This is a genomic window from Psychrobacter sp. T6-1, assembly GCF_052258445.1.
Genome location: NZ_JBQQFC010000002.1, coordinates 1 through 41,677, shown reverse-complemented (window position 1 = coordinate 41,677; position 41,677 = coordinate 1). Strand labels below are relative to the sequence as shown.

40 protein-coding genes are annotated in these 41,677 nt (G+C 41.4%); 21 read left to right on the top strand and 19 right to left on the bottom strand.

From position 1 onward, the window contains the following. Nucleotides 1-297 precede the first annotated feature (297 nt). Both ACTXGO_RS00445 and ACTXGO_RS00440 read right to left on the bottom strand, forming a co-directional pair. Nucleotides 298-1,881, bottom strand: a complete 1,584-nt coding sequence (locus tag ACTXGO_RS00445; protein ID WP_082787299.1) for a Fic family protein — start codon at nt 1,879-1,881, stop codon at nt 298-300. 306 nt (nt 1,882-2,187) lie between these two features. Continuing rightward, entirely contained in the window at nt 2,188-2,781 is a 594-nt protein-coding gene (locus ACTXGO_RS00440) for a recombinase family protein (protein WP_011959997.1), read from the bottom strand. Between the two features lie 656 nt (nt 2,782-3,437). Between ACTXGO_RS00440 and ACTXGO_RS00435 the strand changes: the two genes are divergently transcribed. The 5 genes from ACTXGO_RS00435 to ACTXGO_RS00415 all read left to right on the top strand — a co-directional run bounded on the left by ACTXGO_RS00435 (nt 3,438) and on the right by ACTXGO_RS00415 (nt 8,917). Continuing rightward, nucleotides 3,438-5,108: a phosphoethanolamine transferase gene (locus tag ACTXGO_RS00435; RefSeq protein ID WP_037058915.1), complete on the top strand. Its 1,671-nt coding sequence runs from the start codon at nt 3,438-3,440 to the stop codon at nt 5,106-5,108. A gap of 45 nt (nt 5,109-5,153) precedes the next feature. After that, nucleotides 5,154-5,840, top strand: coding sequence for a response regulator transcription factor (locus ACTXGO_RS00430; protein WP_025645038.1), 687 nt, complete (start codon nt 5,154-5,156; stop codon nt 5,838-5,840). Nucleotides 5,841-5,940: 100 nt separating this feature from the next. Beyond that, on the top strand, nt 5,941-7,275 hold the full coding sequence (locus tag ACTXGO_RS00425; RefSeq protein ID WP_299330569.1) for a sensor histidine kinase: 1,335 nt from the start codon (nt 5,941-5,943) through the stop codon (nt 7,273-7,275). Between the two features lie 364 nt (nt 7,276-7,639). Then, nucleotides 7,640-8,110, top strand: coding sequence for a diacylglycerol kinase (locus tag ACTXGO_RS00420; protein WP_025645042.1), 471 nt, complete (start codon nt 7,640-7,642; stop codon nt 8,108-8,110). Between the two features lie 48 nt (nt 8,111-8,158). Next, the gene (locus tag ACTXGO_RS00415; RefSeq protein ID WP_037058916.1) at nt 8,159-8,917 is read left to right on the top strand and encodes a PAP2 family lipid A phosphatase; all 759 of its coding nucleotides are present in this window, start codon (nt 8,159-8,161) and stop codon (nt 8,915-8,917) included. 118 nt (nt 8,918-9,035) lie between these two features. Here the strand turns inward: ACTXGO_RS00415 and ACTXGO_RS00410 are convergent, their stop codons facing one another. The 9 genes from ACTXGO_RS00410 to ACTXGO_RS00370 all read right to left on the bottom strand — a co-directional run bounded on the left by ACTXGO_RS00410 (nt 9,036) and on the right by ACTXGO_RS00370 (nt 16,003). Continuing rightward, nucleotides 9,036-9,737: a VIT1/CCC1 transporter family protein gene (locus ACTXGO_RS00410; protein WP_011959977.1), complete on the bottom strand. Its 702-nt coding sequence runs from the start codon at nt 9,735-9,737 to the stop codon at nt 9,036-9,038. Between the two features lie 81 nt (nt 9,738-9,818). Continuing rightward, a complete protein-coding gene (locus ACTXGO_RS00405; RefSeq protein ID WP_011959976.1) occupies nt 9,819-10,502 on the bottom strand; it encodes a hypothetical protein in 684 nt (227 codons plus the stop codon). 63 nt (nt 10,503-10,565) lie between these two features. After that, entirely contained in the window at nt 10,566-11,648 is a 1,083-nt protein-coding gene (locus ACTXGO_RS00400; protein ID WP_011959975.1) for an FAD:protein FMN transferase, read from the bottom strand. Nucleotides 11,649-11,703: 55 nt separating this feature from the next. Beyond that, a complete protein-coding gene (locus tag ACTXGO_RS00395; protein WP_020444569.1) occupies nt 11,704-12,018 on the bottom strand; it encodes a hypothetical protein in 315 nt (104 codons plus the stop codon). Next, the gene (locus ACTXGO_RS00390; RefSeq protein ID WP_011959973.1) at nt 12,011-12,601 is read right to left on the bottom strand and encodes a PepSY domain-containing protein; all 591 of its coding nucleotides are present in this window, start codon (nt 12,599-12,601) and stop codon (nt 12,011-12,013) included. Before ACTXGO_RS00390 ends, ACTXGO_RS00395 begins: the two co-directional genes overlap by 8 nt. A gap of 99 nt (nt 12,602-12,700) precedes the next feature. Beyond that, the gene (locus tag ACTXGO_RS00385; protein WP_011959972.1) at nt 12,701-14,164 is read right to left on the bottom strand and encodes an ATP-binding protein; all 1,464 of its coding nucleotides are present in this window, start codon (nt 14,162-14,164) and stop codon (nt 12,701-12,703) included. A 64-nt stretch (nt 14,165-14,228) separates the two neighbouring features. Beyond that, on the bottom strand, nt 14,229-14,903 hold the full coding sequence (locus ACTXGO_RS00380) for a response regulator (RefSeq protein ID WP_020444568.1): 675 nt from the start codon (nt 14,901-14,903) through the stop codon (nt 14,229-14,231). Between the two features lie 19 nt (nt 14,904-14,922). Then, nucleotides 14,923-15,528: a cytochrome b/b6 domain-containing protein gene (locus ACTXGO_RS00375; RefSeq protein WP_020444589.1), complete on the bottom strand. Its 606-nt coding sequence runs from the start codon at nt 15,526-15,528 to the stop codon at nt 14,923-14,925. A 226-nt stretch (nt 15,529-15,754) separates the two neighbouring features. Further along, the gene (locus tag ACTXGO_RS00370; RefSeq protein WP_227501914.1) at nt 15,755-16,003 is read right to left on the bottom strand and encodes a hypothetical protein; all 249 of its coding nucleotides are present in this window, start codon (nt 16,001-16,003) and stop codon (nt 15,755-15,757) included. Between ACTXGO_RS00370 and ACTXGO_RS00365 the strand changes: the two genes are divergently transcribed. After that, nucleotides 15,987-17,108, top strand: coding sequence for a ferredoxin reductase family protein (locus ACTXGO_RS00365; protein WP_264673177.1), 1,122 nt, complete (start codon nt 15,987-15,989; stop codon nt 17,106-17,108). The genes ACTXGO_RS00370 and ACTXGO_RS00365 overlap by 17 nt on opposite strands. Before the next feature lie 327 nt (nt 17,109-17,435). On the opposite strand, the gene ACTXGO_RS00360 is transcribed toward ACTXGO_RS00365, so the two are convergent. Beyond that, the gene (locus tag ACTXGO_RS00360) at nt 17,436-17,846 is read right to left on the bottom strand and encodes a hypothetical protein (protein ID WP_443573116.1); all 411 of its coding nucleotides are present in this window, start codon (nt 17,844-17,846) and stop codon (nt 17,436-17,438) included. Continuing rightward, nucleotides 17,819-18,094 carry an excalibur calcium-binding domain-containing protein gene (locus ACTXGO_RS00355; RefSeq protein WP_068408089.1) on the bottom strand — a complete coding sequence of 92 codons (276 nt, stop codon included), beginning with the start codon at nt 18,092-18,094 and terminating at the stop codon, nt 17,819-17,821. The genes ACTXGO_RS00360 and ACTXGO_RS00355 overlap by 28 nt, the downstream gene beginning before the upstream one ends. Before the next feature lie 220 nt (nt 18,095-18,314). Here ACTXGO_RS00355 and ACTXGO_RS00350 point away from each other — a divergent pair, with 220 nt between their 5' ends. Beyond that, complete coding sequence (locus ACTXGO_RS00350) at nt 18,315-18,554, top strand: helix-turn-helix domain-containing protein (RefSeq protein WP_298973861.1); 240 nt, start codon at nt 18,315-18,317, stop codon at nt 18,552-18,554. 138 nt (nt 18,555-18,692) lie between these two features. Then, complete coding sequence (locus tag ACTXGO_RS00345) at nt 18,693-19,289, top strand: sce7726 family protein (RefSeq protein WP_298973863.1); 597 nt, start codon at nt 18,693-18,695, stop codon at nt 19,287-19,289. Here the strand turns inward: ACTXGO_RS00345 and ACTXGO_RS00340 are convergent. Then, nucleotides 19,286-20,395 carry a beta family protein gene (locus ACTXGO_RS00340; RefSeq protein WP_298973865.1) on the bottom strand — a complete coding sequence of 370 codons (1,110 nt, stop codon included), beginning with the start codon at nt 20,393-20,395 and terminating at the stop codon, nt 19,286-19,288. The genes ACTXGO_RS00345 and ACTXGO_RS00340 overlap by 4 nt on opposite strands. A 228-nt stretch (nt 20,396-20,623) precedes the next feature. Here ACTXGO_RS00340 and ACTXGO_RS00335 point away from each other — a divergent pair, with 228 nt between their 5' ends. Next, nucleotides 20,624-21,004, top strand: coding sequence for an LlaMI family restriction endonuclease (locus tag ACTXGO_RS00335; protein WP_298973867.1), 381 nt, complete (start codon nt 20,624-20,626; stop codon nt 21,002-21,004). Between the two features lie 180 nt (nt 21,005-21,184). Here the strand turns inward: ACTXGO_RS00335 and ACTXGO_RS00330 are convergent, their stop codons facing one another. Next, nucleotides 21,185-21,955, bottom strand: a complete 771-nt coding sequence (locus tag ACTXGO_RS00330; protein WP_075102633.1) for an IclR family transcriptional regulator — start codon at nt 21,953-21,955, stop codon at nt 21,185-21,187. Nucleotides 21,956-22,136: 181 nt separating this feature from the next. On the opposite strand from ACTXGO_RS00330, the gene ACTXGO_RS00325 reads away from it, so the two are divergent. From ACTXGO_RS00325 to ACTXGO_RS00315, 3 genes are read left to right on the top strand one after another with little or no spacing between them, the layout of a single operon-like run. Continuing rightward, complete coding sequence (locus ACTXGO_RS00325) at nt 22,137-23,528, top strand: GntP family permease (RefSeq protein WP_075102632.1); 1,392 nt, start codon at nt 22,137-22,139, stop codon at nt 23,526-23,528. A 43-nt stretch (nt 23,529-23,571) separates the two neighbouring features. Continuing rightward, nucleotides 23,572-24,762: an iron-containing alcohol dehydrogenase gene (locus ACTXGO_RS00320; RefSeq protein WP_298973885.1), complete on the top strand. Its 1,191-nt coding sequence runs from the start codon at nt 23,572-23,574 to the stop codon at nt 24,760-24,762. Nucleotides 24,763-24,820: 58 nt separating this feature from the next. Then, entirely contained in the window at nt 24,821-26,311 is a 1,491-nt protein-coding gene (locus ACTXGO_RS00315) for a CoA-acylating methylmalonate-semialdehyde dehydrogenase (protein ID WP_075102630.1), read from the top strand. 404 nt (nt 26,312-26,715) lie between these two features. Here the strand turns inward: ACTXGO_RS00315 and ACTXGO_RS00310 are convergent, their stop codons facing one another. Then, on the bottom strand, nt 26,716-26,991 hold the full coding sequence (locus ACTXGO_RS00310; RefSeq protein ID WP_443573115.1) for a hypothetical protein: 276 nt from the start codon (nt 26,989-26,991) through the stop codon (nt 26,716-26,718). A 129-nt stretch (nt 26,992-27,120) separates the two neighbouring features. After that, a complete protein-coding gene (locus ACTXGO_RS00305; protein WP_201530165.1) occupies nt 27,121-27,333 on the bottom strand; it encodes a helix-turn-helix domain-containing protein in 213 nt (70 codons plus the stop codon). Nucleotides 27,334-27,569: 236 nt separating this feature from the next. On the opposite strand from ACTXGO_RS00305, the gene parA reads away from it, so the two are divergent. The 5 genes from parA (at nt 27,570) to ACTXGO_RS00280 (ending at nt 34,276) form a co-directional block, all read left to right on the top strand. Continuing rightward, nucleotides 27,570-28,217 (top strand): ParA family partition ATPase, encoded by a 648-nt coding sequence (gene parA / locus ACTXGO_RS00300; protein WP_298973890.1) that lies wholly within the window; start codon nt 27,570-27,572, stop codon nt 28,215-28,217. Then, nucleotides 28,214-28,417: a hypothetical protein gene (locus ACTXGO_RS00295; protein ID WP_298973891.1), complete on the top strand. Its 204-nt coding sequence runs from the start codon at nt 28,214-28,216 to the stop codon at nt 28,415-28,417. The genes parA and ACTXGO_RS00295 overlap by 4 nt, the downstream gene beginning before the upstream one ends. Before the next feature lie 149 nt (nt 28,418-28,566). Then, the gene (locus ACTXGO_RS00290) at nt 28,567-30,150 is read left to right on the top strand and encodes a type I restriction-modification system subunit M (RefSeq protein WP_298973892.1); all 1,584 of its coding nucleotides are present in this window, start codon (nt 28,567-28,569) and stop codon (nt 30,148-30,150) included. Nucleotides 30,151-30,173: 23 nt separating this feature from the next. Then, the gene (locus ACTXGO_RS00285) at nt 30,174-31,391 is read left to right on the top strand and encodes a restriction endonuclease subunit S (protein WP_443573114.1); all 1,218 of its coding nucleotides are present in this window, start codon (nt 30,174-30,176) and stop codon (nt 31,389-31,391) included. Nucleotides 31,392-31,399: 8 nt separating this feature from the next. Continuing rightward, nucleotides 31,400-34,276 (top strand): type I restriction endonuclease subunit R, encoded by a 2,877-nt coding sequence (locus ACTXGO_RS00280; protein WP_443573113.1) that lies wholly within the window; start codon nt 31,400-31,402, stop codon nt 34,274-34,276. Between the two features lie 45 nt (nt 34,277-34,321). On the opposite strand, the gene ACTXGO_RS00275 is transcribed toward ACTXGO_RS00280, so the two are convergent. Further along, on the bottom strand, nt 34,322-34,882 hold the full coding sequence (locus ACTXGO_RS00275) for a hypothetical protein (RefSeq protein ID WP_298973895.1): 561 nt from the start codon (nt 34,880-34,882) through the stop codon (nt 34,322-34,324). A 6-nt stretch (nt 34,883-34,888) separates the two neighbouring features. After that, nucleotides 34,889-35,404, bottom strand: a complete 516-nt coding sequence (locus tag ACTXGO_RS00270; protein ID WP_025643898.1) for a hypothetical protein — start codon at nt 35,402-35,404, stop codon at nt 34,889-34,891. A 287-nt stretch (nt 35,405-35,691) separates the two neighbouring features. Between ACTXGO_RS00270 and ACTXGO_RS00265 the strand changes: the two genes are divergently transcribed. The 4 genes from ACTXGO_RS00265 (at nt 35,692) to ACTXGO_RS00250 (ending at nt 40,650) form a co-directional block, all read left to right on the top strand. Next, nucleotides 35,692-37,815, top strand: coding sequence for a MobA/MobL family protein (locus ACTXGO_RS00265; protein WP_443573112.1), 2,124 nt, complete (start codon nt 35,692-35,694; stop codon nt 37,813-37,815). A gap of 360 nt (nt 37,816-38,175) precedes the next feature. Next, entirely contained in the window at nt 38,176-39,117 is a 942-nt protein-coding gene (locus ACTXGO_RS00260; protein WP_058025554.1) for a replication initiation protein, read from the top strand. A 140-nt stretch (nt 39,118-39,257) separates the two neighbouring features. Continuing rightward, nucleotides 39,258-39,554 (top strand): hypothetical protein, encoded by a 297-nt coding sequence (locus ACTXGO_RS00255; RefSeq protein ID WP_443573111.1) that lies wholly within the window; start codon nt 39,258-39,260, stop codon nt 39,552-39,554. A gap of 127 nt (nt 39,555-39,681) precedes the next feature. Further along, nucleotides 39,682-40,650 carry a DNA-binding protein gene (locus ACTXGO_RS00250; protein WP_299330607.1) on the top strand — a complete coding sequence of 323 codons (969 nt, stop codon included), beginning with the start codon at nt 39,682-39,684 and terminating at the stop codon, nt 40,648-40,650. The last annotated feature ends 1,027 nt before the right edge of the window (nt 40,651-41,677 follow it).

Below are 41,677 nucleotides of genomic sequence, written 5' to 3'. Positions count from 1 at the left end.
TCAAATACTCAAATACTCAAATACTCAAATACTCAAATACTCAAATACTCAAATACTCAAATACTCAAATACTCAAAATTATTTTGAGGATCTGTAATAACCTTGTCAAATAAAAATTGTCTGTTATCAAAGTTCCTCTAATATATTCTGTTTAAGTAAGAAAAATATTGATTACGTTTCAGGTGACAGTATTTTAGCCGAATCTTTTATAAACGAATCATTATCGTAACGATGACACAAATACTAGCTTGAGCTTGATTATTAAGGCAGACTTTCCTGCGTATAGCAGAGTTTGTTCTAACTATTCAAACCATTTGCTTCATCTTTAAATGTCTCTACAACCACAGAGAAAATATCGTCCCAAACCTCATCATTTGCCAAAAACGGATAATCTTTCAATAGCTTATTACTTTTAGCACCCTTATTCTGCAGCATGCTACGAATGATTCTATCGGCATAGCTGTTGGGCATCTCAATAATCTCTTTTATCGCCAGTCGTGCATGGTCATGTTGTCTTAGGTACTGTGACTCGTTATGCATCTCTTTTTCAATAACATGCGCAATCAGTCCTGATAAGTACTGAACATGAGGCGTCAGGTCCATAAAGCGCCATGCCGGTTGAATAAGGTGACTGTCTTCAAAATTTAAGTTTGAGCGAATACCATCAGGGTAAGTAATCGCTTGTTTATCAAAGCTGTAATGATCACGGATTTGCTCCATAAGTGGCACGGATACACGGTCTAAAATTTTATCATAGGCATGACGGTCTGAGGGATGCTCAGCGATGGCTTGCGATATAGGTAAGATAATCGGCTCATGAATGATCTGGTCGCGTCTGAGTACATCGTTAATTAGGAAGCGATGTACTCGGCCATTGCCATCCGCTAGCGGATGAATATACACAAAAGCAAAGGAAGCAACCGCACTACGTATCAGTGCCGATTGTCCCTCGGTCTTTTCCATAAATGCCTGTAACCCTTTGAGCTTTTCAGCAATGTCATCAGCAGGTGGCGCAATATAGTGCACAATCTCTTTAAAGCCATTGACCTGAGTATGCGACACAAAAACTGGAGATTGACGGACGCCATACTGCTGGATGACCGTTTTGCTACCAAGTATCTCTTGTTGCAACTCTGCTAGCGACTCAGGATCAAGCGGAATATCGCCCTTGCCGGTACGCCGTGCCATCACATCGGCGAAACGTTCAATACGTTTTAACTCTTTCCCTTCACCTTCTATAGTAAAACTGGCTTTACTCTCTCGTAATGTCATCCATACGGAGGCACGCATCAGTAAGTCTTGCCCAAATTCATCGTTCAGCTTGTCAACCATTGTGGCAATATCGAGTGCAGCGGCTTGCGTAAACAACTCTGTTTTCACCAATTGAGGACAGAAATGACGGGTTCCTGCAAGATTGTCATTGATACGCCAACGAGCATTCTTTATGACATGCGCAGGGCTTGAAGTAACCTGCTTCTTAGCATCTAGAGCATCCACATAGTTACCGCCTAAATTACTCGGTACTGCTAACTGCTGACCCATGAGCCACTCATACAAGAAAGCCATTCTACGGGCATAGCTGCCTGTCGGCTCAGCGTTTACCCATGCTTGTACGTCATCAGCACCTACCTGCTCAAATAGACGAACCAGTAACTCTAAATTCAGTACTTCATGACGCATGTGAAACTGTAAGTGCGCAATGATAGTGTCCAGTGGACGCGCGGTTTCCTGATAAGCGTTATGAATGACGTCACCGTCTTTATAGGTTTGTCTGCGCCCACCGATACTACTGCTGACATATAAAGGGGACACCAGCTCGATGCTGGCATAACGGATAAGCCATGCTGCGCCAATAGGGTCTGAAGTAGGGGTATTCATCATGAGGGGCTCAAGCGATTATAGATAAGCCATTTTGCAGAAAAGCGATTATGAATGCAATATAATGATTATAATGAAGCCTCATTGCATTAAATCGATTTTTATATGACGCTGTGATGTCTTTAGATAAAGATCGAAGGGCGTTTTAAGTGGGCATAATTGAACGAAATTGAATGATGAAAATACACCGTTCTTAACACAGCTACGTAGTAATAGAGTACCTATTTCTGCAAATAAAGCCTTCTTGCCTCGCGTGTAAAGCCTTATATATCAGCTGTTTATGAACAAAAATAAAATAAAATACCTCAGCTATGAGCCTGGCTTTAACACCCGGTAAACAGTAGCTACGCCAACACCAACTGCCTTAGCGATTTCCTCTTTTGTCATATTGCCTTGACTGTCTAATTCTCTAATACGATTGTGTTTCGTTGTATTAGGCTTCTTACCGGAGGGCTTATAGCCACTGTTAGCCAATCCCTGCTTGATACGCTCTCTACGCTTGTCGTTATCAAGCTTTGCCATCGTTGCTAATAAGTCGATCAGCATATGGTTAATCACTGTTAGGATCTCACCTGTCATGCCATTATTAACTGTATGCGTCGTTGGTAGATCAGCCACCACCAATCGCAAGCCTTTGTCTTTGATACGCTGCTTTAGAATTGCAAAATCATCTTGAGATAATCGGCTTAATCTATCCACGCTTTCAACCAGTAGAATATCGCCTTGCTCAGCGTCCTTTAGCAGCTTGGCTAATAATGGTCTATCGAGCTTTGTACCACTGAAATGCTCGACGTACTCAACATGGTTATCATCATAACTTGTACTGAAAGCCACCAAATCAGCCAATGCTCTGGTAGCGTCTTGATCCTTAGTGCTGGCTCTCACATAAATACGAACAGTCATAACCCACCTCTATTATTTAGACTTAATAATTAGTGCTCATTGATAATAACAAGATATTACTATCATTTAATAATATAAAAAAGTCTAATGATAGATAGATTATCATTTAAAGGTTTTATGTTTTGGGTATAGGCTAATGATAGGGCAAAAGCGCGGCGACCAGTCCCATAATTCAAAAGCCTGTTATAGATGGTTCCATATTAACAGTCTATTTTGAGTAGTCTGTTAATATGTTTGAAGGGTAAAATAACTGGTTTCCTTGGGGTATACCCTAGCGAACCAGTCAAATGCTTCTACTGGTTCGGTACCCTAGTGAGGACTTGAATCTTAGGGTGTAGGCTAGTGATAACAATAGCCTACATTATTTATAGCAGGTCAGTGTACATGGCAGTAAAACGCCCCGACTATATCGAAGGTTGATTTACTTGAGTCAGGCATCGCTGCCTGACAGGGTTAAAAGATCATAATAACGTTTTTCAAACTCACTCTTCTTAGGTGATGTGGTTAATAATGGGGTTTTGATCCTACATACCTGAAAAATTTCAATAGTAGCACTAAAACACAAACTCCTATTCAATCCCCTTAACGTCTTCTTAACAGGCTACTTGCTATCGTAAGGAATCATATTCCTTACGATCCTGTTGAGAATCCCGTTTATGTTACCCTCTCAAGCACTTAGCACTATTAGTAATCAAGCTAATACGAAAAAAAGCTTTGCAAGCAAAATTTTTGATCGCAAGATTAATCTTAGCTTTCTGATTATCATTGTCGTGCTTTATTTAATAGCTACTGCCAATATTGGCTTTTTTACGCAAGTGTTAAGTGTTTATCCACTTAGCACAAACATTGGCTTTATAGTGTCTCTCTCAGGCTTATTATTTAGCTTGATGTGGCTAATCGTTCAGTTGCTATGCTATCGACCCATTGCCAAACCAGTGCTGATTGCTTTAGTGCTGATAGCAGCTGTGTGCGGGTATTTTACCGATGCTTACGGCACCATATTTGATACTAATATGCTAATTAATAGCTTACAGACTGATCAAGCAGAAGCGATGGAACTGATGTCGCTAAGCTTTTTTATTCGGCTGCTAATATTAGGTGTTGTACCTGCTGTTATTATTAGCAAATTAAAAATAAAACCTACTTCCTTACGACGCTCGATACTACAAAAGACAGCTACTTTGATAGCGGCTATTGCCTTAGTAGGCGTTTGCTTATTGCCCTTTGGTGATCAATACGCCACCTTTTTTCGTCAGCATAAAATGGTGCGTAGTTATACCAATCCTATTACTCCTATTTATTCAGTCATCAAACTCGGTACTGATTATATTGATGAGCTACGCCGTCCTGATACGATGATACTGCACGCAACTGATGCCAAACGTAACGCTGCTAATGGTAGTACAGCAAAACCAAAACTCATGGTATTTGTCGTTGGTGAAACAGTGCGCGCTGACCATATTAGCTTAAATGGTTATAAGCGCGATACGATGCCACTACTTGCCAAGCAATCTAATATTTATAGCTTCAAAAATGCCACCTCTTGCGGTACTTCTACAGCTTACTCAGTGCCTTGTATGTTCAGTTATGCTAATCGTTCAGACTATAATCCGGATGAAGCAGACTATAATGAAAACGTGCTAGATACGCTCAATAAACAAGGCGTAAACGTTATTTGGCGCGATAATAATTCAAGCTCTAAAGGCGTGGCGGATCGAGTGACTTTTGAAGACTACAAAACGAGCGATATCAATCCAAATTGCGATGATGAATGTCGCGATATCGGTATGCTTGATGGTTTTGATAAGCTTGTAAAAACAGGCGCTTCTGCTAAAGATACACTGATTTTATTACATCAAATGGGCAATCATGGTCCCGCTTACTACAAGCGTTATCCTAAGGCTTTTGAAGAATATAAACCCGTCTGTATGACCAATGAGCTATCCAAGTGCGATGACCAATCAGTTATTAACGGCTATGACAATGCGATTCGTTATACCGATTACTTCTTGAATAACGTGATTGATACGCTAAAAACTTACGAGCCCGATTATGATGTGGTAATGGTATATATTAGCGATCATGGTGAGAGTTTAGGTGAGAATAATATCTACTTGCACGGCCTGCCTTACTCTATAGCACCCGCTGCGCAAAAGCAGGTGCCTGTCATTATTTGGTCGCCTACTAATAATAGTATTGATAAAAACAGCCTTATGCTTGATAAGCCAGTATCACACGATTTTATTACCCCAACTTTACTTCAATTTTTCGGTATTACCACCGACGAGATGCTATCAAAACCTACTTTTTTCCAGTATACCCATTAAATTATTTTTTATCCGCCTCACGCTTTTTATAGAGTAGTAGCCATTATGTATAAAATACTTATTATTGAAGACAATCCCGATATCGTCGCCAACATTTACGCTTTTTTTGAGACTAAAGGCTTTGAGTTAGACAATGCTCATAATGGCATTAGTGGCTTAACGCTAGCTTCAAATAATCGTTATGACGTTATCTTACTAGATGTGATGTTGCCTGGCATGGATGGCACCAAATTGTGCAAGGCGCTTCGAGAGGAATTGCATAATAAAACACCTGTGCTCATGCTGACGGCACGTGATACGATTCTGGATAAAGTCACAGGTTTTGATAGTGGCGCTGATGATTATTTGGTCAAGCCTTTTTCGCTCGTCGAATTAGAATCCCGTATTAAAGCTTTGATTCGTCGGCATCAAGACGATCATTTTCAACATAATATTACCGTTGGCAAACTGTCTTTAAATACCGATGAGCACACGGTTACTCGTGAGGGTAAATCACTCAAGCTCACGCCAACAGGGTTTAAAATACTGAATACCCTGATGAGCGCCGCACCTCGAGTCGTCAATAAGAATGAGCTTGAGGAAAAATTATGGGGTGAAGATATACCTCACAGCGATGCTTTACGTACGCATATGCATAGTGTGCGCGCTCAAGTTGATAAACCGTTTATTGAGCCGATGATCATGACCATAGCGGGCGTTGGCTATCAGATTATCAACCCTGATAAAGTCTAAAATTTCACAATACGATTTACAGATTAGAGTCTATTATAAGCAGTCATATCTATATTTTTTCTTACGCTATCTATTGCCTTACACTAAATAAGCGTCTGCCATGTTCACTATAGACTCAATCGCCAATAAGTTTCGAATCTCCTATTTTGTATTCGCTTTATTGCTTTGCACGGCTTTCGTCAGCATTTTTATGTATGCTGAGATGCGAATTGAACAGGACTTAGTGAAAGGGCGACTTTTACAGCAGCTACAAATCAGTCAAGAAAAATATGGTGAACAGGCTGTTTATACAGCAAATCCGGGTATTAAAATTTATCGTTATGATAGTGCGCCTGAGAATTTAAAAACAATAGCCAACGGAACCGTTCAAGAAATGCGAGTAACCGTAAATAATAAAGCGGGTAAAACTGAAACTAATCTGCATTTTTTTGCTTATCCACAAAATGAGCAAAACTATATTTTGACCTACTTAGAAGGGTCTGAAATGGCGATGGAGAATTATCCTGTTTTAGCAATCTTTGAGAATCTAGAAGATATATTTGCTGATGCACTAAAAATTGCGGTCCTTTTGAGCTTACTAATCGCTGCGCTATTCTCTTATTTATCCTCTAAGCAAATCATCAAGCCTTTATTAGATCTAAAAAAAGCGGTAGAGACCGATAATCAAAATTTAACCGAATTAACCCACCTACCCTCAGAAGTTGGGGTGTTAGCACAAGCGATTGATGAGAAAAATAATAACCTTGAGCAGTATCTAAAGCGTGAGCAATTATTCACAGGCGATGTCAGCCATGAATTGCGTACCCCTTTAACCATAATAATGGGCGCATCCGAGGTATTAGCCTCCCAATTAGCGCACGACAGCTATTTAAGCGAATTTACTAACCGTATCAACACGACTGCAAAGGAGACCACTGAGATTATCAGCGCCTTATTACTACTCTCTCGTGCCCCTGAAAAACTGGATGCCCCGCAAACCTCTATTAATAGTATTGCTATAAATGAGGCGCAGCGCTTAAACTATCTACTCAAATATAAGTCAGTCACTTGTACAATAATCGCTGAACAAGTGTATTTTACAAACGTGCGTCCTGAACTGCTAAAAATGGCGCTAGGTAACCTCATTAAAAATGCCTTTCAATACACAGATGATGGCGAAGTCATCATAACTATCGATAGTGACAAAATAGTCGTTACTGATACGGGTCTTGGTATTCCTGAGAGTATGATGCCGCTGCTGTATGAGCGCTTTGAGCGTTTAGAGCATAGCAATACGGATGGCAATTCGAGCACAGATAAGGCATTTAGTAATAAGGTTGAAGGGTCGGGCTTAGGACTTAGTATCGTGCAGCGTATTATGACGCATATGGATTGGGAATTAACCCATCAAGCCAATAAAACTGGGGGCAGCAGCTTTAGTATTTATTATCGTTAAGGCTATCGAACGATAAGCCCAATTATATAGCTTTAGTCAAAGCAGTAGCCGACACCTCAATAGCACAGGTGTTAGTTACTGCTTTTTGGTTTGTCCAGTATTTAGGTATTAAGCTTAGTAAAGACGCTATATCAAAAGTCTAAAACCCGCAATTGCCCTACTTAAGCAACGGTATAAATTTAATTTCAGGGTTTTATCTTAACGCTTTCTTAACGATACCAATCTTATAATGATACCTAAGTGCTAACCAGTGCCCTCCTACACTGGGATCATTACAACAAGAATTATATCGGTGATTGCACTTTTTATTTTATTCCCAAAGCTTGCCATACCCTCTAACTTTAATGACTATTAAGCAATCAACATGAGTACTCGCAAACCTACTATTCTCGATAATGAAGCCGCAGATTTTGATTATAAACTTAAAGAAACAACTGGCTCTCTACTGGTAGCTGATAGCTTTGCGAGTGAAGTTAAAGGTAAAAAGGGGCTGTCTCGTATTTTAAAAGCGACGGGCTACTCGATAGATGGTTTTAAAGCGGCTTATAAATATGAAGCGGCCTTTAGGCAAGTTATTTGGCTTAACTTTTTACTACTTATCGTTTTAATATTTATGCCTTTTGCTATCTATATAAAAATGCTGCTGTTAATAGTTTCGTTTCTATCGCTTATCGTCGAGCTATTCAATACAGGTATCGAAGCCTGCGTTGACCATACTTCTACAGAACAACATCCGCTCGCTAAAATAGCTAAAGATGTCGGTTCTGCTGCCCAGTTTTTGGCGTTATTGCTATTGTTTGTTTTATGGCTGATGGCATTATTTAACGTCTTATAGCGAATAGCACTTGAGGTTTTGCAAATTAATATATTGAAAGGTATTTCAATGGCATTGGAAAATAACTCATCTGATTGGATGTGGCTTAAGCTGCTTTGCTTAACGATCATTACAGCGTTAATCTTTGAACATAGCCAGTTTGATATTCACATCAGCGAGCTTTTTTATACTAATGGGCAATGGCTTATACAAAAGGGCGCACAGCCTTATGCTTTCATCTTTTATGATGCTCCTAAAGCATTATTGATTTTGCTAGCCCTCTACTTAATCACTGTGTTAATTATTAAATACAGACAGCCTTCGAATAATGTTTCTATCATCAAGAATAGAAGTATCAATCAATTTATGGTTCCCTTTTCAGTACGTGAAATAAGCTACCTACTGATTATTCTTATCGTCGTACCTTCTACTGTTGCCCTATTAAAGAGTGTCACTCATGTCAGTTGCCCCAATCATTTAACGCTGTTTGGTGGGGACTTACCTTATCTGAATATTTGGCAAAACATAACCGCTAAAACCGATTCCAAATGCTTCCCAGCCGCCCATGCCAGTGCAGGGTTCTCTTTATATGGCCTGGCTTTTTTACCTAGTCTACACAAATATCGCTATAGGATATTTACAGTAGTGACTGTTTTAGGCTGGACGATGGGGCTGTATAAAATGAGTTTTGGCGATCACTTTTTTAGCCATACGCTGGTATCAATGCTGCTGTCACTGACAACAACTTGTACATTTGCCAGCTTCTTATTCAAAAAAGCAACCATTTATGAAGGCAGAAACATTGAGTCTAATACTTTGATAAGTTGATAACTACATTTATTATTAACACCTATAATCACACGTCATAATACTTAAGCTATGCATAAAATATTAGATGGTTCTATTTAGGGTATACCCTTATTTACTGACCAGTTTTATGAGGCCCCTATAATGCTGCCACCCCAAACAACCGACCAATCAATGATGTTGCGACCATAGCGAGCACACCCCATATCACAACTCTAGACGTAGCAGGAATAACAGGGGCACCGCCCAAGCGCGCTGATATTATGCCAAGTAGCGCTAAGCCTACTATCGTTAAAGTCGCGAGTGACCAAACCAGTGTTTGTGCTGGCAAAAGTAAAATACCAATAATCGGTAATATGGCGCCCGCAATGAATGACAATCCAGAAGCAACTGACGCATGAATCGGCTTAGCTTGACTCAGATCTGTCAAACCAATCTCATCTCGGGCATGCGCCTCTAGTGCATCATGCTCAGTCAAAGCTATGGCAACTTGATGCGCTAAGACATGATCCAGTCCACGTTTCTCATAAATTTTGGTGAGCTCAAATAGCTCGCGCTCAGCATTATGAGTCAGTTCATGCAACTCTTTATCCAGATCCGCTTTTTCGGTATCAGCTTGAGACGATACTGAAATATACTCACCAGCTGCCATCGATAGAGCACCTGCGGTTAACGCGGCCATCCCTGTCAATAGCAGTGTTTGACTATTTGCACTTGCTGCAGCGACACCGACTAATAGACTCGCGGTTGAAATCAGTCCATCATTGGCACCAAGTACTGCTGCCCTAAGCCAATGATTGCGATTGCTTAGATGAGCTTCGTCGTGAATAGAATGATGCATAGCATAGATACCCTCAAACGATTTAGACATAAATTAGAATATGTCAGTGTAGCCTATAATGACACACCAATTTCCACATAGTTACCTTGCTTGCTTTAAAGCGATTATTCGATAGGTTATTAGTAAAAAGACTATTGTTTGACTGCCGGCATAAAATAATAACAAAGGCAGCGCGCGACTGTCTGAGCCCACCATAAACACATGAATACTGATGAACATATACGCCATAAAGGTCAAAAAGTGTAGCCAGCGCCATGCTGATTGACCAATATACTGCTTAATATAAAAACTAAACGCACAGATAAATAAGAACCAAAACCCCAACTGCCCCAAGGCCACGCCCACACGCTCAGTCTGAAAACCAAAAGGCATTAGCACCTGCCATAAGTTCAGATTTAAGAAATTATCTGCTAATAAGATACCAGCATGAAACGCGGCAAAGCCTACGGCAATCAGGCTTAGATACTGATGTAAGACAAATACCCGCGCTGCATTAAAGCGCTTGCCTAAACGAGTGCTTAACAACAAGCCAAAAATGACTGCCAACCAAAATAACGTATAAGCGATAACACCGCTTGCCCGTGATAAATACCAAAAGTGTTTATCTGTGCTGGTCAGTAGCTGAGATACCGTCTCTCCCCAAGTTAACGACGCATAACCACCAACTCCGATAGCAATGCTTAACGTTAAGCCAACCCATAGAGCCTGAGTGAGAACATTAGTATTGGAAGCAGTATGACTGCTGGTAGGATGGTCTGTATGCATGACTATGCTCCTATGAATGGCTTTACTTAATGTATTGATATCTAGCGCATGTCGCGTGATAAATTAACTAGCAAGCAGGTTTGGACGCATGGCAGAAGTCACCATCACTTTGTTATCCCTATCTATTAACAACGCCGCAATATGGTGTTTGTTGAGCCACGCCACGGCTGCTTTAACACCAAGAAGCACGCAGTATTTGGCGTATACCTCCGCCGTCATCGCATCTTTCGCCAGTACCGTTGCAGTTAGGACGTCACTTGTTACTGGACGCAAGTCATGCGGATGGATCAAATGATGTTGCCAGCGGCCGTCGTGCAACCAGCGACGATAATCTTGCCCAGATGTGGCGACAGCCCCAGAGCTGAGCTTGAGGATCGCCACATCTTCATCATTGTGAACGTGCTCACTATTGGCAAAATACGGCTTGGCAACAGCCACTCCCCAAGACACCGGTTTATCTGTTGGGTTTTTTGGAACACCAATCGCGATATCCCCACCCATATCGACTAAGCAGGGAATATGCCAGTCATGAACTCGGCTAATATTTTCCGCCAACTGCATGGCGCACCACCCTTTGACATATCCATTCAAATCCAGTGCCATGCCAGCTGGCAGATATACTTGATGTTGTCTGTCAGCTAACTGGCGAAGCTGAATACCTTCTATCTGCTGATTGGCATGGTTAGCACTTGTCGTGTCTTGCACGTTTGTAGGGGTGCTTACGCTAGTAACAGGTAATGATGGCACAGACATTTTGGGCAAGGTCTCAAATGAATGCTTATAGCCTGCGTCCCATAGAGGGTGCAATAACGTTGGTGTTACTAAGCCTTGAGTCTTTGAGACAAAGTGAATGGCACGCTGCAACACCTCAAATAATTCTGAACTCACCTCAGACCATTGGTCGCCACGGTTATTCAGTCTCATAAGCTCACTGCTGTCATCAAAACGACTGAAGATATGTTCCCAGTCAGCTAAGCGCTGCTGAATATCGTTTGTCAAAAAAGCGACTTGTTGGTCTATTCTCATTTGTGAAGGTTGCGCGCTCAGTCTTGTGGTATTTAAGCTAATTTGAATGTGACAACCCATGGCAAACAGTTTAATCGTTGCCAGTTGCGGTGTTGTTTGATTGGACATATTTGTGTGCATTCAAAGCCCTCCCTTGACTAAACATTCAAACTAAATAATCTGTGGTTTTTCTTATTTATTGAGAAGATCGCGTACGAGCGACAACCCTTATTACCTCAACAGGTGCGACTGCATTGACCTGTCGCAATTGATTGATATCAGCGATGGGCGTTGGCGTGACTGCCCTTTCATCAGACTCAGCAACAGCAGTGCTTATAATGGCAGTGCTCACAGGGGCAGTTTTTTGTTCTTGATTGAGTAGTACCAGCCATCCTGCCATAGTACCTGCAATCGAGACCATCATAATGCTGCTTTTAAGAGCGGCAAAAGGATCTGCTTTTTTAGCCGTTTTTTTGACGGCTGGTGTCGAATGTGATTTGGTATTAGTCATCGTATTCCTCCTCATCATGTTGCTGATAGCTCATGGCGATTAGGCGATCATTCTCTTTATAGTATTTTTTATCGTGTGCTTTGCGATGTTTATCCTCTTTACGTTTATCATCATCGTGGTGCTTATCTTCATAATCGTCATCGTCAAATCTCTCAGCACGATAGTCATTGGTCGCAACCGGATTCAGTACAGTGCCGACACTGGCATCAATATAAGTAGCGCCGCTGTCTAATAGCACCTCATAAGCGACGGTGCCGTTATAATTGACGAGCTCGGGTGAAGCCTGCAATACTGAATTGGGCGCGTCTTGCTGCGCAAGCGCAGTTGCTTGCGTGGCTGTGAGTGCCGCCAGAGGTGATGGATTGGCAAATGGGGATTGCGTGAGAGGGTTTGCCACGGCTTTAAAGGACGATAAATCAGAGGATATAGAGGTAATGTCAGTATTTTGACTCATGGCATTCGCAGCTGATAGTGCGTCATCAGCGCTGGGCGACTGGACAGATAAGGCGATAACGCCACCAAAAAACACTAATGAGGTTGCACCAACAGTCAATAATAAGGGTTTTAATAGAGGTAGGCTCATAAGATTGTACTCCGTCTATATTATTAGGGAATACAACTAGCATACGGGGTAAATATTAACTCAACCTTAAGCCCACGCCGATTAATTTTTATCGTTTTATCAGATGCTTGATATCGCTTTTTTATGTCTTATCGTGACGATAAAGCCAGTTTCTGGTTGAGAGCGGTTAGCAAACTCTAACGTCAGACCGTGCAGCTCTGCTATTCGATTGGCAATGGATAGCCCAAGACCGCTACCTAATTGGCTTTGACCTGCTGGGCGATAAAAGCGCTCGCTTAAGCGCGTCAGTTGTTCTGGCTCGACGCCACTGCCATTATCGACCACTCTAATAGCATTGGTGTCGAGCTGAAGTTCAATCAAAGCGCCCTCGGGACAATAGCGAATGGCATTGTCCAACAGGTTACGGATGAGCAGTTTGAATAAAATTGGATTGATAAGGATGGGTAGAATATCAGCAGGATTGTCACAGTTCACAGTGCGTTTTAATTGCATGTGCTTTTCACGAGCCAGCCGATTGACATCACTGAGTACAATATCCGTTAGCATCAACCAATCCGGACTTTCTAATTGCTCAGGAGGTAATTGTTGTTGCGGTTCTATTTTGGCTAAAATCAGCAGTTGATCGACCAAATGAGTGGCCCGCTCAATGCCATTGCTAATGTTTTGGGCATGATAGAACAGCTGATTATCGTCTTCTACGCCAGATAACTGCAATATCTGCTGCTGTAACAAATCAGCTTGTAGCTTTAACGCCGCAAGCGGGCTTCTAAGCTCATGTGAGGCATCGGCGGTAAAGCGCTGCTCACGTGCTAGGGTATCCGCGACTTTTACAAACAAGACATTTAAGGCGCTCACTAACGGTTGGATCTCTTTGGGCACGTCCGCTGTGATGGGGCTATCATCTTGCGGTTGACGCTGTTCAAGCGCACTACTAATCTGAGTTAACGGCATAAACCCCCGCCGGATCAGCCACACCACCAAACCCATAAATGCAAATAGCCCAATCAACATCGGCAGCACTTGCACGGACATGGCATCAGTAATCATCTCTCGGCGAGATTTGAGGTTCTGTCCGACGGCAATGACCCGACCTTCATAGTCATGATCATCATGGACGTAAAATAAACGCCAGCGCTTACTAAAAGGGTTGAGGCGCTGATAGGCAGAATCATGCTCTTCTAAAAACCCATGCTGGTCTGGCAAAAAAGCAAATGATTGACCATTTTCATCAGCCATTAATAGACGGCCTTTTTTATCCCAAATGGCAAAGCCCATATAGTCATCCTCAGCCTCACCAAGATCACCTGATAGCTGCTTACTTTTTAACGCATAGATTTTGGGCGTGTGCTTTTTGTTATCATCCCTTTGCCTATGATGGTCTTTATCGTCCTCTTCTTTGGGGGCGACCCCTATTAAATAACGGGCAACTTGAGTGATTTGGGTGTCATTCATCTCATTGATTTCGTGCCAAAGCTTCCACGCAATAAAGCTTGAGGTAAGCACCCACAGCAAAGGTAAACCAATCAGTAGCGATGTTAATAGCCGTTGCTGAATACTTTTCATAGGCTCACCAAGTAGCAGACAAAGTGGAGGCACCAAAAACAGACCGTTGAATGCCTAACGGTGGTTAATGGTGGTTATGGACTGGATTGAGATAGTAGCCAATACCGCGTTTGGTCAAGATAAAATCATTGCCCAGTTTTTTACGTAAATGATGAATGTGTACTTCAATGGCATTGCTTTCGATATCTTGTTGCCACCCATATAGCTTGTCTTCTAAGCTTGCGCGGCTGTGGATTTGCTTAGGGTGGGTCAGCATTTGCTCTAAGATTGCCACTTCTTTGATGGTTAATTCTACCATTTTGCCTTGATAAGAGACTTGCTGATTCTGAGGCTGATAGGCCACTTCGCCATAACGGACTTCAGGTTGACACCGACCTTGGCTGCGTCTCATCAATGCTTGTAGACGGGCAATCACCTCATCTAATGCAAATGGCTTCACCAAATAATCATCAGCGCCGGCATTGAGTCCTGCCACACGATTGGCAATCGCATCGCGAGCGGTGATAATCAATACTGGCGTATCTATGTGTTTTTCCCGCCAGTTTTTTAGGACGGTCATGCCATCACCTTTTGGCAAGGTCAAATCCAGCAGTACCGCATCAAACATGCCATCTTGCAGCGCCATCTCACCTTGCTTGGCATCACCAAACCAATCCACCATCATGCCATGACTTTTTAAGCCAAGGACAATTCCATCAGCGATGGTGCTGTCGTCTTCTATCAATAATATGCGTGCCATAAGTGCTCCATCGCTTGACTTATTTCATAGTAGTCGGCTTGTCTGTCACCGTTTTTTTGCCCGTTATCATTGATTTAATGAGGTTTTGGCGTTGCCAGTAACTCATGGCAATCGCTGCGATGATATGTAGAGGAACCAGTAGATATAAGCTGTTTGCTAATAACTCATGAATCTCTTCAAGCACCTCTTTATCACCAAACAGCCCTGCTTCCATCAGATAACCGGTTAGTCCTAACCCTATAGTCACAGCCCATAACGATAACATCATCAGTGCGGCCAAGGGGTTATGACCAAGATTCTGCTCATCAACGCGTCGAACGCTTAAATCTGATACATGCCGTTTGAGTCGTTTTGGTGTGGGGAAAAAGCCAGTAAAGCGTGCATAGCGCGTGCCAACCAGACCCCAAAGTAAACGTATGACCACCAGTCCCAAAACGGTATAGCCGACATACTCATGCCACTCACCACCATCTTCGGTAAAAAACAGATTAGCAATAATACCAGCTGCGACTGTCCAATGAGTCACTCTTACTAATAGGTCCCAAACTTTTACTTGCCTCGCTTTAGGCATGTTCGGTACATGTGCAGAAGAGTCGTCCCAATTAATGATGTCTTTTTGGCTCATGGTTGTCACTCCTTAATCATTTGTTTGTTTATTGACAACACCCGCTGCTAAACACTGAAAATCAGCAAGATATCGTAAGCAGACGAGATATCACATCATCTGCCTTATCGCTATTACAACAAACAAATCTTAAGGTGAGCTTAGGACGTTAAAACAGGTAAATCATTGTGCAGCGAACCGGTAGCCTACGTCGTGCCATATACACCACTTAAGAATTATTTAAGAATCAGGCTGTATTATTAGCCATACTTCTCAATAAATACCTACTTGTTAAATCAAGCTTTCTTAACGGCAATAAAATAATTTTTCGGGAGATTCTTATGGCTTTAAAGTCATGGCAAGTGATCGGTAGTGTCGTACTGATCACTTCAATCACTGTACTCATGCAAATTTCCTCTGAAACGTGGATCACATCAGCAACAGTCAGTTTGATAATGGGTGCTTCGGCTTTAGCGTGCATGGCAAGCTCATGCATACTCGCTAGCCGTTGGCACGGTATTGAAAGGCTCTTTGGCGGTCTGGACAGGGTTTATGAAGCGCATAAGTGGATTGCTATATGGGCACTTATTTTCGCTGTCTATCATTTTGTCTTCAAAGCCAAGCTAGACGCTTGGGATCTTGCGCCCATTTTGGAGTTGTCCAAATATTGGACGCGTTTGATGCGTCAACTCAGCCTTGTCGCGTTAGGTCTGATTATACTACTGGCGCTGAATCGCAAAATCCCGTATGGCAACTGGCGTTGGTTGCATAAGTTCTCAGGCCCACTTTTTTTAATCGTTATACTACATTGGCTGAGCTTTGAGTCTCCCATCACACTGACTAGTCCAGCAGGTATTTGGTTAGCACTACTTTGTTCTGTAGGCGTGATTGCAGCATTGTACAAGATGATATTGTACCCATTCATTGCCAAAGCCGGAGAGTATAAGTTAGTCGCTATATCCCAGGGCAAAGCGGCGGTACACTTGGAGTTTGAGCCAGTCCGTAAAGGGTTTCAATTTAAGGCTGGTCAATTTGCCTTTATCTCTCTTAAAGAACCAGGTTTGCACGAGCCGCATCCTTTTACCATAGCTAACGCACCTTCTGATACTGGACACATCCATTTTGTGATTCGAGCATTGGGTGATTATACAAAAAAGCTAAATGAACAAGCCAAAGTGGGTATGTTGGCTGATATTTATGCGCCTCATGGTAATTTTAAACGTATATCAAATGCAGAGCGTGAAATCTGGATTGGTGCCGGAGTAGGAATCTCTCCCTTTATTTCTTGGCAAGAGGATAAAACTATCGGTCATTTTGAACGTGCCACTCTGATATATTGCTTCGATCCTGCGCGTGTTTTTCCAAGTGTTGAGCGTATGCAGGAGATGACAGAACAGTCTGGAGTAGATTTCGTAGCCAACCCAAGTGGCAGTAATGCCATGGCTGAAACCATTCGGCAAGTCGCCAGTGAAGTTAATCCAAAGCAGATTCAGATTAGTTTTTGCGGTCCAAAAGGGCTTTTAGGAAAAGTACAAGAGTTAATGAAAGAAAATGGTATTCCTGCCAAAAATATTCATTATGAGTTTTTTGATTTTCGCTAGAACACGTACAATTTGCCGTGCTTAACACAAACCCAATAAGACAAATGGCACGCTGGCTCAAGTCATAAAGTCATCGGTGCTAGTGCTAAGTAGGCGAACGACAATGGTATACAGATTAATTTAAGTCATCGAACGTTGATCAGGAGCCTGGTGGTTTAAAGGCCGTCTTATACTTAATGGTCTACAGTGACTTAACATGAAATGGATATACCGCCATTTCATGTTAAAAAGGACACTACTGTGTACACGGAGCTACTATAAATAACTAGGAGTGATGATAACAATAGCGTACAACCGAATATTCAAGTCCTCACTAGGGGACCGAACTTAATAATTCGCAAGCTCATCCTCTTGCTCATCACACACTCTCAACCCAATTTGTACGGCCTCACGCAGATCAGCACCTTCCTTGACACTATGAGGCACATTTGGCGTCAAACGACTTAGCTTTAAGCCATCTACCGCTGCTTTATTAAGCGGTATACCAACGTAAGATTCATCGGTGTAACCCTTAGGATGAAAAAACACCTCACGACCAAAGGAAGGATTTGAGGCACACGCAATCTCACCCTCAGGCACCGTAAACGGATAAGGTGTTGTGTAATCTTTACTCCATGTCTGCTCACTCACTACGATATAGCCTGAACCATACAGATCATCTTCTGTATTGCCTGAGGTGCACCCAATCATAACGATAGACGCTACTGCAATTAACCACCTGGACATATTGATTCGCATGGTACGCCGTCCTTATCACGATCTAGCTTGGTATTTCCACATTTGAGTGCTTGTTTTGCTTGTTCACAGCTAACCATCTGCCCACAAGTGCGCGGTAAGCCTTTGCATTGAGAGCCGCCAGCACCTTTAGCAAACAACGGATGTTCTACCTCGACATCACTATAAAATGGATTATCAGTGACTGTAACTGCTGCCTGAGAAGATAAGGCAAAGAGAGATAACGCCATACTTAGAATAAATTTTTTCATAGAACCTACTTTCTTTAAGACCTAAGACACTGCTTTCAAGCATTAATAATACCCTATATTTGTTCAATAAAGTGAGTGCTATATAACCAACCGTCTGATTTACACAGCAGTTTATTTATAATTTGCCTGATAGACGGGTTAATGCCATAGTTGTTCACTGAACGTTCTGGACAGTTGTACTGTACAGTCTCTAAAAACGTACTTGAACACTAGGTGAACAATGAACATATCGGTGACAAAAGCGGCAAAAGAATGGGGTGTATCAAGAACCACTATCTATCAGAAAGTCAATGATGGTGAGCTTTCTAGAACGGCAGACAAGAAAATAGACGTTTCGGAAATGTTGCGAGTGTTCGGTGAGCCAATTTCTAAAAAACGTACTGAACGTTCAGTGAACACTGTCCAAAGTACACCTCTGAACAATCAAAGTGTTCAGTACAATACGGACATTGAACTTTGAACCCCCTCAAATAAATTTAGCCATACAACTACAACAGCGTGTTGTGTTTATTAATGTGGAACAATGCTATACAATGTGAAACGTTTTGTACTAAGGAGAAGGTTTCCTGACGACAGAGTTCAGCAATGGAGTTAAGTCATGACAAATTTAGATATTGAAACGTCCTTAGGCCCGATAGAAATCAGAGAAAGCCTTAAAGTTTGGGTTAAGAAGATGTTTGGTTTGGACAAGGACGATATTCTGATAAATGAGCTTGGTTTTTATAACAAGTGTATGTCTTCAACGGTTGATAAGTCTTTCCGTGCTGATCTAGCTTTAGCTAATGGACGGTTAGTAGGTTTCGAGATAAAATCCGAAAAAGATAGTTTAAAGCGTTGGGAGTCGCAAAAAGTAGCATATACGAACGTGTTTGATGAAGTTTGGTTATGTACTCATGTTAAGCACATGAATAATGCCTTAGAGAGTACACCAAAACATATTGGACTTATATTATGTGATAATTTTAGTTCTATGACAGTGTATAGAAAAGCAGTGAGGTGTCATGGAATGAATAATATTTATGATTTAGCAGGTCTACTATGGCGAGCAGAAATTGATGAGTTGGCCAAGTTACATCGAATTGAAATAAAATCACGTACAACTAAAAGAGAAGCACGTGAAATTCTTGCTGAACAATTGGAATTGGTTGATGTAAGACGCTTTGTCTTAAATAAGCTAAAAGTTAGGAAGAGTTAGAAGTCTTCGTCGTCTATATCATTATCAATATTACTTGAAGCCACATTTAGAAAATCCATGTTGTGAGCATTAATAATAGCACTGATGTGTTGATTGATCTTTAATTTGTTCCAAAAAGCTTGGTTCCCAGCCTTATCTCTATTTCCACTAGATATGTCTGCAATTATTTGATTGGCATAACAAAAGCTATCGCCATGATAACCAGCATGCGACTGAATATTTTTCGCTATGTCCCTAAACTTCTCATACTCGCCACCTGCTCCATAACGCAATGTATACCATTCTAAAGAGTTGTTTAAAAGGTAGGTTGCATAGGGTACAGGATGTACCGCAAAATCGAAATTATAAACCTCAATTGAAGGATCGGTGGCTGAGTAATCACCATATATCGCTTTGACCCCTAATTCTTCTAGTTGGTTGATGTGTTGATACTGCCAATAAGGATCTAAACAAGGCACTGTTAAGGTAGTGCCAGAAGCTGGCCTAGTAGCAGGGTAGGAGGTACTCGAAAATACTACTAGGTCAAAAGTATATTCTTCGATAAACGATAATACTTCGCTTAACCTATGTTGCGGAACATCCTCCAAATTTTCAATTTTCCCTAAATCAATGATGATAGTGACTTTGTTGATTTCATCATCACTGAAAGCAGATAAGATAGTATTAATAAGTTGAAAACTTTCTTGAAAATCATCAGGCTTCATGTTTAGTTTTATAGCTATTTTCTCGAAGCTATTTATAAGCTTGCGTGATAACTGCATAACATCTCTAAGGTGCTGTCTAGACTCTTCGTTTATGACTGGGATAATCTGATATGATCTTTTACTATCAAAAAAATTGAATTGATTCTCAAAGTGGTTGTTATGGTCATTCAACTTTCGACTAAGCGGGTCACTTAAATCAGCATCATATTTTGATACTTCAAGCATGATAGGTCTATCTTCACCCCATTTACTCAAAAATCTATCTAAGCAATCTTCTTTGTCTCTTATTATTACCCTAGGTATTATTAAGTCTTTAACAGTATCTTCTAGCTTTTCGATAGCGCCTAGGTTGTAGAGGCTCATTCTGACAGCTGGGACATAAGCATAATTGTGTAAATTCATAGCATCTCCTTTTATTTATAGTTTTGTTTTTACCATGGCGAAGCCAATAAAAAATGACCAGACATTGGTTTATTCTAGTTGGTGCTTTAAAAGTATATTACAAGTATAACTGAGAGGTATTTGCTGATTTATACAAACAAAATTATTTAATTAAAAGTAATGCCTTAATGAGGTAATCTGTTAATCGGCCTTATTGCCATTTAAGTAAAGTGACATTGGAGAGAGTTAATGCAGACAGGCATTTCAAATGAAGAACTAAAAATTATTAGCCTATTTAAGGAGAAAGTTTTTGGTAGATCACCTAATACTGATGATTTTAATCAGCGTCATGATGGGAAAGTGGGACATTGGCTAGAAAGGCAGATGGGTATAGCTGCAAACGCTAATAACGAGCCCGATTTGTATGGCTACGAGATGAAAAACTCTACTGGAAGCAAAACGACTTTTGGAGACTGGAGTGCCAGCTATTATATTTTCTCAAATAAAGAAAGTAATATAGATCGTACACGGTTCATGGAAATATTTGGTAAGCCTAACGAAAAGAAGGAAGGGCGTTTCTCGAGCCTTTCCCAAACTTTGTGTAACTGCTTATACCCTGTTAGCAAATAGCAGTTACACACAATACGGTATACCTAAAATACACCAATTTGAATTATTGAAGTCTGCTACCACTAATAGTTATTTGTCGTATTGTCTAATTGATATATTTCAGGTTAGTTTTTATATAATAGGTTTCTTAGGCTAAAGTGAGCTGATGGGTATAATAAATAAGAAGCACTGCTGTTAATTTTATTCATAGTTCTGTTTAAAGGTGGCGGATAGCTCGAGAGCAGCTTCTCGCATCATAGGGATATACTCTAAAAGCTCATCTAAACTTTTTCTTACAGTTGGCCCATGGGTAAACACTGTAGCAAACGTCTTGTTTTCATCATTGGGAATAAGTACAGCACAAGCAACCATGCCAGGAATAAACTCTTCGTTATCTATCCCTATTCTAGTGTCCCGCGTCTTAGCAATCGTTTTCATCAATTGCTTTTTATCTGTTTGCGTATTAGTAGTTAATGCATGTATCGATATTTTATTAATGATACGCTCGCATTTTGCATTGGATAGTTGTGATAAGAATAACTTACCACTTGCACTTGCCCAAATCGGTACATGAGTTCCTACTGGCAGATATATTTGAAGCGGCCAATCAGACAAGACGCGATCTATATAAACTACATCTAGATCTTTCATAATCGCAATACCTACGGTTTCTCCTATTTGTGCTGACAGCTGCTGTAATATTGCAAGTCTTTCAATTTTAAAATGATTATTCTGTAATAGATCCATAGCTAACTTATATGTTCTTTTCCCAGCGGTTACTTTCCCAGGCAGGTCTAATTGTACGAACCCAATATTTTGTAGCTGATCTAATAATCTGTACATACTAGGTATAGGTACATCCAATGTGTCTGCTAAGTCGCTAACGCTCATTGGTCTTTGCGACCTCGCTAGGATTTCCACAATCTGCAAAACTCGCTCAACACTTGAACCCTTCTTTTTAGTGTTACTCATACCTTTGTAACTCCTTCGTCATATGACTTCTGATGTCTCTAATCATTATAAAGATAATATTTGATGATTTAAGGCTTGTTATTATAAAAATATTCTGTTATTTTCACATAACGATATAAATTTTATCGTTATGTGAAAATAATAAAATGGATTTTATGTATATATAGCACAGGGAGTGCATATGATAAGTTTATTGCCCATTTTGCTGTCGTTAGGGTTATTAATGTATTTGGCCTACCGTGGTCATAGCGTGATTTTGTTAGCGCCTTTGCTAGCAATGCTTGCTGTGCTTTTAAGTGGTGAGGCTAATACGATGCTAGGCGTCTATACGCAAGTATTTATGAAAGGTCTGGGTGGATACATCATCAGCTTCTTCCCGCTTTTTCTACTAGGCGCTATATTTGGTAAGTTGATGGATGATTCAGGTTCCGCACTTAGCATCTCAGAGTCACTCGTCACTAAACTCGGTAAGAAACAAGCCGTTTTATCAATTGTAATGGCTTGTGCTATTTTGACTTACGGTGGAGTATCGTTATTTGTAGTAGGCTTTGCCGTATATCCCATTGCTGCCGCTTTATTCCGTGAATTAAATATCCCTAAAAGACTTATTCCTGGCGCAATCGCCTTAGGTGCTTTGACCTTCACGATGACCGCTTTACCAGGGACACCGGCAATTCAAAATGCCATTCCTATGCCATTTTTCAAAACAGATTCTTTTGCTGCCCCTGGTCTTGGTGCTATTGGTGGCTTGATCATGTTAGTAGGCGGAATGATTTGGCTTAATTATCGTACTAAAACAGCTCTAAATGCAGGAGAGGGTTATGGTCAACATCATAATGATAAGTTAGCTGTAGTCGATCGTAGCTCTAAACCTTCATTACTGGTGGCGTTACTACCAATCATATTAGTCATATTGATTAACTTCATTTGCACGAAATGGCTATTACCCAGTATGGACAATAGTTATCTAGCAAGTGAAGAGTTTGGTGCTGTCCCACTAACCAAGGTGCTAGGGATCTGGGCTATTGTTATAGCTTTAGTAGTGTCTTGTGGAGCGATGATTCTGCTTAATTGGAAGCGTTGGAAAAACCTAAAAGAATCGCTCAGTGAGGGTGCACTTGGTTCATTACTTCCTATTTTTAATACAGCCTCTGAAGTTGGTTATGGGTCGGTTATCGCTACTTTAACCGGATTCATAATTGTTAAAGAATTCTTATTAGGTTTGTCTCCAGGAAATCCTCTAATTTCAGAAGCTGTTTTCGTCAACGTTATGGCAGGTATTACTGGCTCAGCGTCTGGTGGACTAAGTATCGCTCTCAATACCATGGGAGATAACTATCTTCAGTTAGCTTCTCAATTTGGTATCAATCCTGAGTTAATGCATCGTGTAGCTTCTATAGCATCAGGTGGTTTAGATGCTCTTCCTCATAACGGTGCAGTTATAACTCTACTCGTAATTTGTCAGCTCACTCACAGAGAATCTTATAAAGATATTTTTGTGGTAGCTGTTGCAGTACCTGTGCTTGCACTCATAGCAGTAATCACCTTAGGCACATTGATAGGTTCGTTTTAGCACAGTATTAAACACATAGTGATCAACACAAGGATAGTTAAATATGTCACATAGTATTCTTCTCCCAAGAATCATGGAGGTAGGCCGCGATGCATGTCAAAAGCTACCGACTATATTAGACAGTTTGGGTATAAAAAAGCCTCTCATCATTACGGATGAGATGATGGTTAAACTGGGTTATGTGGACAAACTACGAGCCATTTTGAAAGAGGTTGAAATTACGGCTGATGTGTTTTCAGATACTATGCCTGAACCCACTGAAAGCTCTATTGAATCAGGGGTGCAGCAGGTACGGAATCAAGAATATGATGGTTTGATTGCTTTAGGTGGTGGTAGTCCTATAGATAGCGCAAAAGCCATTTCAATTTTAGGGAAGTTTGGTGGTGTCATTAATGACTATAAATTTCCTCGTCAAGTAAATGAAGCAGGTTTACCTATTATTGCGATACCTACTACGGCAGGTACAGGGTCAGAGGTGACCAAGTTTACTATTATTACGGATGAAACAAATAACGAGAAGCTGTTGTGCGTTGGTATGGGGTTCATGCCAGTAGCAGCGATTATTGACTATAGTCTGACTATGAGTGTGCCGCCTAGAACCACTGCTGATACTGGTATTGATGCGATGACTCACGCTATAGAGGCTTATGTTAGTCAAAAACGTAATGCTTATAGTGATCAACAGGCTCTAGCTGCATTACGTTTGATTGGGCCTAATCTACAAAAAGCCTATCATAATGGCAAAGACGAGGCTGCTCGTGAAGCCATGATGTTAGGTTCTACGTTAGCTGGTATTGCGTTCTGTAACTCATCCGTGGCTTTGGTTCATGGAATGAGCAGACCGATTGGCGCCTTTTTTCATGTACCACATGGTTTATCAAATGCAATGCTATTGCCAACTATTACTGAATTTGGCATATCAGCCACTCCTGAACGATATGCAGAGTGTGCGCGTGCATTAGGAGTAGCGAGCTTTAATGATAATGATGATCAGGCGAATATGAATTTAATTAGTTATCTGAAAAATCTCAATATCGAGCTCAAGGTTCCTACATTGGAACAGTTTGGAATTCAAAAAACTGATTTTGATGCGCTAATAAACACCATGTGTGAACAAGCATTCTCTTCAGGTTCGCCTAACAACAACCCTCGGATACCCAGTTTAAAAGAAATGGTTCAACTTTATACATTGTTATGGGCAGAAAGTAGCTCAGATGATTTTTCGACAAGCTAATAAAATAAATTTTACTTTTAATCCACGTATAAACTAAATGCTATAAAAGGAATATATTATGCAAACTATCGGACATTTTATTAATGGTCAGGCAATTAATGAAGAAAGTCAAACACAACCAATTTACAACCCTTCTACTGGTGAAGTAAGTAAACAGGTTGCTTTGGGTGGTGAAAAAACTATCGCCGAAGCAGTAGCCGCTGCTGAAGCTGCCTTCCCCTCATGGAGTAGAACCCCACCGGTAAAACGTGCAAGAATCATGTTCAAATTTAAAGAGTTGTTAGAGAAAAATGCTGATGAGATCTGTAGATTAATTGGTGAAGAGCATGGAAAAATTGTGCATGATGCTGCCGGTGAATTACAGCGTGGTATTGAAAATGTCGAATATGCTTGTGGAGCGCCTGAGCTATTAAAGGGTGAGCATAGTCGTAATGTTGCTACCAATATAGACTCTTGGAGTGAGTTTCACCCATTAGGAGTAGTGGCTGGTATCACTCCCTTCAACTTCCCTGTGATGGTGCCATTATGGATGTTCCCTATGGCCATCGTTTGCGGTAATACCTTTGTATTAAAACCGTCTGAGCGTGATCCAAGTTCCACTCTTTTCATCGCACAACTTTTAAAAGAAGCAGGACTGCCAGATGGTGTCATCAATGTAGTGAATGGAGGTAAAGAAGCCGTCGATGCTATTTTACATCATCCAGACGTCAAAGCAGTTAGCTTTGTCGGCTCCACTCCTATTGCTGAATATATCTATACGACAGCCGCTGCACAAGGCAAACGTTGTCAAGCGCTCGGCGGCGCAAAAAACCATGCCATCGTAATGCCAGATGCGGACTTAGACAACGTGGTCACTTCCTTGTTAGGCGCTGCTTTTGGCTCATCAGGTGAGCGTTGTATGGCTCTTTCTGTCGCCGTTGCAGTCGGTGATGAGATTGCTGACAAGATGGTTGCAGCACTACAGCCTGCTATTCAAGAGCTTAAGTTTGGTGTACATTCAGACAAGAATAACGACTTTGGTCCTGTCATTACAGAGGCCCACAAATCTAAGATTTTAGGCTATATCAAAAGTGCTGCTGAGCAAGGTGCAGAGCTGGTCATCGATGGCTCGAATGCCTCGCCAGAAGGCTACGAGCAAGGATTCTTTGTGGGCCCTACTTTGATTGATCATGTCACCAAACAGATGCACAGCTATGAGGCCGAGATTTTTGGTCCTGTTTTACAGGTAATAAGGGTTCAAACCATGGCAGAGGCAATACAGCTCATAAACGATCATGAATATGGTAACGGTACTTGTATTTATACTCGCGACGGTGAAGCTGCGCGTCATTTTGTCGATAACATTGAAGTAGGCATGGTCGGTGTAAATATTCCACTACCTGTACCCGTAGCTTCTCAAAGCTTTGGTGGCTGGAAGCGCTCACTGTTTGGTGATCTTGCCATGTATGGACCAGATGGTGTAAGATTTTTCACTAAACGCAAAACAATCACACAACGCTGGCCTAGCGCAGTGTTACGAGAAGAAAAGCAGTTCTCAATGCCGACTTGAAGCTCGTCTATTAATCTCAGTTGAAATCTTATTAACACAAGTTTGAATAAAAACTGAGCTTAATAACTGTCCGTTTGCAGACAACATTAGATTGGCACCCACTGAACCTAGTTCGTATTCTATTGTTCCCCCACGAATATGTAGTGGAACAATAGACATTCGTGATTTGGTAACCATCCTAACCATAAGACACTTATTAAATAGAATTAATCTGCGTGGTTTAGTTTCTGTATTAGAATCGCTGTTATGATTATTTTGCACACATTTTATGGAGATGAAAAATAACTGTTTCGCCGCTTAAGGTAAATATTCTTTTCATTGTTATACATTTTTTACTCCAAGAAAGCCGTCTTTCTTGAAGTAAAAATAACAAAAACTCAGCTGCTATTAGCAGCTGGGTTTTTTTAAGTCCTCATACCCTCATAATCGGTAACTAACTCAATAAACGCCGCCTCAAGCACACCAATCGCCTCATCATCAACGACTAATCCTTCATCTATCTGACGCTGCACCCATACATGAAGGGCCTCATCATTATAGAAAATCGGATTCACGTCCAATATTTTGGCCAGCTGTGAGCCTTGCTGTATTTGTAAGTCTTCAATAAGTTGCTTGGTCAAAACCTTCACATTGTGATCAAACCAAGATGACGTTGTTGGTTGCTGCGCTGACGTATACATAATAACCTCCTGTAGGTTAATTAGATTTTTTAATTAACTAAATGTTCTGCTACAGGTAAAATTATACACGCATTTTGACTCATTGCAAGATAAAATAACCTACTGTAGGTTATTTTATGTGTTTAGAGACTAGATGTCTGAATCGTCAGTAAGTTCATATAGATCGCCTACCTCAATTTTAAAATAGCGGCATAGCTTTTCAATCACTTCTAAATCTACTCGAGTGGCTTCTTCATGATACATACGCGTGATTGTGCCTCTGTTGATAGAAGTTTCTCTTGCAACATCTGCAATTTTAAGGCGCTTTTCACCCATTATCGTTGATAAATGACACTTAACCATTACCCTCTCCTATTTCAAATATAGTGCTATTAGCATACAAATTATTCGCTAAACACGCATAGCGCTATTAAGCAGTGCATTTTACTACGTGTCATATCGGTTTAATAGTAAGACCTATCCAATACTAATAAGCTCAATGCTTTCAGTTGTGCTTACTAGCCCTTTGCGATAATATACTTATATGAGTACTTACTCATTTGAGTGTATAAATATATAATCATCATAAGGCCTTTACCATGAAAGTAATCGCAGTATTGAACCAAAAAGGCGGCAGCGGCAAGACCACGATAGCCACGCATTTGGCACGTGGGCTACAACTTCAGGGTCATAGTGTGCTACTCGTTGATAGTGATCAGCAAGGCAGTGCTCGCGATTGGAGAGCCGTTGATGAAGACAATCCTGTTCCTGTTATCGGCCTTGATAGGCCAACGCTTGATAAGGATTTAAAAAATGTTTCTGATAAAGAGTTCGTCGTAATTGATGGCTCACCGCAAGCGACCAATCTGGCACTATCTGCCATAAAAGCCGCTGACTTTGTGTTGATACCCGTACAGCCAAGCCCCTATGATGTGTGGGCGACCAATGATTTGGTTGATTTGGTGCAGCAGCGCATCGAGATGACCGATGGTAAGCTCAAAGCCGCCTTTGTGGTCTCTCGCGCGATCCAAAACACTAACATCGGCAAAGAAGTTGCCGCAGTGCTACAAGATTATAATCTGCCCGTTCTTGATGCCAGAATCGTGCAGCGCGTCAGCTATCCAAATAGCGCTTCAGTGGGTAAAACGGTATTTGAGACAGAATCTGCTAAGAGCAATGCCGTGACTGAGATCACGCAACTGGTTAACGAGGTTAAAACGTTTTTTGATGAGGAAGTAGAGTTATGAAAGCTGGCCGCCCAAGTAAAGATAAAAAAGACGCGCTTGAGTTGTCTGACGTCACTGATAAGCCTAAAAAGAGCGCACGAGTCAATTTCAATCTTGATGAAGATACCTACTTTGAGCTTAAACAATACGTCCTTGATAATCGCACAACCGTCACCAAACTGCTCACTGAGATGATTGAATCACGGTTGAGTGAGCGTTGATAACAGATCTATATTGTTGATTTATAATATTTATTATTAGGTATATATACACCTATACACCTATACACCTATACACCTATACACCTATACACCTATACACCTATACACCTATACACCTATACACCTAACGATGTTAATTTAGGATAATCATGAGTCAATCACAACAGCTTCAACAGCTAAAAAAGCAGCTTTGGAATATTGCTAACGACCTACGCGGCAAGATGGGTGCAGATGAGTTTCGGGACTACATACTAGGATTTATTTTTTATAAATACTTATCGGATAAGTTCATCCGCTTTGCCAATAATATTTTGGCTGAAGAAGGGGATGGTTTTGACAATTTTGCAAATTTTGACATTAGCAATCCTGATCATCTTGACTATATTGAGGAAGTCAAAGAAAACGCTATTGATGAGATCGGCTACGCGCTTGCGCCTAATCAGTTATTTCACCAACTGGCCAAACGCGGCAAACAAGACCAAGCGTTCATTCTCGATGATTTGGCTGACACGCTAAAAGCCATCGAGCAGGGCACATTAGGCACAGACTCAGAAGAGGATTTTGCCAATCTATTTGAAGACATTGATCTCAACTCAACCAAGCTTGGTAATAGCCCTGATGATCGTAATGAGCTGATCGTAAAGGTGCTAAGCCATTTAGATGCCATTGATTTTGATCTCAGTAACACCGAAAGCGACGTGCTAGGCGATGCTTATGAGTATCTGATCGGTGAGTTTGCTAGTGGTGCGGGCAAAAAAGCGGGAGAGTTTTATACCCCGCAAATGGTATCCACGTTACTTGCCAAAATCGTTACCAGCGGTAAGGACACCATAAGCTCAGTCTATGACCCAACGTGTGGCTCAGGCTCTTTGCTACTGCGCGTCAAGCGTGAGGCGGATGACGTAGATAGAATCTACGGTCAAGAGATGAACCGCACCACCTATAACTTGGCACGTATGAACATGATTTTGCATGGCGTGAACTTTACCAAGTTTGATATCAAGCAAGAAGACACGCTCAAGCGTCCGCAGCACGTCGGAATGCGCTTTGATGCCATTGTGGCCAATCCGCCATTTTCAGCGCATTGGTCAGCTGATCCTTTGCTGCTTCAAGACGAGCGCTTCTCAGACTATGGCAAACTTGCGCCCAAATCCAAAGCCGATATGGCGTTTATCCAGCACATGCTGCATCACTTAGACGATGACGGCACAATGGCAGTGGTATTGCCGCATGGCGTCCTGTTTCGCGGTTCAAGTGAGAGCGATATTCGTGAATACATCATCAAAAACCTTAACGCCTTAGACGCAGTGATTGGACTCCCTGCCAATATTTTCTATGGCACCAGCATCCCGACCTCTGTTTTAGTCTTTAAAAAGAACCGCAAACACGATCAAGATGTCTTCTTTATTGATGCCAGTGAGTGTTTTGATAAGCAAAAAAATCAAAATATGCTGCTGCCCGAGCATATCGACACCATCATCAAAACCTATCAAGCGCGTGAAAATGTCGATAAATTCGCCCATGTCGCCTCTTTAAAGGATATTAGCGATAACGACTATAATCTCAACATTCCGCGCTACGTGGACACGTTTGAGGCTGAGCCTGAAGTGGATCTAGTAACCGTTGCCAAGGCGCTGCAAGATTTAGAAAAAAAGAGCCAAGCAACAGACGCCACCATCAACGGCTTTTGTAAAGAGCTGGGTATTGATTCGCCTTTTAAAGCGGCGCTGTAGAGCAAAGATAAGGATACGATGATATGGCAACACCAAAATTGCGGTTTAAAGAGTTTGAGGGAAGTTGGTTAACCTCAAAAATAGGTGAGGTTTTTGAGGTTACTTCAGGTGCTACACCTTTAAGAAGTAATAAGGAGTTTTTCAAAAATGCAAATATTCCTTGGGTCAAAACGACAGACTTAAACAATGCTGTCATTACACATACGGAAGAACAGATTTCCAAGATTGCTTTGGAAAGCACTTCCGTAAAAATGCTTCCTAAAGACACTGTATTTGTAGCTATGTATGGAGGTTTTAATCAAATTGGACGAACTGGGCTTTTGTTAAATGAGGCTGCTTGTAACCAAGCGCTATCAGCAATATATCCTAACGAAAATATCAGCTCGTTTTTCCTTCTAAGTTATCTAAATCATAATGTAAAAGAATGGAAAACTTTTGCAGCCAGTAGTCGAAAAGACCCAAATATCACTAAAAAAGATGTGTTGTCATTTCCTTTTAACTATCCAACATTAAAAGAACAAACCAAAATCGCTACATTCTTATCAACTGTCGATACCAAAATCGATGAGCTGACCCAAAAGCATGAGCTACTTACCGATTATAAAAAAGGCATGATGCAACAGATTTTTAGCCAAAAACTGCGCTTTAAAGCCGACGATGGTAGTGATTTTGAGGATTGGGATGATATAACGCTAGGTGAAATTTCCTCGAAGAGCTTAGCAAAAAATAAAGACGAAAGTATCTCTGAAGTTCTAACAAACTCTGCTACTCAGGGAGTTATTAAACAAAGTGACTATTTTGAAAGGGATATAGTAACCACTTCAAACTTGAAGGGTTACTATGTGGTTGAGATAGGTGACTTTGTATATAACCCAAGAATTTCATCTCAAGCGCCTGTAGGACCAATCAAGCGTAATAAACAGTGCTTAGGTGTCATGTCACCTCTATACACCGTCTTTACTACCAATAAAGGTGATATAAATTACTTAGAATACTTCTTTGAAAGTAGTATTTGGCACGATTATGTCAAAAGTGTGTCTAATTCAGGGGCGAGGCATGATCGAATGAACATCAAGAATCAGGATTTTTTTGATATGCCTATTCTATATCCTTGTTTAGCAGAACAAACCAAAATCGCCAACTTCCTAACCGTTATTGACCAAAAGATAGATAACGTTACCGAACAAATCGACCACGCCAAAACGTGGAAAAAAGGCTTATTACAGCAGATGTTTGTATAGGATACCTAATGACTGAGCAAAGTGAGTACCAACTCGAAGACAGCCTAATGACGCAAATGCAGGACTTAGGTTATGAGCGCGTTACCATCACCACCGAGGTGGCACTCCTTGCCAACCTAAAGAGGCAAATCGTCCGCGCCAATCATCTTGATAAGCCGTTATCCAACGATGAGTGGAAGCAGGTCATCAGCCATCTTGGCAGTGGCAGCGCCTTTGAGCGAGCCAAAAAACTGCGCGATAAGTTTAACGTCAAGTTCGATGATGGCAGCTCACGCCATATTCAGTTTTTTTGGCCGAGTGCCGACGACAATATTTGGCAGCTGAGCAATCAGATTATGGTTGACCACAGCAGCCAAAACGGGCGCACCAGCCGCTTTGATGTCACCATCTTGGTTAACGGCTTGCCCCTAGTGCAAATCGAGCTTAAGCGCCGTGGCGGAATCGAGATTGCCGAGGCATTCCATCAGACCATGCGTTACTCAAAAGCCGCTTACAAGGCAGGACATGGCTTATTTGAGTTCGTTCAGCTGTTTGTCATCAGTAATGGCGCAAACACGCGCTACTATGCCAAAGGTACACAGCACTTTAATTTTACCTTTCCCTGGGCGGACAGCGACAACAAACCGATCAATGAAATCGTTGATTTTGCTGAGGTGTTTTTAACCCCCTCGCATTTAACCGAGATGATCGCTCAGTTTGTCGTGCTCTATGAGTCCTCCAAGACCATGATGGTGCTCAGACCCTATCAAGTTCATGCCACCAAGCGCTTAATTGAGCGCGCCACCACCTCAGACAAAAACGGCTATATTTGGCACACCACAGGATCAGGCAAAACGCTGACCTCATTTAAAGCCAGCCAAATCATCATGCAGCTACCTGATGTCGAAAAAGTCGTGTTTGTCGTCGATAGAAACGATTTGGACACTCAAACCGCCAATGAGTTCAACGCCTTTAAAGACGGCAGCGTAGACAGTACCACCAACACCAAAAACTTAGTCAAGCAGCTAGGCGAGACCCACGACAAGCTGATCGTCACCACTATTCAAAAGCTCAACCGCGCTATCAAATCAGAGCGCCATCAAGAAAAAATCCGCTACTTACAAGACAAAAAAGTCGTGTTTATCTTTGATGAATGTCACCGCAGCCAATTTGGTGAAACCCACCAAAACATTAAACGCTTTTTTCAACAATCGCAGATGTTCGGCTTTACCGGTACACCCATATTAGTTGATAACGCCCATAACAAAGCTGGGCTAAAACTCACTACCGCCTATCTATTTGATGAGTGCTTGCACCGCTACACCATCGTGGATGCCATTCGTGACAGAAACGTACTGCCGTTTCAGATTGACTACGTAGGTAAATTCACCAAAAACGATGGTGCAGCCGATGAAAAAGTCACCGCAATTGATACTCAAGAAGTCTATAACGACCCCAAACGCATTGATGATATTGCTCGCTACATTATTGAAAAGCATGACACCAAGACCAAACGCCGCGAGTTTAACGCCATATTTTGCGTTAGCTCCGTTGATATGCTCACGCAGTACTACGACGCTTTTGAGCGTATTCAAGCGCAAAAGCAAGCCGACGACCCTACATTCAAGCCACTTACCATTGCCACGATATTTTCTTACGCGGCCAACGAAGCGACCGATGCCAGTTTCGAAGAAAATGGTTTAATTGAAGAGTCGAGCTTTGAAACCCCTGCCCAAATCGATGAGAGCAGCCGCGACAAGTTAGATCGCTACATTGGCCAATACAATCATACATTCGCTACAAACTTTGATTCAGGCAAGAACTACTACCCTTACTATCGTGATATCGCCACCAAAGTAAAACAGCGCAAGATTGATGTTCTGATCGTTGTGAACATGTTTCTCACAGGATTCGACGCTAAAACCTTAAATACGCTATACGTGGATAAAAACCTAAAGTATCACGGATTAGTACAAGCCTTCTCACGCACCAATCGTATTTATAACGACAAAAAACCCTTCGGTAATATCGTCTGCTTTCGTAACCTAAAACAGAACACCGATGATGCCTTGGCCCTATTTGCCAACAAGCAAGCGAAAGATATCGCCGTCATTCCTGAAATGCATGAGCTACGAAAGCACTACGATCAAGCTGCCAAGAATCTCTTAGACATCTGTGCTGATTATAAGGCCGTTGATACACTAGAGACTGAAGATGAGCAGTTAGCATTTATCAAAGCCTTTCGTGAAGTGATGCGCTATAACGAGCAGTTAGGTACCTTCGTAGACTACGACCAGGCTGATACAGATCTGAATAAAGAAGACTTCGCCAATTTTGCCAGTAAATATATAGACCTATACCGCAACATTCGCACCCAGAACAAGAATAGCGAGGATAAAACCTCAATACTCGATGACATCAACTTTCAGATTGAAATGCTACATAGCGATCGTATCAATGTCGGCTACATACTAGAGCTACTCAAGCAAGCCAATAAAGAGCAAGACGAGGGTAACGAGGAAAAGGCAGCCCAGTACCAAGCCCAGGTGGACGACTTAATCATGAATGAGCCGACCTTCCGTGACAAGCAGGAACTTATCCAAAAGTTCATCAAGGAGCAGATGCCTAAAATGCCAGATGGTCAGACAGTAGAGGAGGCTTTTGCACACTTTTGGGACGTAGAGAAGGAGGCTGCGTACCAAGAGCTATGTAAAGATAACAATCTGAAAGCCGATGTCATGCAAGAGATCCTCAGAAAGTATAAGACTAGCAAGCGGCTACCTGACCGTAACGAAGTGAAAGCGCTACCTAACTATAAAGTTAAGCTATTTGAGCGCAAACCCCTTCACGAGCGACTCATGAGCAAGACTCGTGACTTTATCCAGAAGTTTTATGCTGATATGTAAAAGACTATCCATGATCCTGTGCAACTGCACTTTAACCTAAACCCATCACCAGGGCATCATGGTCAATACACGTTGGCCATTTATGTAATAGCTCATCAGCATCAAAACCTTCTCAGGGGGCAGAGTCAGCTCTTTAGTTGTTCCATTGAGATGAGTTATGCAAGTGATATCATCTGTATAAACCTTAGTCTCTTTATCATAAAACCCAAAAATTCCACCAATCAGCCGAACATCACTCAAAAGCTTTGCATGTTTTTTATCCACTGCCTTACTTATGGTAAGGGTTCCTAATGGCTTATCAGCTATTAGCATCAGAGTAACGAACTGCATCACACGATCATATAATTTTGGATTTTCCATCATCTCATTGTAAAAAGCGTATGCTTGATCGCTTGTGCAGAAGTTTTCAAACAAAGTAAATGCACGAGCTACCATTTCCGCAACGCTATGATCATCTTCTGCAAATTTAATGGCTATCGTATTTCTTGCAAGTGGCAGCATCACAGATAAAGCGCCTTCACTATCTGCCACTACACCATCGACCATATACGGCTCTATATTTGCATCAAAGCTTGATAGCGCAGCTTTGTGGCTTTCAATAAACATAACCTATTACCCATGATAGTTTGGATTACTTCCACCAGTAGCATGACTATTGTCATCTAGTAGCGAATCCTGTTCTCTATAATTAGCCAGAGAGTCAGATTGCGTTTGGTTATTGCTATCAGTATTTCTGCCTTCAACGCCTGTATTTTGATCAGTAGCTTCTTTATTATTTTCTTTTACGTTGGCTAAAAATGGATCCTCTTCCTCACCCAATCCTATATCACCACCTAAACTCTCGATCATACTTTTGAATAAAAACTTATCTGATTTCCTTGTTAAAAAATCTGGAAAGTGAATGGCGAAGTAATCTCGAATCATTTGCTCAGTTTCACCTTCAGTTGCCAATACTTGACCCAAAAATGCCCCCATTAGAATCTTCTGCTTGTTTAATCGTTTATCCAGCTTCACCTGCTGAACCTTAGCTTGGCGTTTTAACTCTTCTAACCGTTGACGCTCTTTTAGCTCATTAGAGTCTTGACTATCAAAAATAGACATAGGTGCTTTATTATTAGATACTGACATCAGATTTACCCTTATCGATTAAATTTTACTCAGCATAGCAAGCACCTCACTATCATTCAATCGCTTGTGGTAAGCTTTAACACAACCGCACCAGACATCTTAGATATATTATTTTAGTATTTGATGGTGGCGTCTCCCTGACTAAGGGCGAAGTAACGACTCAAAATTTAATCTATTCACTTCGTTACTATCTTAATTTTGAATCCTTCTTCGTTGGGGAAACCCCAAACCCCGCACACCACGAAAAGCGGTGGTGTGCAAAAAGCAAAAATAGCAGGTGACTCTTTATGACAATGGTACACATTGCAACAAAGGCGATTTCTCGAAAAGCAGGACAGTCGGCTGTGGCGTGTGCCGCCTATCGTGCTGGCGATGTGCTTGATGATGCCAAATATGGCAAGACCCATGACTATAGTAAAAAGTCTGGGGTGATGAGCAGTGATATCGTTTTACCGTTCTCATTAAAAGCGCTGGGTGTGAGTGTGGATAGAGAGACGCTTTGGAATACCGCTGAAGCGGCAGAGACACGTTCGGACAGTCGGGTGGCTCGTGAGTGGCTGATTAATTTGCCGTATGAGTTAGACGAATATGATCGGCATCAGCTGGCCATCAACTTTGCCCAAAAGCTTTGTGACGATATGGATGTGATTGCTGATGTGTGTATCCATCGTCCGGTGATGAAGTTGCCTTTTGATCCTAATGTGCCGCCAAGCTCTAAGTATTTGCGTGAGGGTGAGGAAAACCCTGATCCCCGTAATTTTCACGCGCATATTTTAGTCACTACTCGAGCGCCTACCATTGGACCAAATAAAACCTTGGCATTTGATCCAAAGCTTAAGACCCCGTTTGAGTGGTCCAATAAAAAACGTAAGGCGCATGATCTGCCGTCATCGATGCAGGAGATTAAGCGTATTCGTGAGATGTGGGTAGATACCGCCAATAAGGTGTTGGCCGAATATCATTTACCGCTGATGGATGCACGCAGTTATAAGGATCAGGGGCTTGATCAGCAGCCCACCATTAAAATGGGGGTAGAGGCGACAGCAATGGAGCGCCGAGGCATCACGACCGAAAAAGGTAATACCAACCGCGCCATCAAAGCACGTAATAACTTGGTGGCTGACAACCATATCAAACAGGAGGCAGACAATGAGCGACGAATTAGCGCACTTAGAAAAGGACTTGCTTGGGCAACTGAGAAAAATGCAAGACTACCTGGCAGCATTGGAGGCACAAAACAGCGAGCTGATTTTGCAAAACAACTCTCTGGAAGCTCAGAACCTCACATTACGTACTGCACAGAACAAAATAATAGAACGGCAATTCGAGTTGACGACACAAAACGATGCGTTGAAGACGCAAAATCAGGCATTGCTTGGGCAGCTAAACGATGCGAAAACCTACCAAAGCGATGTGATGACACAAAACAAAGAATTGACGACACAAAACAAGCAATTGAGGGAATCACTGAAGCTATCGGAAAGTCAAATATTGAAATTAACAAAGCAACTGAGCGAAGTGCAAGACCAGCCCCCAACCCCTTCGATGACGCAGCACGACGAGCAAGAGCTGCTCGACTTGATCGACAAGAAGGACGCATTGATCGAGACACTCGAGCAAACCGTTACGAAGATGAGAGAATCTTTGAGTATGTTGAACGTATGAAGCTGCACCTAGCCATGCGCTTAATACAACGTCATCGTGATGATATGGCTATCAGATGGGCGCAAGGAGAAACCGCGGATGACGCCCCTGATAAATTTGATCAGCGGCAAGTGGCACTACTCAACGAGTTTGCACAGCACCATGGTATTGAGGACCACGATAAAGCGGTGGAATTTACCGCGCACTTACGCCAAGTGGCCAAACGTTTTGATCACACGCTGGTTGAAAACAACAAAGCCATTATCAAGCTGTTGCGTGATCCTAACGCTGAACGTGAGCAGTATCTAGCGCTTACCAAGCATTTTACAGATTTCAGAGACAATATCGATCAAAAACGAGCGGCATTTAATAGCAGTATCATCGACAAACTGGGCGGTAGCGCAGGAGAGGTTGGCAGAATGACTCGGGACACCATGTCATCGTTCAGCTATATAGAAGAATTAATGGATTACATCAATCAGGATAACTGCCCAGCTGAGGCAAGAGACGTTGCCAAAGAACATCTAGCAGATACCTTGGATAAAACCTGTCAGCAGTTTAAGTTTGCGTTGCGCGATGTTAACTCCCTACCAACAACCCAGCGTAAGACCTACTCAGAGGCTCTTAAAGCCACTTTAGAGACGTTTACTGAGCAATATGGTAAAGATCTGTCTGAAGGCCAACACAAAGCACTACAGGGCGGTTTAGAGTCTTACCAATATCAAGTTAATAAAGCCCATTCACCTAGCCGAGGATTTAGTCCTTAATTGAATCCTCAAAAAAACCGTTACTGAAGGATAAATTGCTGAGGCAAGCTACGTGGTTTAAGTGATGTTTTTTCACTTATCCACAAAAAATTTATCACCCGTTTCTTTAAGGGGTTTATTTAATCCTGTTTGCTCCTGTTTAATCCTGTTTGAGAGCTATTTTTCCCTGTTAAAATCAATACCTTACAAGAAAGAAAAAGAGTAAATGAGCAGAAAACAGAGTAAATGAGCAGAAAACAGAGTAAATGAGCAGAAAACAGAGTAAATGAGCAGAAAACAGAGATAAATAAAAAACACTCTTTTTATAACTCTATTTTATGATAAGATCTTGTTAAATGTAACTATGGGCGCAGAGTTGAAATGGAAAATAACTTAGTTGTTCAGTCAAATGATTTAATCCTAGCAACGTACACAATGCAAAAGACGGATAAAGAGCTCATGCTTGCTTGTATCAGTCAAATTGACAGTAGGCCTGATGCACCAAATGTCACGCAAGACACAGAATATAAAGTAACAGTTGATGATATTAAATCATTGTTTTTTGGTAAGAAGTCTAAGAACGAACAGAATGTTTATCGTGACATAGAGAACGCAAGCAAACGTTTATATGACGTCGATATTGTTATGAGCTTGCCCGAGAATAAAACGCTTCAAACAAGGCTTGTTAGTAGTATTGTTTATGATCCAGATAACGGAGAAGTCGTATTATCATTCGCAAATAAAATACTGCCATATTTGACGCAACTTAAAGCTAATTTCACTAAATACAAGCTATTAGAAATAGGTGAGTTATCGAGTATTCATTCAATAAAAATGTATGAATTGGTGGTAATGTGGGTTAATCAATACCAGTACAGCAAAGAGTTTACGATAGAAGAGTTTAAACACGTAATGTGTGTTAAAGATAAGTATAAGCAATTTAGTGAGTTGCGAAGATATGTTATTGAAACAGCTATCAACGATATAAATGAAAATACGAATTATAAAGTCAGTGTAGAGTATCAAAAAAAAGCAAGAGGGAAGGGCTATAAAGGCTTAAAGCTCAAATTTCACAAAAAGTTATTAGATAAAATTGCTGGTAAAGACGGTAAATTGTCAGAAGATAAGATCAAATCAATTGTTGATAATGTGCAGTTTATGAACGACTATAACGATCACCCAGGTTTAAGCTATGACGGTAAAATGAGTACTGATAGTTTTAAGCGTGAAATGATTAACATCATACAGCGGGAGCCTGAAAGCTTTAACAAGCCAAACAAAGCGCTTGAGAGCTACTTACCAAAAGTCAGTCAAGGTAAGTAATTACTATGTTTACTACCAATTATGATATATGGCTTACTTAAGAGTCAAAGGCCAATGCTTTTGCAGTGTTTGAAATCTATGGCCTGAGGTTATACGCATTATCTCTGCCAGGCGTGCCACAAAGATTGAAAGGAGACAATATGAACAAGGTTAGTTATCACATAGATAAGTTGCCGCCATTAACGGCTAAGCAGCAAGCGGACTTAGAGTACTTAGCAACGCTTAGCAATGACGACATTGATCTATCGGACATTCCAGAAATCACCGACTGGTCAGGCGCGATCCGTGGCAGTATCAAACCACAAACGCTTACTACAGAAGCCAGTGTTATCAGCCCAAGCATTCTTGCTAAGTTTAAGGACAGAGCCAAGCAGACAGGCGGTAACTATCAGGACATGATCAATGATGCCCTAGAAGAATACCTAACTGATCATTAAGTCTTAGCCAACAAGTTATAACCTCAAGACGACTTGGGGTTTTTTTACACCTTGCATTGTAGTATGTTGTATATTGTATTATACTATATACAATATAATACAATACAATATCAAGGAATACAAAATCATGGCACTCACCACACAAGATATTCATGCAGCAGCTGACCGATTACAGGAGCAAGGGATCAAGCCGACACTGGCAGAGGTGCGTAAGGCGCTAGGCGGTGGCTCATTCACTACCATTAGTGATGCGATGCAGAGTTGGAAGCGAGAACAGCAGGAAGAGCAAGAGCTACAACAAGTGGATTTACCTAGCGGTATCACTGAACGCTTGCACACGCTTGGCGCTGATATGTGGCAGACAGCTATTGATATGGCGAACGATAGGCTGTCTAAGGAGCGTGAAGCTCTAGAGGTGGTTAAGGTTAAGGCACAAGCAGAGACGGACGAAGCGCAAGAAGCAGTTAAAACCTTAGAGGGTGAACAAGCAGATCTACTACAGCAGCTGGACGAAGTGGCCACTACTGCGGAAGCAGCAACTAAAAGCGCTCAGCAAGCCACAGCTGACCATGATGCTACCAAACAGACGCTATCAGATACTAAGCATCAATTAGAGCTTGAACGAACTAAAGCAGAAACAGCACAATCACAGCTTGTAGAGACACGTAGCGCATTAGATAAGCAATCTGTAGAGCTTACTAGTAGTCTTGGTGAGGTAGCCACGCTTAAAGCTACAGCTGATAGCGATAAAGCAGAGATTGCACGTTTAAAGGCGGAACTTAAAGCCACTAAGTCAGAGCTAAAGACGGTCACAGCTGAACGCAATGAGATACAAACTGCTACCGCAGAGATCAAAGGAGAGCTAAAGGCGGTCACCGCTGAACGTGATAAGCTATCAGGACTTTATGAGCAGCTGACTCAAATACAGGCTAAACTTGAAGCTGAACATAGTATATTGAATAAGCAATATGGCGAGCTATCGAGCCGTCACCTATCAGAACAAGAACAAGTGACTGTGTTACAAAATAAACTCAAGAAAGCTCAAGATGATCTCATACTTATTCAAAACAAAGATAACGCCTTGGATGTTGATTAAATAAAAGTATTCAAGGTTCCAAGATAAAGAATAGTTATGAGCTAGGAAGAGACTTTACCTAAAGCGTAGATCTCGTTCTATTCACACTAAGCTTATGAATCAACTATGACAATATCGACTCACTGAATAAATGACTGTTGTATAAGAACTATTCTAAATTTTTCTCTGAAGTCTTATAGTATATAGCCTAGTGGGCTATATACTATTTAAATTAGCCTAAGTGAATTTATGCTGATTTTGGAGCCTTGAGCAGATTTCAAGGAACACTCACCCTAAAGCGTTTATGAGTAAAAAAATACTCACAAACGCTTTAGTGCATTCCTTGGATTTGATGTGATTAGTCATGCCGACTTCATCGCCCATCGCGTCATCAAGACCGTATCACTGTATCAAGCTACGGTTGTTAAGATTACGGCTGATAGCACCGCCTAGACACGCTCTTAACCGCTACTGTGCTGTCATACGCTAGCAAGGGCAATACACCCAATATACCGCTACGATATGCACAAATAACCACTCATTGCGTTGCTCAATATGTCTAGAACCCCCTGTCGAGAGCTTTACCCTTCTGTCAAACGCAGTCGTCGCCTTAGCCTGCCACCCATTTGACGGGTAACGGTTATAAAGAGAGCAGCACGAGGATGTAACGAGCGAACAAGCGGTTTTTAAAATGTATAGTGAATAAAGTTGATATGAAAGCAAATTTTGGATAAAATGCACCTACACGGGCATTTAATGCTGTTCAAATAACGCAGTTCAGGTGCTTATTTGTTCGTTACAGTGTGCGTCAACACGCTGTAACCGTTAGCTATATTTAAAACTAAATGCCTCTGGGAGTCAACTCCCAGAGGCATTTTTTTGTTTGTCATGTAGATTGGGTTTTTATTATCTACTTTTTCATTAGATTGCTTAGGCTTTTTTTGTCGTCATTTAGCGTAGGTATTTCAACCATTTTGAAGTTAGCACTTAGTACATCCTCACAAGACGTTAAGTTTCTGACAATACTGGGATAGTTTACTATGAAGAC

Coding starts and splice junctions, on each gene's coding strand:
- ACTXGO_RS00445 (WP_082787299.1), bottom strand. CDS start 1,881: ATGATGAATACCCCTACTTCAGACCCTATTGGCGCAGCATGGCTTATC.
- ACTXGO_RS00440 (WP_011959997.1), bottom strand. CDS start 2,781: ATGACTGTTCGTATTTATGTGAGAGCCAGCACTAAGGATCAAGACGCT.
- ACTXGO_RS00435 (WP_037058915.1), top strand. CDS start 3,438: ATGTTACCCTCTCAAGCACTTAGCACTATTAGTAATCAAGCTAATACG.
- ACTXGO_RS00430 (WP_025645038.1), top strand. CDS start 5,154: ATGTATAAAATACTTATTATTGAAGACAATCCCGATATCGTCGCCAAC.
- ACTXGO_RS00425 (WP_299330569.1), top strand. CDS start 5,941: ATGTTCACTATAGACTCAATCGCCAATAAGTTTCGAATCTCCTATTTT.
- ACTXGO_RS00420 (WP_025645042.1), top strand. CDS start 7,640: ATGAGTACTCGCAAACCTACTATTCTCGATAATGAAGCCGCAGATTTT.
- ACTXGO_RS00415 (WP_037058916.1), top strand. CDS start 8,159: ATGGCATTGGAAAATAACTCATCTGATTGGATGTGGCTTAAGCTGCTT.
- ACTXGO_RS00410 (WP_011959977.1), bottom strand. CDS start 9,737: ATGCATCATTCTATTCACGACGAAGCTCATCTAAGCAATCGCAATCAT.
- ACTXGO_RS00405 (WP_011959976.1), bottom strand. CDS start 10,502: ATGCATACAGACCATCCTACCAGCAGTCATACTGCTTCCAATACTAAT.
- ACTXGO_RS00400 (WP_011959975.1), bottom strand. CDS start 11,648: ATGCACACAAATATGTCCAATCAAACAACACCGCAACTGGCAACGATT.
- ACTXGO_RS00395 (WP_020444569.1), bottom strand. CDS start 12,018: ATGACTAATACCAAATCACATTCGACACCAGCCGTCAAAAAAACGGCT.
- ACTXGO_RS00390 (WP_011959973.1), bottom strand. CDS start 12,601: ATGAGCCTACCTCTATTAAAACCCTTATTATTGACTGTTGGTGCAACC.
- ACTXGO_RS00385 (WP_011959972.1), bottom strand. CDS start 14,164: ATGAAAAGTATTCAGCAACGGCTATTAACATCGCTACTGATTGGTTTA.
- ACTXGO_RS00380 (WP_020444568.1), bottom strand. CDS start 14,903: ATGGCACGCATATTATTGATAGAAGACGACAGCACCATCGCTGATGGA.
- ACTXGO_RS00375 (WP_020444589.1), bottom strand. CDS start 15,528: ATGAGCCAAAAAGACATCATTAATTGGGACGACTCTTCTGCACATGTA.
- ACTXGO_RS00365 (WP_264673177.1), top strand. CDS start 15,987: ATGGCAAGCTCATGCATACTCGCTAGCCGTTGGCACGGTATTGAAAGG.
- ACTXGO_RS00370 (WP_227501914.1), bottom strand. CDS start 16,003: ATGCATGAGCTTGCCATGCACGCTAAAGCCGAAGCACCCATTATCAAA.
- ACTXGO_RS00360 (WP_443573116.1), bottom strand. CDS start 17,846: ATGCGAATCAATATGTCCAGGTGGTTAATTGCAGTAGCGTCTATCGTT.
- ACTXGO_RS00355 (WP_068408089.1), bottom strand. CDS start 18,094: ATGAAAAAATTTATTCTAAGTATGGCGTTATCTCTCTTTGCCTTATCT.
- ACTXGO_RS00350 (WP_298973861.1), top strand. CDS start 18,315: ATGAACATATCGGTGACAAAAGCGGCAAAAGAATGGGGTGTATCAAGA.
- ACTXGO_RS00345 (WP_298973863.1), top strand. CDS start 18,693: ATGACAAATTTAGATATTGAAACGTCCTTAGGCCCGATAGAAATCAGA.
- ACTXGO_RS00340 (WP_298973865.1), bottom strand. CDS start 20,395: ATGAATTTACACAATTATGCTTATGTCCCAGCTGTCAGAATGAGCCTC.
- ACTXGO_RS00335 (WP_298973867.1), top strand. CDS start 20,624: ATGCAGACAGGCATTTCAAATGAAGAACTAAAAATTATTAGCCTATTT.
- ACTXGO_RS00330 (WP_075102633.1), bottom strand. CDS start 21,955: ATGAGTAACACTAAAAAGAAGGGTTCAAGTGTTGAGCGAGTTTTGCAG.
- ACTXGO_RS00325 (WP_075102632.1), top strand. CDS start 22,137: ATGATAAGTTTATTGCCCATTTTGCTGTCGTTAGGGTTATTAATGTAT.
- ACTXGO_RS00320 (WP_298973885.1), top strand. CDS start 23,572: ATGTCACATAGTATTCTTCTCCCAAGAATCATGGAGGTAGGCCGCGAT.
- ACTXGO_RS00315 (WP_075102630.1), top strand. CDS start 24,821: ATGCAAACTATCGGACATTTTATTAATGGTCAGGCAATTAATGAAGAA.
- ACTXGO_RS00310 (WP_443573115.1), bottom strand. CDS start 26,991: ATGTATACGTCAGCGCAGCAACCAACAACGTCATCTTGGTTTGATCAC.
- ACTXGO_RS00305 (WP_201530165.1), bottom strand. CDS start 27,333: ATGGTTAAGTGTCATTTATCAACGATAATGGGTGAAAAGCGCCTTAAA.
- parA (WP_298973890.1), top strand. CDS start 27,570: ATGAAAGTAATCGCAGTATTGAACCAAAAAGGCGGCAGCGGCAAGACC.
- ACTXGO_RS00295 (WP_298973891.1), top strand. CDS start 28,214: ATGAAAGCTGGCCGCCCAAGTAAAGATAAAAAAGACGCGCTTGAGTTG.
- ACTXGO_RS00290 (WP_298973892.1), top strand. CDS start 28,567: ATGAGTCAATCACAACAGCTTCAACAGCTAAAAAAGCAGCTTTGGAAT.
- ACTXGO_RS00285 (WP_443573114.1), top strand. CDS start 30,174: ATGGCAACACCAAAATTGCGGTTTAAAGAGTTTGAGGGAAGTTGGTTA.
- ACTXGO_RS00280 (WP_443573113.1), top strand. CDS start 31,400: ATGACTGAGCAAAGTGAGTACCAACTCGAAGACAGCCTAATGACGCAA.
- ACTXGO_RS00275 (WP_298973895.1), bottom strand. CDS start 34,882: ATGTTTATTGAAAGCCACAAAGCTGCGCTATCAAGCTTTGATGCAAAT.
- ACTXGO_RS00270 (WP_025643898.1), bottom strand. CDS start 35,404: ATGTCAGTATCTAATAATAAAGCACCTATGTCTATTTTTGATAGTCAA.
- ACTXGO_RS00265 (WP_443573112.1), top strand. CDS start 35,692: ATGACAATGGTACACATTGCAACAAAGGCGATTTCTCGAAAAGCAGGA.
- ACTXGO_RS00260 (WP_058025554.1), top strand. CDS start 38,176: ATGGAAAATAACTTAGTTGTTCAGTCAAATGATTTAATCCTAGCAACG.
- ACTXGO_RS00255 (WP_443573111.1), top strand. CDS start 39,258: ATGAACAAGGTTAGTTATCACATAGATAAGTTGCCGCCATTAACGGCT.
- ACTXGO_RS00250 (WP_299330607.1), top strand. CDS start 39,682: ATGGCACTCACCACACAAGATATTCATGCAGCAGCTGACCGATTACAG.